We start from the raw sequence: 57,527 nt of genomic DNA, 5'->3' as shown, positions 1-57,527 counted from the left end.
CTTGCCATTCTCAAAGGCTTTTGTAGGTAATTAATAACTAATCCATTTGAAGAAAATAAAAGTAAATAACGATTATTGGTTCTCAAGTATTATGGGGTTTTTATTGATACCTGTTGCTCCAGTATCATTTTTAATTAATATACTTTTCAAAAATCTTAAAATCTCTGAATTACCAATTTTAGTTCTAGTTATTCTTACGTTATATTCTTTTCTAACATTATTATTTCTATATAAACTTCTTACGGAAAGAAATTTTAAAACGCTTAAAAATCAATTTTCTAAAAGAAAAAATATTGAAATTGTGAAAAATAGTTTGGACAAACTTGAATGGTCCTACACTGGTGGAGAAAACGGATATTTAATACGAGATTGGAAGAAAGACAAAAAATTGATCTCTCTTTTACGTTTTGAAGTAGTACCTAGAAGTAATGGAATTTCTTATAATATCATTTATTCAGGCGGATCTAAAGCACGTTTTCCTTTCTTCTTCGGTATCAGAACATATTTAGAATGGAAGTTTAAGAATGAAATTAAAACAACCTATAAATCTATATAATCCGTATTGCCAAATGTACTACTAACTGCCAATCAACTTGGAATTGCTAACGTCAGTGCTACTCGAAAATTATTATCTTTAATCCTTAACGGAATATTAAAAGTCACTTACGAAAATGGGGAAGTCAAGGAAATTCAAGATTATGGTTTGCAAGGAACAATAAATCTGAATGCTATTTATAAAAAATGTTTGAAATAAATAAAAACGTAAAATAAATACTTTTAAAAACAAGGGCAATTAGTGATTGCTTGTTCTATCCTATTTCTGAAGATACTCACGATTTTTCAACCTGTTATTATATATTATTTTTATAGTTTAAACACTAAACCAACCGATTAACTAGACTAAATAAAATAGTTCTAGGTAATTCATCTTCAAATGAATAAGCGATTTAACGATAATGGAAAATTGTTAACTGAATTTGGAAAATTCCGTACGATAGAATGTCCAAATTGTAAGAAACCCATAGACTACATTCCTCCTAGAATTGTTTGTATTCATTGTGGATTTAATAAGGAACTTAAGAATCAAACGATGCTATATCAATCGTTCCCAATTTCGTCAATTGAATTAAAAGACTATCTACAAGCCTCGTGTTGTAAAAATGTATTGTGGGCTCAGAACCTTAATCACTTAAAATTTTTAGAAGATTATGTTCGTGCAGAATTAAGAGAACGAAAGCCAAATATTAATAGAAGTGTCATAAGCCAACTACCTAAGTGGATAAAGGATGCAAAAAATAGAACCGAAATTTTGAAAACTATTAAAGTATTAAAAATGAAACTCAAGAGTAACGGCTACACAAAAAACAGTACCTAAAATGATAGGTACAAACTTACTCTATAAGGATTACGCTTTCGCGAAAGCGTAAAAACCAATAACCATTAGCATTATGTAGTCCTTGCAGGCAGAAAAACGGTTTGATAGGATTGCTGTATCTTAGTCTTACTAAAAGTATGACCACCACAAATCCTATGAAATTACCGTATACTGCAATTGCTGTGCTAGCCAGCCTACTTTTAGGTTGTCATTCAGCCGAAAAGAAAAAAACCACTGAGGAAGAAAAAACCTATGCCGACGTTGAAGTGGTGAGTGCCATGAGAAATGTCATGTGGAAAGGTGAACTGGACAGTAACATACAGTTAGATAGTATTTCCAATAAAAAAGGACTTTATGGGATTGGTCCCGTGAGTTACCTACAAGGTGAATTACTCATCAACGATGGTAGTAGCTATGTGTCTACCGTGGTGACAGATTCCGCTATGAAAGTGACCAAAACTTATAAAGTCGGTGCGCCCTTTTTTGTTTATACCCATGTAAAAGAATGGCAACAAGTGGACGTTCCTGCTAGTCTAAAGAACATTAAACAATTAGAAACGTTCATCAGTAACCAGGTCAAGGACATGAAAAAACCACTTGCTTTTAAGCTCGCTGGTCATGTTGTAAGCGCTCACATTCATATTCAAAATCTACCTGATGGTGCTGTAGTTTCATCACCGCAGGAAGCACACCATGGTCAAGTAAATTATAAATTATATGATGAGGCTGTGGAGATTGTAGGCTTCTACTCTACCGAGCATAAGGGAATTTTTACACATCACGATAGCTTTGTACACATGCATTTAATAACGCAGGATGAGCTTCAAATGGGACATCTTGACGAGGTAGAAATTAAGGACATGAAATTATTTTTACCTAATAAATAGCCTATTAAAATGTCTTCCGTTTTTGTTTTAAGAGATCATCCGGAATTAAAATTTATTCTTGATGCAAACCAGGTAAAAATCTTAGATGTTTCAGATCCGACAAGTTCTGGCTCTTACTTATACTCTGAAATTAGAAGTATAACACTTAATGAAAAAGAAACAAACTGGATGTTTTCTATTTTTAGTATGCTTATAGAAATTTGGACAGGATTAGGTAATGGCAAAATATATGAAACCAATGCAAATCTGACTCTAATAACGGACGATCAAAAAATAAAAATAGGATTGCAAGGCGCTGACCTAAAACAAGTGAATAAAACAATTGAATTTATAAATGAAAAAACTCATCTAGACAGTAAACTAATAACAAAATAACCTAGATTTAGGTGGTAAACGTAATGTTGTTTCATATCGGTGATATTCAAAAAAATTATTAAATGAGAATCTTAATATTAGTTATTGCATTTGCGGCCACAATTAGCTGCAAGCAAAAGGAAGAAATCACCTATACTGTTAAATGCTACACTGAAACTAAAAGCGATTCAAATTTGTCCAGTGATATTCTTATAAAAACCTGTGAGTTTAAGAACCATCTTTTTCGTGCTACCGGAATAGCAGATTATAAAGGAAGATATTCATACGATTACGAGATTCTAAGAATAAGACAAGCAGATACCACAGTTGTAAAAAACACTGAGTTTTTCAATCAAAATACCAAAAAGTTAGAACAATTGATAAATGAAAAACTTAAAACCAAGCATGAATTAGACTCCAAAATTCCTGAAATCGAGGAATGTATGAATTGGATTGATTTTAGATATTATAAATTGGACGAATTTGGAATTATGTTTCCTAATGAAAATCAAATAGAATTTAATATAGATTACAATATAGGTAGCGCCTGTTTTAATGTAAAAAAATCATCTGTAATCTTTGATATTTCGGATATAGGCATTTATTTACAGTAACCAAAGGTCTATTGTTCATACCATTGACTATGAATCTGCACTTTTATATCAGATTAGCCGATTGTTTTTTAAACTTCCTTACTATTTAAACCTGCACATTAACCTATTCAAATATTAGTAAAATGGCATTAGGACTTGGACACTTAATAGATTTAAATAGAAAATTAAAAAACAACAAACAGTTACTTTCTTCAAAAAAGTCCAAAGCCAGATTAAAAAATCGAATTGGTGGTCGTGGTAAGGATACAGGTAAGTACAAACAACAATCACCCAATATCTCTGATGCCGAATTAAATTTAATCAAATCTGATATTAAGAATAAAATAATAAAGGAAAATAGAAGAATCACGCTCCTTACTATTCTTTGTTTTATACTTTGTATCAGTGTAATATTACTTATCATATCCATTCTGTAAAATTGTTTGCTGCAATTTCATACTTCTATGTAAATGACATAAAAATGTATTCTTGGATACTTATTGAAATTAGAGATTTAGGTTGATATTCCGCTTTCGCGAAAGCGTACTGCATACATACAATTAAGAAGAACTGAGGTAAAATACAATTCTTTTTCACACCGTTTGGGTATATTTGAGAAAACAAAACACTAACCAAACCAACGACTACCGCACTATATAGAAGGCGAAGTATTCTGAGTAAACTCGCTATAACCTGTGCGTGTTGTAAAAACAATTGAGAAAAATGCGAGCTAAAATTATAATAATTACATTTTTAATAGGAATTTTTAGCGTTATGAACGCTCAAGAAAATGTGGATAGAAATGAAATGGTTGGATTTGCTTGTTACTTTGCTGGTCAACCTTCAAAAACGGTAGAAAAGTATACTCAAAAACTATATAACCAAAATTACAAGTGGATTTCTAAACGACTGAAATCTAAAAATAACGCGGAAAAATATATGTCGGTTATAATACTTGAAAGACTAACCGAGGTCAAAAAATACAAACTAAATGAAACTGAATTGAATTTGATTTCTGAAATAAAAAATTCTGATGAATTAGTTTCTGTTTGTTCTGGTTGTACATATTTTGAAAAAGTATCCCTAAAAGAACTTTTGGCTGATGATAAAAAGCTTTTTGCAAAGAATTGGCTCGACAGGAATATTAAGATGTAAGAAAAAAACGTTTTACCACAATATATAATCACTATTACAGCAGATTCTGACTGCGTCCGAATCCACTCGGAATTGCTAACAACTGTGCTAAACCGGAAATCATTAACTTTAAACCCGTAACTGACGGTTACACTAGACCGTTGTGCATCATATGACCATAAGAACGATTTATTACTTAGTATTTATAGGGATTGTACTTTCTAGCTGCGCTACAAAGATGTATTATTCTAGAAGTAATGCCTTAGCATCGAAAATAATACTCACAGACTCGAAATTTAGAATTATTGAAACTAATGGCAATGAGGTCGTGAAGCACAAAGGTATTTACCAATTAAATGACAGCACACTTACATTAATTTTTGATAAGGAATCATCGCTTCCAATAATCACATCTACGAAAAATATCACGATTAAATCCCAATCAGAAATCCCAGATCGTCAAAAAATGACTATTATCTCAGCAATTGATGATAACCCAGCTTGGCTTGCTGAAATTGTTTTGAAAGATGCTTCGAAAAAAATTATCAAAAAAATGAAACCAAATTTTGATGGTGAGGTAATTCTCGAAAATTTAGATAAAATTAGCGAAGTGGAGATATCTAGTCAAATAGATGCGCGAACAATGATATTTGATTTTCAAAAATATAAAAACCAGAACATTGAAATTAAGTTAGAACCCATAATATGGGGTGGCGAAACAGTAAGAGCTCCCTATTGTGGAATAGTTTACGCTACGCAACCAGTCATTGTCGCGAACATAGAACGAGACAAGGATACTCTGATCAAGATTTTAATCGACGAAAAAGTTTATTTAGCTGAAAGATAATATGATCTAGAACACGACCTATATGCAATAGCTTAGGCATTGCTCATCCGAAAATGCCTGCTATGTATATTCTAATTAAGTATCTTTGAGAAAACAAAACACTAACCAAACCAACGACTACCGCACTATATAGAAGGCGAAGTATTCTGAGTAAACTCGCTATAACCTGTGCGTGTGTGTTGTGCCTAGTTTGAGAAATGAAAATATTCCCTACCAAAGAACTGAATTTTAAGCTGATAGATGACCAAGCTGAAACGCTGAATCGACTGAATCGGAGAACGGATAAGTCTGAAAATCTGACTTCTCAACTTACCGACAAATCGTTTCGCGGAATAATAAACGGAAACGAATTTAAACTAATATCATCTGCAATCGGAAAAGGAGCTTTTTGCGTAATGATTGGAGCAATTGAAGTTGACAAAGGAAACGTGAAAGTTGAAATACATAAAGCCTTTCGGATTTTATTAAGTATTATTCTTTGCTTTCCAATTATTGCAATTTTAATAGCAATATTGATCGGAAAAGAAGAGCCAAATCCAATTTTTATTTTAGTAGTAATCGGACACATTTTAATAATTAGATATGCATTTATTGGTCTAGCTTTTAAATATTTATCGAGAGAAAGTCTGAATAGATTACGTGACGTACTTGACTTTGAATGGATAAAAAACTAGGCATAACAATATATAATCGCTATTACAGCAGATTCGACTGCGTCCGAATCCACTCGGAATTGCTAACAACTGTGCTAAAACGAAAAGTCTGCGTATTTTAACACGTAACTAACACTTATACTAGACTGTTGCTCATAATTATGAAAAATATCCTGCTAAAATTTTTAATTGGAATTTTAATTGCTAGTTGTATTGATAGATACGACAAAATAGAAAATAGTCAGTCCAATTATTTATATATAACCGATAGTAACAAAAATGATGAATTACGATATATCGACAAATGGAATAGCATCGAATTAGCTCACACTAACAATGAATACGGCGAATGGGGTGGCGATACAGAAATAATTAATATTTACTCTGATGGAAAGGTATATTATGCGAATTATGCTAAGTACCTGGGAGAACCTGGACCACCAGATCCTCCTAAAGAAGATGAAGAGGTAAAAGTCTGGTATGAATACAAGAAATTGAATAGAAAGATAGATAGTGTTGAATTAACAGCCAACCAATTACGATTGATTAAAGATGCCATTTATCATCTCACTCAAGAGAAAATTACAACTAGTTCGTTTGCTGCTCACGGTGGAATAGTAAATAGCGTAGTTTCAAAAGACTCAACTTTAATAATAGATAGTTATCCTTCTGATGAATGGAAACCTTTCCAGAAGTTGAAAAAGACAATAATCGAATAATACCTATGGCAACACTGGCTATACAAAATCACTCGGTTCCTGCTCATCCGAAAATTCCTGCGAAATTTTCTGTGGTTTGGGTATCGTTCAGAAAACAAAATACTAACCAAACCAACAGCTACCGTTCACTTTAGAAGTCCAAAAATGCTGTGTGAACTCACCATGACCTGTGTATGTTAGCTACTATTTGGGAATGGTTCGTATTTGGTGTATTTTTACATCAAAATATGTAATTATGTCAAGACAAAGTATTTCTTTTACAAAACCAAACGATGAATGGCTAAAAGCCCAAGTGGACAGTAAAGAATATTCTAGCAAAAGCGAATTAGTTAACGATTTAATTAGACAAGCCCGAAAACAGCAAATTCAAATTGATTGGATTCGAGCTAAAATTGAAAATGCTGAAAATAGCGGATTTACGAATGATAGTAAAGAAAGTATTTTAGCTCAATCGAAGTCTTTGTTAAATGGCTAAATACAAACTGACGAATGAAGCGAAAAATGACTTGATTCGGATTCACCATTACGGAGTTAAAAAATTCGGAATGATCCAAGCAGATAAATATTTTGAGTCTTTTTTTGAATATTTTGATATTATCGCTGAACGTCCTTTTTCCTTTGAATCTGTAGACTATATTAAAAAAGGATATAGACGTTGCGTATGTGGAGTTGATAGTATTTTCTATAAAGTCAATAACAATATTGTGGAAATAGTGACTATAGTTGGAAGACAAGATTTGAATGAAAAATTTTAATGGGAATTTAAAAACTATTGTCCTCAAAGAAATGAGGTGAAAAACAACTCTTTTTTCACGGTTTGGGTATATTTGAGAAAACCAAACACTAACCAAACCAACGACTACCCTGCACTATAGAACTGAGTGAACTGGCCATGAGTTGAGCGTGTTACCTGCAAGCTTTAAAAACTAATGAAAATAACATTAACCTTTTTATTTATAATTATATTTAATACTGCAAATGCTCAGCTCAAATTTGAGGAGTTAAAGCAAAAAATATCTGCCTTCGAAACAGTTCAAGAATTTGACAGTTTAATAACCTCGAAATATATTAAAGAGAGGAATGCGTTTTTAGTTTACTATGAGTTCAAAAGACCAGTAGATAGCGGATACCAACAAAATCGAATAACTATAGATGATTATATTAAAATAAACTTCCTTAGCAAAAACGGAAAGCTAATGTTTGGTTGGATTTCGAAATTTGACTCTTATAACGAAAAGATAAAACACACAGAAGAAATTAAACCTGCGGAAAACAAAATTAAATCATACATCAAAATACATAATTCACTTTATAATTCTCAACTAACTGAAAAGGAATTAAAAACTCAAATATTAGCGGAATATGTAGTAGGCTTTGGTTGCGGTTATAGTGGAAGTTCAATTTCAGATGAATCTTCAAAAATGATGAAATATGTTAAGCGAAAAGACATTGAGAGTTTGAATAAATGGTTAACCGCATTTTCACCAGAACTTCAAGCTTTAGGTACAATTGGTCTTATACAACTTGGGGAAATAAATGAAACGCAAAGTCAAATAATTGAGCGATTGAAAACAAGAAATACAACTATTTCAAATTGTATGGGATGCACGTATTCATATGATACTGAATTTAATAAGTTGATTGAAATATATAGCGAGTAAGCCAGCAGGTAACACCGGCTATACACAATTGCTCGGTTTTTGCTCATCCGAAAATTTTTACTATGATTTTTTCTAATTAAGTATATTTGAGAAAACTAAATACTAACCAAACCAACAGCTACCCTACACTATGGAACTGAGTGAACTGGCCATAACCTGAGCGTGTTACCTGCAAGCTGAGACAAACATTACGAATGAACAGATTGATTATCATATTCACAATTTTATTACTTGTTTCTTGTAATGGAAAACAAGAAAAAGATAAATTGAATGACCAATCGAAAACAACGGTTGTTTCTGAACAAATTACAGAACAAAAAACCGAAAGTTCAGAGGATGACATAAAGTCTCAATCAAAATCGAATGCTGATTATTCACTACAAGCCGAATTATTTGCGAGCTCAGTTCTGAAAGAAAATCTGCGAACTCATAAAATTGATATAACCAACCCAAATAGTCCAACTCATACGGACATATTTGAGAATACTGGCTTAATTAAAATTGACGCCTACTCGAATAAAAACTATCCGCAAAAAACAGAACCTTATAGATACGAACACTTCACTCTTTTTGTTGCAACTTATGGTCACGAAATTAATGCCCTGAAAAGTTTTGCATTAATAAAAATGGCTTCAGAAAGAGAGCCTGCCGAATATCTTTTATCAAACAAAAAATTTGCAAAAAAAGTTGAGGCAGTTAAGGTTGGAACCAAACCTGGCGGAATGATTATTCAAAAAGGCAAACAGATTTTTAGTTTGGTTGAAACATGTCGGAGTACGCCTATTAATGGAACTTGGGTTGATTACGAAAATAAACTCATTAATTATTTAGCTGATGAAGAAAACGAAGAGTTCCAAATTCTGAACAGCGATTGCGGAGATAGTTTCTATAAAATTGAGACAAGAAAAGCCAGTAGGTAACACTGGCTATACGCAATTGCTCAGTCTTCACTCCTACTTTATTAGTAAGGAATTCAATATCTTTGAGAAAACAAAATACTAACCAAACAAACAGCTACCGTACACTTTAGAATACAACGCTTTCTGCGTGAACTCGCCATAACCTGAGCGTGTTAACTATAATATTGAACAAACATTTCGAATGAAAAGAATAATTACTATTTATGTAATAATGATAACCTTATTAAGTCTATTCGGTTGTAAAGTTAAAAATGAAAACGACCCTTATTGGCAATTCAATAAAGCTGAACATTTTCGACCTAAACTGAATAAAGGAGAATTTTACAAATTAAGCGGTTATGATTTTGGATGGTTTGCTCTTGAACCAATGTCAAAATTTGTAAAGGATAAAGAACACGAAATCGAAAGAGGTAAATCATTGTCTTATGGACAAAAAGCACTCTATTATTGGTGGTATTTAGATGCCCAAGTAACAAATGGTGGATTTGTTCAATTCTACTATAATGGTTATGGACCATATGTTCCAACAATAATAAAAGGATTAGAACACATTGGTGATACAGAAATGTCTAATCTGGTTAAAAAGGCAGATAAAATCTATCAAAAGAATAAAAAGTTAATGGACAATGCTCAAGAAAGTGATTTGTTCGAAAGCGGCCTCTACGACAGACTCGATGAGATGTCTTTACTTGATGACGACTACTATGAAATGAATGAAAAGACGATGTCTTTAATTGAAGCTTACATTCGTAACAACCCCAACGAATTTTGCCTAGATGAAGATGGGAAAGAATTTGATATCAACTTTACTGGACTTTGCACGACCTTGTATGATAACAAAAAAATCAAAGAAGAGTTTCAGCTTGAAAAAGGTGTAATAAATGGAAAATTCAAATCCTTTTATGAAAACGGTAGACCTAAAGAAATAATACATTATCTAAATGGTGAACATACGGGAGAGCTGAAAGAATTTTATGAAAATGGAAAATTAAAATATAAAGTAACTAAAGAACCATTAAAAAATATTTTCATACACGAATGGTTCTATGAAAATGGAAATCCAAAAAAACTCGAATCAAAACTAATAGATAAAAATGAAAGAATTGGCGAATACAAAGAATGGTTTGAAAATGGGCAACTCGCAGAAACAGGAACATACAAATCAGGTTATGAACGTGAAGGAAAATGGTTAGAATATTATGAAAATGGAAACCAAAAAGTTGATGCCGAATTTATAAATGGAGATTATAGACTTAAAAACCATTGGAATGAAAAAGGAGAACATACTTTAATAAATGGAACTGGCTATAGTGAGTTTTATGCTAAACCATTTTTTGAAGATGATGTACCTGAATTCTATTATCGTGAATACAAAAATTATGTAGCTCACGGTGTTTGGAAAGAACTCAAAAACGATACTCTTCAGAGACTTGTTAATTATCAAAACGGAAATCGTCACGGCATTATGGAGACTTTTTACGATAATGGAAAAATTGAAAAACGCACTATCTATGAAAATGGAGAATTAATTTCAGAAGAAAAGTTCTCTAAATTTAAGAACCCAAGAGTCAAAACGAATATTGTTTCCTATTTATGTAAAGGATGCTATGAGGAAAATGAAGATTATCAACTACCAGATAATGAGCCAAAACCAATAAATCATCTTGAATTGGCAAAGTACTTTAAAGTAGAAGTGTCAATATTTGATGAATATGGAGACGACAAAATTATATCATACGGTTATTATGTATTTGTAAATGAAAAAGGTAGTGTAGATAAAATAACTTTTGCAATTGCAGATAATATGTGGTTAGATGAAGAAGTAAAAGGAAGTATGTCAAAATTGAAGTTTGAACCAGCCTTGAAAGATGGAAAACCAATTAAAAGTATACATTACGTTCGATATAGATTAAAACTAACTGAATAAATCACAAAAGGTTTAAGTATAAATTTCATGTTTTAATCGTTTCTCAAAAACACGTAAATTTATATGAACCATTGCTGGACGATACCTACGGACATTAAGCAACCGTCTGAACAAAATAAGAATATGGGAATATTTGACATATTTAAAAGAGACAGAGAAAAAATTGATTGTAATTCGATGAAGGATTCTTCTGACTTGTATCCGCAAAATTCAATATCGATAGTTATGGTTCAAACCGACTCTGGAAAACCTGCAACTGGATGGGTTGACTTGGCTTATGTAGATTACAAATACAAAAAATGCTGTCCGTTTAATTTGCAATTCAATATCGAGATTTCTGATAATCAAGCTGAATCAGAAGAATTGGACTTTGGAACTATTGAAGACTACTTTATAAACGAATTGAAAAAAGGATGTATTACTCATCCTGTTGCGAGAGTTGCAACGGACTTTGGATTCATAATGGATATCTATATTGATAATGCCGAATTTGCATCACAAAAAATAGCTGAAATGTATGAAAACCCGAATAAACTAGTTGAATTTGGATGTGGGTTTAATAAAGACTCAAAATGGAAAGAGTACAATCGAATAACTAAATTGACAAAATAAAAGCTGTTGCTAACACTGGCTATACAAAATCACTCAGTTCCTGCTCATCCGAAAATTCCTGAGGAATTTTCTGTGGTTTTGGTATCTTTGAAAAAACCAAACACTAACCAAACCAACGACTACCGTACATTATAGAGAGCGAAGGATTCTGCGTGCGCTCGACGTATAAATGTTCCATAACCAACATAAAAAATGAAAATGAAAAAAAAACTGTTATTGATTTTATTATTAGTTTACTCAAGTTCAATTATACATGCTCAAAATGAAGAGAAGCGCTTGCAAATTAAGAAAACTATTCAAGCCTCGTATAGCACAAAAAGAACTGCTGAGATGCCTCGAGATTCTGCCTTTACAAATGATTTTCTTGAAAGATATGACATCTATGGTGACGACGAAAAAATAATCGAGTATGGTCAATATGACGGAAAAGGAACTATTTATGAAATATCAAAAATTCAAAAAAATGAAAATGGTAAACCTGTAAAAGGTCTAACCTTTGATTCAAAAGGTAACTTAAAAAAATATTATACAACGGTGATAGATTCAACGGGAAATGTCATAGAATTTAACAGCTATAATTCTAAGGACGAATTAGTATATATTCAATTAAACGAATATGACGCCGACGGAAATGTAACTAAAAGAATAAGCAAAAATCCTAATTCTGACAAAGTATATAAAACTGAATTAATTTATAATTCAGTTAATGAAGTAATAAAGCAAGTTAATTATAATTCCGATGGAACTGTAAAAGACACTAGAACTTATAAATACGACCATAATGGAAATGAAATAGAATCCGAATTAGAAAGAGCAAATGGCGACTATACTAAATTTGTGTCTGAGTATGACAACATGAATAATTTATTGGTTCAAAACTGGTACGATAAAGAAGGAATTAAAAAACATCAAACTTCTTTTATTTATGTTTATGACAATCAAGACAACTGGATTACTAAAAAGCGATTTTCCAATGGAGAATTAAGTTATGTTTGGGAAAGAAAAATTGAATATAAAATGTAACCTTTTATAATAGCGCATCTTAGGTTTTTTTATTCATTGAATTTTTGAAATTCGAATCATTAGGTATTCCTAATTTCACTAAATAGAGCTTGTTTTCTCAGTCCTCTCTCCTACCGTATTATTTATGATTTGGGTATCTTTGAGAAAACAAAACACTAACCAAACCAACGACTACCGGACACTTTAAAAGGCCAAAAATGCTGTGTGAACTCGCCATAACCTGTGCGTGTTGTGGTGAATTTAAGAGAAACATTGTGAATTTAAACAAAGTCCTTTTTCTACCGATTTTATTTTTGCTGTTTAACTGTAATCAGAAACAAGAAAAAACTGAAAACAGAATCCACTCTGAATCTGAATTGAAAACTCAATCGGAATCGGAAACTCGAAATTATGAGAAATATGTTTCTGAATTTGCTCTGAATTTCACACCAAAAGGCACATCTGCTTTGGACTCAATTCCCGAAAACATCATTAAAGGATTTAGAGAATTGAGAACTATCGACAAAAGTGCTCATGAAAAATATTTGACTCTAATTTTCACCAAACTTTATGCAGAACATTTACAATGTTGTCATCAGTCATATATCATTGAACATTTCCCAGCAGATAAAACGGAATATGATTTTGATAAACTGACTATGGTAAATGAATTTGCTTTTATGTCAAATTATCTAGATAATGAAAAGTTGCCTGAAATTTGGACTTCAGGAATTATCGAAAAATGGTTGGCTGAAAATCCAGAGTTGTTGGAATTTGAACCAATTGGAAAATATAATCAATTCATCAAAACAGCTTCTGAAAAAATTAAAAATGGTGATTATTGGAACAATTAAGGATAAAAAACTACTACCAACAATGAACTAAGCTAAAAAACCAAACGTTTTTTCGATTAATTTCTAGCCTAATTTGGATCATAACATAATCCTGGTTTCACTATAAAAAAACTCATTTTCTCAATCCTCACTCTTACTAAATTTTTATTCGTTTAAGTATCTTTGAGAAAACAAAACACTAACCAAACCAACTACTACCGTACACTTTAGAACTGAGTGATCTCGCCATAAGCTGGTCGTGTTGCCGTAAATTTAGAAATGAAATTCTGGAATACTGAAAATAGAATTGAACCTAAAAAGGAATTTTACTCAAAAATTAAAGAGTACTTCATTGGCATTTCAAACAGTCAAGTTCCGACTGATTTGCTTAATGAAATAATATTGATAGTAACGGATCAAATTTATAGTGATTACGAACGATTTTGGAAACAGTATCCTAAATCAAGGAAAAGGTACTCAACGTTGAAAATAGACGATATTAAACATCCATTCATACATTTTATGGTTTCTAATTTCCTTAACGAAAAGGCAATTTCAAAATCAAGAGAATATTCAAAAATTTTGTTCAGTATGAATGATGAAGAATATGACAAACACTTAGATTATAAAGAATGGTATGAAACCAAATAAATATTAAATACCGACATCATCAAACATATCCGAAACCGTATACTAGAAATTTGTACAGAGGCTAAAAGAGTAAAGAGCTTATACCTATCTGATTCAACTTTTGATAAAATGACTGTGATAAGAATTCTATAATTTATTCACAAAATCTGAATTCAACTCATCAGAATATGAAGAGATTATCAATCAACTTTTAAAAAAGCGGAAAAAACTAAGTGCCACAAAGAAGAAGGTAAAAAAAGCAACTCATTCTAGCGCTTTTTTAATGGATGGAAATTTTGAAAATCCATTCACAATATCATCCTGATTTCACTATTGAATATGCTTGTTATGGCAGTTCATTACACATCAACATAAAAGCTAATTTTCGGCACCTTTTTTTGAGACTGACGGTTGTGGCATGATGACTAGGTTTTCAGATCTTTTTGGCTTGTTAAAATGGTCTCTTGATGCACTGTATAATAATTGGGTGTTTTTCTGTTTACGCTTTCGCGAAAGCGTGATCAACACGTACCAATCGCATAACGACTGTAAATCTAATTTAAGAGCTCTTATTCATTTAGGGCAAATTGGATCGTCTAGCATTTCTTCTATTAATTCGTTTCTGTTTTTTTAGTAAAAAATATTTACGACGTTTTTCACTAATAGATAAGTCATCATGGTCCCGACTTAATAAATCTTTAAGCTCCTGATCCTCGGTTATAATTTGGCGGCTTTTTTGAGCATTGGATAAATTGTCAACATGATACCTCACTCCTAGCGATAAAGTGAAAAAGCTAGCAGTTTCAAAATTTTCAATGAGATTAGGTGAAGCTTTTATATCATAAAAACCTTGTTCAAAACTAGGTGAAAGTACCATGGAAAACGAGTCTGCAAAATGATACTCTAGCGCCGAACGAAATTTGAGTAAGGAGCCTGAGTCTCTAAAAACTCCATTACCTTGTTCGGGAGATTGTCGATTTCTAAATTGGGTGTAACCATAACCTACATCTACTCCAACTCTAAACTTGTTGTGAAGAACAAACTCATAACCGGCAAAAAAATAGGCATTAAAACGATGCGACCTGTCATAAGTTCCTGTGCCTAAAGGATTATCATTTTTGAAGTAATCAAAGTTCAAGGCTCCGCCTAGATACACGTTTTTATACGGATAAAACTGTAATCCTGTTCCAAATCCCAGCCTACCTGTAAAATTGGACCCAACAAAGGAATCACCTGTAGGAATGGGCTGTTGTAAGTACCAGTCAAAAGCAAATATTCTGCGACCTGATTCCTCGCTGGTGGAATCATTTAATACAGGATCATTATCTTGTTCCTGAGCTGTGGATTGATTAAAAACTCCTAGAACTAACAAACAAGTGATAAAAAAACTTCTAGTAATTGATAACATAGGTTTGTGTATTTGCATCAATTTGAATAGTGCTTGTTGTGGTACTGGTACCATTAAAAATGCTTACTTCCATTTGTGATGGAGCTAGTGTGGTTACAGGAGCTTGTTGCGGATTCTCAGAAGCTGGAACTCCAATAAATTGAGGATTACACTCAAAGTTCTCTATAGAATTGGGTAATTGAAACGTTCCATTTTCATAAAGTAACGGACAGTCCATCGATTCTGCTACAATTTGTATGTCAAGATCGTTATTCACTCCTGTAGAACTTTGAAAAACTAAAATCACATCGAGTTCTTCCTTAATAGGAACTTCTGGAATAAGTAATTCTAAATTTGTAAATGATTTTTTATTAATGCGATAATCTTGTAAAGGTTGGTCATCTCTATATACGGTTAGATAAAAAAGAGAATTAGTTGCTGACAAGGCTGTCATTTGAATTTTTCCCTCATCATCTGTAAAAGCTCTTCCTAAAATGAAATCACGATCTGGCTCAGAAAACTTTGCGTTGTCCCTAGAAAACAACCTGTTTATGATACGATAATTGGACAGTACCACTTCTACATCGGTTGCTCTGGAACCATCAGGTTCCATAATAGTAGCTTCTAAATATAATCGCGTATCGTTTTCTAAACGAGGTGTACACGCTACTATCACCATTAAAAAACTACAAAGGAAAAGATTTTTCATACAGTCGGTTTTACTTGAGATGTAAAATAATCAAAAAGGTTGCGTGATAGGCGAGTAAAACAAAAAACCCGATGTTACAACATCGGGTTTTTTATATATAAAATGTAAGAATTAAGCCATTGCTTTTGCAACGCTTGCGCTTAATCTTTTATAAACACCACCTTCTAAACGGTCACGAATAGCAGAGAATGCGTCTAATGTCTCATTGATATCATCCATAGTATGTGAAGCTGTAGGAATCAATCTTAATAGGATTAATCCTTTAGGAATAACTGGATAAACTACAATTGAACAGAAAATACCAAAGTTTTCTCTAAGATCTTTAACGAGAGCCATTGCTTCTGGTATACTTCCTTTAAGGTATACAGGTGTTACACAAGATTGTGTAGTTCCTATATCAAAACCTCTTTCTTTAAGACCACCTTGAAGAGCATTTACATTTTCCCAAAGCTTGTTTTTAAGTTCAGGCATAGAACGCAGCATATCTAATCGCTTCAATGCTCCTTTAACTAATTGCATTTGCAGAGATTTGGCAAACATTTGCGATCTTAAATTGTATTTTAAGTAATCAATAATTTCTTGATCTGCCGCTATAAAAGCACCAGTACTAGCCATTGATTTTGCAAAGGTCGCAAAGTAAACATCGATCTGATCTTGTACTCCTTGTTCTTCACCAGCTCCAGCACCTGTGGCACCAAGAGTTCCAAATCCATGAGCATCATCTACAAAGAGTCTGAAGTTGTATTTTTCTTTAAGTGCAACAATTTCTTTCAATTTACCTTGCTCACCACGCATTCCAAAAACACCTTCTGAAATTACGAGTATACCACCGCCAGTTTGTTCAGCGATTTTGGTAGCTCGTTGTAAATTCTTTTCAATAGATTCAATGTCATTGTGCTTATAAGTAAAACGTTTACCGTGGTGCAATCTCACACCATCGATAATACATGCATGAGCATCTACATCATAAACGATTACGTCATCTTTAGAAACAAGCGCATCAACTGTAGAAACCATACCTTGATACCCAAAGTTCAATAAATATGCAGCTTCTTTATTAACAAATTCTGCTAGCTCGTTTTGAAGTTGTTCATGTAAATCAGTATGACCACTCATCATACGAGCACCCATAGGATAGGCACTACCGTATTCTGCGGCAGCTTCTGCATCTACTTTTCTTACATCAGGATGATTGGCAAGACCTAGGTAGTCGTTTACACTCCATGTAATAACTTCTCTACCATTAAACTGCATGCGATTTGCAATAGGTCCTTCTAATTTAGGAAACACAAAGTAACCTTCGGCTACACTTGCCCATTTTCCTAGTGGTCCTTTATCCTTGTAAATTTTCTCAAATAAATCCTTCATAAAACCGATTTCTAATCGGCAAATATACGATATACTGCAAAACTTAACGGATATTGCGCTCTTACAGCGACGTTAAATTATCAATAATTGTTGATAACAGTCGGATATCCAGTAACTTTTAAGAATAGAAATGTAGGTATCAAAAAATCATATTTGATACTCTAAGAAAATACAAGTAATTTAAGGTAAGGTAACTACTTATTTAACGTACTCAATGTGTTGCTGAGTAGCTGTTGATACCGAATCAAAGAACCCTTGCTCTTCCATCCACTTATCGTTGTATATTTTACTCATATAACGAGATCCATGATCTGGAAAAATAACTACTACAACTGCATCTTTATCAAAAACTCCTTGAGCAGCTAATTGCTTTGTAGCTTGCATGGCTGCACCACTAGTATAACCTACAAATAATCCTTCATGCTGCGATATAAAACGAGCCATGTGAGCAGCGTCTTCATCTTTTACTTTGGTAAAGCTGTCTATAGCATCAAAATCTGTTGCTGTAGGGATTAAGTTTTTACCGAGTCCTTCTATTCGGTATGGGTAAATCTCGTTTTTATCAAACTCTTGAGTCTCGTGGTACTTTTTAAGAACACTACCATAGGCATCAACTCCCAAAATTTGAACATCTGGATTTTGTTCTTTTAAAAATCGAGCTGTTCCTGATATAGTTCCTCCTGTACCACTACAAGCTACAAGGTGTGTGATTTTACCTGCTGTTTGTTTCCAAATTTCAGGACCTGTGCTGTTGTAGTGAGCGTCTATATTAAGTTCATTGAAGTATTGATTAATGTAGATGCTGTCTTTAATTTCCTCGTGTAAACGCTTTGCTACTTGATAATAACTGCGTTCATCATCGGCACTTACATGTGCTGGACATACATAAACTTTGGCACCCATAGATTTAAGCATGTCAATCTTATCGGCACTTGATTTTGAACTTACAGCCAGAATACAGTCATACCCTTTTATACGACTTACCATAGCAATACTGAAACCCGTGTTACCACTTGTAGTTTCTATAATTGTATCGCCTGGTTTTAAGATTCCTTTTCGCTCTGCTTCTTCTATGATATGTAAAGCAATTCTATCTTTTGAAGAGTGTCCTGGATTGAAAGCCTCTACTTTTGCATAAAAATTACCTGAATATGGGGCTACTTTTTCTGAAAGCTTAATAAGTGGTGTTTCTCCTATGAGTTGCAACACATTATCGTAGGCTTGTATATCTTGGTTCATATATAGGGTTTACTGTGTGTCCATTTTTTGGCACAAACGTGGCAAAGTTACACAAAAATTATCAGTCTGTAATTCCTTCTAAATCAAGAAGAAAAGCATACTCAAGCGCTACTTCTTTGAGTGCATCATACCTACCAGATGCACCGCTGTGACCGCTTTTCATGTCGGTTTTGAACAAGAGAAGTTTGTCGTTTGTTTTGCTTTCGCGTAAGCGGGCTACCCATTTTGCTGGTTCCCAGTATTGAACTTGTGAGTCGTGATAACCCGTTGTAACGAGAATATTAGGATAATCCTGCTCCTTTATTTGATCGTAAGGACTGTAACTGAGCATGTATTCATAACTGTCTTTATGGTTGGGATTACCCCATTCGTCATATTCACCTGTTGTTAATGGAATAGTGTCATCAAGCATGGTACTAACGACATCGACAAATGGTACAGCACTTAATATACCGTTGTATAGTTGTGGTGCCATGTTTATAACCGCTCCCATAAGTAGTCCACCAGCACTACCACCGCTAGCATACAATTGTTCATTGGAAGTATAGCCTTCTTTAATGAGATGTTCACTACATGCAATAAAATCTGTAAACGTGTTGCGCTTTTTAAACATTTTACCGTCTTCATACCAAGTTCTTCCCAAATACTCACCACCGCGTATGTGGGCGATAGCGTATATAAAGCCTCTATTAAGTAAGCTGAGTCTAGCTATTGAAAAGTAAGGATCTATAGTTGCTCCATAACTACCATAACCATATAGAAGTAGCGGATTACCGGTTTCCTTTTTCATACTAGTCTTGTAAACCAAGCTTATTGGTACTTTGGTGCCGTCAGGTGCAGTAGCCCAAACTCGCTGTGACGTGTAATTACTAGGATCAAAATCTGCGTCCTCTACAGGTTGTGTTTTAAGTACCTTTTTCTCTCTGGTTTCCATATCAAACTCTATAACGCTTGCTGGAGTTGTTAATGAGTTGTAGACATAGCGTAATTTTGTTGTATCAAACTGTAGATTGGCACCAGTATATGCCGTATACGTTTCATTATCGAAAGGCAGAAAGTAATCGGACGTGCCATCCCATGCCTTAATCCTAATCCTATTAAGTCCATTAAAGCGATCTGAAACTACAAGGAACTTTTCAAATAGATTAAAATCCTCTAGAAGAACATCGTTATCATGTGCTATTAAGTCTTCCCAATTTTCCTTTTCGGTAAGGTGCAAGGGCGTTTGCATTATTTTAAAATTGGTAGCTCCATCTTTATTAGTCATGATGAAAAAATGATCCTTGTAATGTGCTACACTGTATTCTAATTCCTTTTCTCTTTCTTGAAATAATTGAAAATCAGCGTCTGGTTGATTAGATTTTATAAAACGTACCTCATCAGACAAGGTAGAAGAGGATTTAATCATTATAAACTCCTGCGACAGTGTTTTATACACAAAGCAGTTGTAAATCTCATCTTCTTCTTCAAAAACCAATTCACCATCATTATCAGGGTTGGTCAATTTATATTTAAAAATGCGATTTGCTCTTAGAGTTTCTGGATCTTTTCTTGTAAAAAAGAGAGTATTGTTGTCTGCTGCCCAAGTGGAACCACCGGTGGTTAGAGGAACAGCTACATCCAGTAACTCACCTGTTTCAAGGTTTTTTACCATAAGAGTATATTCTCTTCTACCCTTTGTATCAATTCCAAAAGCGGCTAATTTATTATCAGGCGAGATATTCATCCCGGTAAACTTGTAAAAGTCGTAACCTTGAGCCATTTCATTTACATTAAATAGAAGCTCTTCTTTTTGAGTGGCGTCATTACGCCTGTAATAATATGGGTAGCTCTCACCTACTTCCATTTTGGTATAATACCAATATCCGTTAAATAGATAAGGAACCGATTCATCATCTTCTTTAAGTCTACCTTTTATTTCTTGAAAAAGAGATTCTTTAAGATCATCGGTATGAGCTGTCATGGCATCGTAATAATCATTCTCTTGTTCCAGATACGAAAGAACCTCTGGTGCGTCTCTTTCTCTCATCCAGTTGTAGTGGTCGATTCTTTGATGTCCGTGTTTTTCGTGAACGTGCGGTATTTTTTTTGCCACAGGTAACTTCATGTATGCTCTTTTTTTAACCGGCGCAAGATACGCAGATATTACCAAGCAATTGTCATCGTTAACTCACTATTCAATAAGCATTTCAAATCATGACTGTAAGGTTATAAATGTCTATTTTTGCAAATAAAATTTAGATCTATGTTTGGAGATATGATGGGAATGATGGGAAAAATCAAAGAAGCCCAAGAAAAAGTAGAAGCTACTAAACAACGTATGGACAGTGTATTAATAGATGAGAAGTCCAGCGACAATCTATTAAATGTTACGGTTACAGCTAGTAGAAAAATTAAAAACATCTCTATCAATCCAGAATTGCTAGAGGACCAAGAACAGTTAGAAGACTATTTAATTTTAACTCTTAATAAGGCATTAAGCAAAGCTGAAGGTATTTATGACCAAGAAGTAGCTGCAGCTGCAAAAGATGGAATGCCTAACATTCCAGGTATGGATATGTTTAAGTAACGATCAAACCTTTTTTCCTTGCGCATCCATTTCAGGTAGAGCATCTGGGTCATCCATACTTTTTTCATCGTAATCGTCAAGGTCAAAAGCATCCATTTGAGCACTGAGGCGTTTGGAGATTTTAACCAAGTATTTTGTATCCTCAGTTAATACTTCAACCGCTTCAATGGTTTCATTTTTATGGTTTTTGAAGGTTATGATGTCTTCATCGCCGTAACCAGCAGGATACTTTTCTACGAGTAACGCTACCATTTCTGGAGTGAGCTTTTTGTAGTCTACAATAACATTTTTCATAAGACTAGAATTTTGAGGTGTTCTAAAATTAGAAAAAACTAATTACACCTCAACTTCTTCTAGACATTTTTAACTTAAAAAAGAGCTTTTCAGAAAGTGAATAACGTTTAAACTGTAGCCAATTCATTGAAAGCTACAACAATATCCTCATTTTCCACCTTTTGATCTGTGACAAAATCGCCTATACTAGACAAAAGAACAAATCGTATTTCTCCATTGACATTCTTTTTATCATGAGCCATCAATTGAATCATATCTTGTATATCACGGTCAGTAAATGAAAAAGTAAAGCCAAGTCCTTTGTACCAGTTTTTAATAGAATCGTATTCTAATTGAGATAAACCAGTATATCTAGTACTTAAAAAGGACTCTACAAGTATTCCTGCAGCCACAGCCTCGCCATGCAAAACATCAGGTTGATCTGGTTGAGTTAGGCAAAAAGATTCGATAGCATGACCTGCTGTATGCCCATAGTTAAGAGCTTTACGAGCCCCTTTTTCAGTAGGGTCGTTAACTACAACGTCGTTTTTAATTACGGCGCTTTGAAAAATTAAAAGATCAAATACGTCATTATAATAGTTTTTACCGGCATTAATCATGTCGTTCCAATATGCCTTATCAGCAATTAGACCGTGTTTAAACATTTCGATGCTTCCATTGACTAATTGCTGCTCATCTAGAGTACGTAAAAACCTTGTGTCAATTAAAGTCATTATAGGTGGAACAATAACTCCTATTTGATTTTTAAGTGGTCCTAAGTCTACACCGTTTTTTCCGCCTATTGCTGCATCGACCATACCTAACAAACTGGTAGGAACGTGTATAAAATCAACACCTCTTTTAATTGTGCTAGCTACAAATCCACCTAGGTCTGTAATTACGCCACCACCTAGATTGATTACAAGACTGTTTCGGTCTATTCCTAATTCGACCATCGCGCTCCATACTCCACTACAAGTTTCAATTGACTTATGTTCTTCACCAGGATCAATTGCGATTACTTCAATTCTACTTTCAGTTTTCAATTCTGGCATAAAAACTGGATAACAATGATCCATCGTGTTTTCATCGACCATAATGAAAATAGAGCTAGGTTGCTTAGTTTGTAGGTACTCATTAAGCTTAGTATAGCTTTCTTCTTGAAAATAGATGTTGAATAGGTGATTTTCAATTGATTCCATATGTAGAGTCAAATATTTTTACTTTGATTAAAACTGTGCTTCCCTCGCCTATTTATAGGCTTCGGTCGCGAAAGCTTACCGCTAAAAAATCGTTCAAAACCGGTAATTTTCTTAACATTGCCAAAAGTAAGTCCGACTGTGTGAAAAAGTCGATTTTTACGACAAAATTATCAGTTTCCTAAATCGTTTTCGCAATTATATTTGCATTATGGCAGACAATCCTTTTAATAATACAGAACGTGCATTTGCATTAAAGAGTAATACAGATTTAAAAAAATCTCATTTCATCTTTAAAATGATGGATAAACCATGGTTAGTAAACTTTGGTTCCAAAGCTACTGTACTAGCACTTAATTTGAATCTACCTATAAAAGGGCTTATTAAGAGCACCATTTTTGAACAATTCTGCGGTGGTACTTCCGAGGATGAATGTATGCCACTTGTAGAAAAAATGTACAGTAAAGGAGTGAGCTCTATACTCGATTATAGCGTTGAAGGTAAAGAAGAGGAAGCAGAATTTGATAAGGTAGTGGACAAAAAAATCCAACTTATTAAAAAAGCTTCTACCAGTGAAGCGCTTTCCTTTGAAGTAGTAAAACCTACCGGTATTGGCCGCTTTTATATCTGGCAGAAGGTTACGGAAAAACAACCTCTTACTAGTCAAGAACAAGCAGAATGGGAACGCATACAGCAGCGTGTTGACTTAATTTCAAAAACCGCTGCTCAGTACGATGTGGCGTTGCTCTACGATGGTGAGGAAAGTTGGATGCAAGACGCGGCCGATGATTTGATACGTGATATGATGTTGCGTTATAATAAAGACAAAGCCATAATATATAATACCGTACAATGCTATCGTCATGATAGGTTAGAATATATTAAAAACCTACATGAAGATGCGACCCAAAATAATTTTATTGTAGGAGCCAAAATAGTTCGCGGTGCTTATATGGAGAAAGAAAGAGAACGTGCTGCCGAAATGGGTTATCAATCTCCTATTTGTATCAATAAAAAAGCAACCGATGCGATGTTCAATGACGTTATGCAGTTTATTCTTGATCGACTAGACCGCATCAAATTATGTATAGGAACTCATAATGAACACAGTACACTACTAGCCATGGATATTCTTAAAGAAAAAGGAATACCTGCTAACCATAATGACGTTTGGTTCGGTCAACTTTATGGAATGAGCGATAATCTAACCTATAATCTTGCACATAAAGGTCATAACACTTTTAAAATATTACCCTTTGGCCCAATTAAAGACGTGATGCCTTATTTGATTCGAAGAGCTCAAGAAAACACTTCTGTTGCAGGACAAATGGGTCGTGAATTGCTATTAATTAAAGAAGAAATGAAACGAAGAGGAATATAAAATTCCTCTTCATATAAATACACAAGGAATAGTAGGAAATTAACCAACTACTACCCTATTTTCAGCTTTATCGATCACAGCTTGTGCTGCAGCGGCACCGTTAAGCATGGCCGCATTTAAAGAGGAATTACTCAAATGATCACCAGCAAGAAATACATGCTGCGTAAGTTGCGTTTCAGTACTTGGTAACGCATAATTAAGGTTATTAAGCACTGGTAACGCCTTCTTAATCTTGAAATATTTGATCATGTCACCTAGCTCTATTCCTGTTTCCTGCTTCAATTCTTGAGCAAGCAAACTTGATAGCTCTTCTTCGGTTTGTGTGTAATCCTTAACCACCGTAATACTTATTACTTTTTGATGATTTGGGAATACATCATGTAAAAAATGGAAATTATTAGCATATCCATTACCAGTGAGCAATCCAATAATAGGCTGTTTGAATCCTTCATGGTTGGTCTTAAAATAAAATACTGTAGTTTGTTTCCAGTCTTGTTGTTGGTTACGTAAATTTGGTACAACATCACTTGCTGGTGTAGCAACTATAGTATAATCGCTTTGAACTTGACTACCATCCTTAAACGTTAATTGATTCCCGACTACCTCAAGTAATTCTTTATTGTAATTAATATCAATGTCATTTGCGAGTTGTTCAGGAATAGCCTTAATTCCCCTTGCAGGAATAGTTGCGTTTCCTGTTGCAAACATTTTGAAAACAAACTCAAACATGCGGCTGCTCGTTTCCAATTTATCCTCAAGAAATATTCCCGCATAAAAAGGCCTGAAAAAATTTTCAATAATTTTATCTGAAAAACCGTAATCTTTCAAGTATTGTTCGGTCGTTATCTCAGGTGTAGAAAATATGTCAGATAGTGATTTTTGTTTAAGCTTTCGCGAAAGCGTAAAAACCTTCCATTTATCTCCTAGGGTACCTATGCCAGCAAATATCGTAGGTAATAAAAATTTAAGGTCTCTAGAGGCATCACCTAATTTGTAGGTACGGCCGTCTTTAAAGATTACAGCTCCAGGAGCAAATTTGATTAAGTCTAAAGATGATGTGTCTAAATAATCTTTTACTGCTGGATATTCATCTAACATTACCTGAAAACCCAAATCCATTATTACGTTGTTCTCAACAATAGTGTGTACACGTCCACCTGGATGAGTGTTTTTTTCAAATATGATAGGTTCGTATCCTTGATTTTTAAGAGTTTGAGCAGCTACAAGTCCACTTACTCCAGCACCAATAATGACTATCTTTTTATTCTCCATGCCACAAAAATAAGGTCGATCATTTAATAAAAGCTTATTTAGATAAAGCTTAACAAATTAATAAGCAGCTCTATGTAATTTTAAGTATGTTGAATTTCCAAGAACTAAATGAAGTACCCGTAGACGAAAAAATCTGGGATACTACCGTACAGATGTACGACAATTTCATCGCCTTTTTACCTAGATTGGGTTTAGGTCTCGCTATTATCATACTGGGTACTTTAATCGCCACGTTAATCGGGCGATTAACAACCAGTAGTGTAAAATTGCGCACTAAAGATCCCTTGATGAGCAGGTTCTTGGGACGTGCGATACGTTTTACTATTATCATCGTTTTTATTATGGTTGCTCTACGCGCTGCTGGATTGGGAGATATAAGCGCTGGTATACTGGCCACTGCTGGTGCAAGTGCCGTGGTACTAGGATTTGCTTTTAAGGATATAGGACAAAACTTTATTGCAGGAGTAATTTTAAGTTTTAATCGTCCTTTCAATGTTAATGATACCGTGGAGATAGGTGATAATTTTGGAAGAGTAAAAGCATTGATGTTTAGATACACAAAATTAAAATCATTTGATGGTAAGGATGTTTATATCCCAAATTCAGATGTGATAACTCAACCGGTTACCAACTATACTGAAGACGGATTCTATCGATGGGATTTTGTAGTAGGAATTGATTATGACGAGGATATAGAACTGGCTAAATCGACCATTATGCGAGCTCTAGAAAAGGATGAAAAAGTAATAAGTGATGAGAACCATGTGAATTATGTTATAGAAGATGAGCTTGCAACGAGTACCGTTAATTTAAAAGTTTTCTTTTGGGTAGATACATTAGATTTTGGTTGGAAAGCAAATAGCACGCGCGGTCGAGTGATAGGACGAGTAAAACGCGCACTTATGGAAGAAGGCTATTATTTACCTGCAGATATTCAAGAAATTAAACTGTATGGAAAGGATTCTGAATTACCTTTGTCACTCACTGATAAAAGACTGAAAAAAGATGCTTAAATTCTTTAAATATCTTGCTATTGTTGAAGGCTATTCCTTCCTTCTTATTTTATTTGTTACTATGCCATTGAAATACCTGGCTGACTTTGGTTTCCCAAACAAAATTGCTGGTATGGCACATGGTTTTTTATTCTTGGCTTATGTAGTAGTTGCCATTTTAGTTGGAGCACAACTTAAATGGAAATTTAAAACTACTTTAATAGCCTTGGTTATGTCAGTTGTTCCTTTTGGAACATTTTGGTTTGAGGAAAAATACCTGGCTTAAACAGAGTTTTAATATCGATAATTTTATAAAAATTGAAATAATCGATAATGTTGTTGAACTAGTCACCAAAAAACAGCAACAATGAGCAACAGCCTAACAGATTTAATGTGCCTTGACATTTACTTATCCAGTCTAAATGACAAAGAATACCAATCCATTCAAAAAGAATTAGAAAACAGCCGAACCTAAAATGATGCCATTCCTGTCTTGGGATATCTTCATGGATGGTAATCACCGTTACACTTCTGCTCTTAAAAGAAAACAGGATCTCTCCTCCATGAAAAATTTAGCTATGGAGTATCAATGGAATAACAACATTGAAAATCTATTTGAGTCAATGGATTATGAAGCGATTATCGTCACTGATAAAGATCAAAAGATAATTTGGGTAAATGATGGATTTTCCGAAATGACAGGATATTCTACTCAATTTGCAATAAACAAAACACCACGATTCCTACAAGGAAACCAAACTAAAGAAGCTACTAAAAACCGTATACGTTTTAAAATTAAACAACATAAACCTTTTAGTGAGGTGATTGTAAATCATAGAAAAGATGGTACCACTTACAAATGTAAAGTGAACATCATTCCTTTATACCATAACCAGACAACACACTATATTGCTTTTGAAAAACAAATTGCTTAAATAAACAGGCGATGTAGTTCCTTGATTAAGTAGTTAACCTATATTTTCTTATTATTTATTATTCCTTTTAATCCACCTGCGATAGGCAGCTGCATTAATATTGTGTTGTGTGAGTGTTTTGGCAAATTTGTGGTAACCAAAATTTTGAACGTCGGCAACGAAGTAAAAGTAATCGTGATTTTCTGGTTGTAGAACAGCATTAATAGCGTCAATATCGGGCGTTACGATAGGACCAGGTGGCAATCCAGCATTTTTATAGGTGTTGTATTCACTATCTATTTCTAAATGCCTGTATAGAACCTGTTTAATGACTTGATTGAAATCACCGTCCTTTTTCTTTTTGGCGTAGATTACAGTAGGATCTGCATCTAGTTTTATGTTCTTTTTTAGACGATTCAAATACACACCAGCTACTCTTGCACGCTCATCCTTCATTGCTGTTTCCTTATGAACAATACTTGCTAAAATATAGGCTTGTGAAGGAGAAAGGCGCTGCTTGCTAGCAAGACTTCTTCTATTCTCGTTCCAGTATTGCTGGTGATAGCTGTATAATTTATCTCTTAAAGAGGTTGCGGTGGTATTCCAATAACTATCATACGTGTTAGGTAAAAATAAGGTTAAGGCCTCTTCCCTACTTACTCCTGCTTCATTAAGAAAAGTAGAATCGGTAAATGCTTTTAATAAACTTAAACTATCTGGTTCTACTTGAGCAGCAAGCCTTCCTGCTAGATCCTCAATTCGTTCCTGATTATTAAATCTAACTTTTACTGGAGTATTACCACTGCGCAGCGTATTAATGATATCGTTGTTAGAACTTCCTTTTTTAATTAAAAATCGACCTGCCTTTACATTTTCATGATATTTTTTGCGAACAGCCGTTTGATGCAACGCGTCTCGATCTTCTACAGCATCGGCAAAAATTAGGAATGCCTTGTTATAATCTGCATCACTTGGTATGAATACCTCATAGGTTTCAGATTCAAAATTGGTATTGGGTGATAAGAAAGTGGTATAAACTTTATAGGCAAATCCTGCCATAAACAACAGTCCTACAAGGACTACTCCTAAAATAATTTTGCGGTATTTATTCATTAATCAATTGATAAATCAGTTCGTCTTTATAACCATCTGGAGTAGCGATCCAGTCTTTTTTTATTCCGCTTTCGCGAAAGCGTAATCTCTCAAACAACATTCTACTAGCTACATTATCCGTAGATATACTGGCATGTAGCTGGTGTAATCTAAGGTGTTTAAAAGCATATTCAATCATGAGTTGTAAACCAGCACGCGCGAGACCTTTTTTACGATGAGGTGTATCGATAACAATTCCAATTCCGGCACGATTATGAAATGGATCAAAATCATAGAGGTCTACCAGACCAGCAATTTGATCGCTATGGGTACAAATGGCTAGTCGCAGCTGCTTAACTTCATAAATATCTCGGTGAGCATTTTCTAAATACTCTCGTATCGTAAATCTAGAGTAAGGAGCTAGTAAATTCCCTACTTCCCATAATTCAGGATCATTCTCTAGCTGATAGATGTATTCCATATCAGCCAGATCAACAGCGCGCAGGTAACAAGTTTCATTCCTCAACATCATATATTAATGTTTCCTTTAAACACTTGCTGGGCTGGACCCGAAAGCCAAATATCAGTATAGCCATTATCCTTGTTTACAAAACGCACAGATAACTCGCCACCTGGAGTTACTAGTGAAACGTTTGTATTTGTCGTATGACTCGTAGCATGCATGGCTAGAGCAACCGCAGTTACTCCTGTACCACAGCTATAGGTTTCATCCTCTACACCGCGTTCATAAGTACGCACTTTATAAGTACCGTGAGAGATAGGTTGAACAAAATTAATATTGGCACCATCATCACCATAAACTTTATGTCGCAGCTTTCTTCCTTCCTCAACAACGGGATAATTATCAAGGTCTGCCACTAATTGCACATGGTGTGGCGATCCTGTATTTGTAAAGCAATAATCTCTATTATCGTCTACCTTATTGACATCAATCATTTGAAGGCTTATGGTTCCGTCGTCATTAACGACCGCATCGTGCTTACCGTCAATAGCATTAAAGGTGGTTTGCTTTTCAAAGATTCCTAAAAAGTGAGCAAAACTTACTATACAACGACCACCATTACCACACATGGTACTTTCATTACCATCTGAATTGAAGTAAACCATGTTAAAATCTAAATGAGCATTATTCTCTAATAAGATAAAACCGTCACCACCTATTCCAAATCTTCTGTCACAGATACGTGCAATTGTTTTGGCATCTTTTTTGGTAAAAGATAAATCGCGATTATCTACTATGACAAAGTCGTTTCCAGTGCCTTGATACTTATAAAAGGTGAGTGAATCCATGATGCAAAAATACTATCAATTATACTAAAATTAAGGATGTAAATGCATTGTTTAATATGATATCAATCCATTGTTAATTAAGGTTAATTTGACGGTATAAAAACAATGAATTATATAATTTTAAGTTCAATAAGAAGCTAAAAAAAGAAAGAAATGAAAAGTTTAATCAAAAATTTCGGTATGGCTGTTTTAGGTGGCGCTGTTGTTTTAGGTACTTATAAAATAGCCTTTGAACCAGAGTCACAAATTGCCGCACAACAATCACAACAAGTTGCTAATGAGGTACAATCACCAGTACTTCCTGTAAAGAATGTTAATTACACTAATTCTATAGAAGGTATCGATTTTACCGAAGCCGCAGAAAAAACAGTGCATGCTGTGGTCCACGTAAAAAATACTACTATAGCTCGTGGTGGTATGTCTATTGCCGATCTTATGTATGGTAGAACACCTTATCGCCAGGCAGTAGGAACTGGTAGCGGTGTTATTATAACCGGTGATGGGTATATCGTAACTAATAATCACGTTATTGAAAATGCACAAAGTCTAGAAGTGACATTAAATAATAACAAAACCTACAAGGCAGAACTCGTGGGAACTGAACCTAATAGTGATATTGCCCTATTAAAAATAGAAGCTGATGAAGAATTACCTTATGTAGTTTTTGGTGATAGTAATCAAGCTAAAATTGGTGAATGGGTACTAGCTGTAGGAAACCCTTTTAATCTAACAAGTACTGTTACCGCTGGGATTATAAGTGCAAAAGGACGTGATCTAGATGAACGCGATAGAAAAATGCAGTCTTTTATTCAAACTGATGCTGCTGTTAACCCAGGAAACTCAGGTGGCGCATTAGTCAACCAAAATGGGGAATTAATTGGTATCAATACCGCAATTGCTAGTAGAACTGGTTCCTATGTAGGATACTCTTTTGCAGTTCCATCAAATAACGCTCGTAAGATTATCGAGGATCTTATGGAATTTGGATTTGTACAGAAAGGGATGCTAGGAATATCAGGAACAGACCTCAATGGTAACATTGCTGATGAAATGGGAATTGATGAGAGTGAAGGAATATATGTTGCCAAAGTGGTTGAAAATTCTGGTGCTGCAAAAGCGAATCTAAAAAATGGTGACATTATTAAAAGTATTGATGGTTTAAAAATGAAAACCTTTGCCGATTTAACCGGATACATTTCGAGTAAAAATCCAGGTGATATTGTTTATGTGAGTTACCTAAGAAATGGAGTTCAAAAACAAGCTCAAATTGAAATAACAAAAAACAATACGGTTCTCATTCCTCAAATTGAAATGGAAGTACGTAATCTTTTTAAAGAGGATCAAGAGATATTTGATACTAAAAAAGGCGTGCGTATCACAAGAACAACAGGTGAATTATCTAGATATGACATGAGAGATTATATCATCACCAAGGTGAATGATTATGAAATTACGAATATTGACGATCTACAAGAAATTTTAAGAGAAGTAAATCCTAGAGAGACACTTTTGATTCAAATGAAAAACAGTCGTGGCGAAGTAGAACGATTTAGATATACAATAGATTAATTAGAAATGTTGGTTAATAAAGTACCGCTATCTTTATTTCAAGGTAGCGGTATTTTTTATTGATCAACCAATTGAGCGTCATAATTCATGAAAGTTCTACTAGTAGAAGTAACATAAATTTTTGAAAATCCATGTTTTAAAAATTCAATAACAAACTCATGGTTCTCATCCTTACCAGAAGCATTAAATTTTCTAGTTATCATTTTTTTTTCTTCATTAATAATGATTTCATTATCACTTATGGGAGCTTCCACTACAATTCCAGGATTAGACATATAACGTGTAGAAAGCCTTTTTTCTCCATAAAAAGGAAGTTGAGTAAACAAGGAATCATTTCTTAACTCAAAAGTTACAGACTCACCTGATAGGTTTATACGATTGGGAGAATCTCCTCTTTGCATAGTGACTTGGGTTAATACTTGATTAGTAGCATTTGTATTAAAAGGGTACGCTACAGTTACATCAAGTTTAAAGTCATTAGTCGCAATACCTTTTACACGATTAAAATCTTCGACCGTATAAGTTTTAGAAGAACTACATCCTATTATAAATAGTAAACATATAAATAGAGAGAAACGCATTTTTATTTTAAAGTTACCTATTTAAATTCTTAAAACACTTAATATTCTAATAATTAACGTATTAGTGAAAAATGACCCGTGATGGTTTTATTATCATAGTCCAATTTGAACCAATAATCACTACTTGGTAAAGGTTGCCCGTTGTATGTACCATCCCATCCTACTCTAACTGCAATATCATTTATCTCCTTGATCAACTTACCGTGTCTATCAAATATTTGGAGTCTGGCATCTGGAAAGTTTCTTAACCCTTCAAAATTAAAATAGTCATTAAAACCATCTTGATTAGGAGTAAAAAACTGAGGTATAATTATTCTGTTGTATTCTTGTTGAACTACCGTACAATTTAGTCTATCACGAACAAAAACAGTGACTTGAGTAAAAGTAGTAATATCAAAGTTTGGCAAATCAGACCACCTTAAACCGTCAATACTGTATTGAAAATTTGACAAGTCAGTATTAGACAGTGTTACTTGTAAATCATTTCCAATAACGATTATTTCATCAATTATAGGAGCTTCGGTAATTGTTACAGTAAATGTCGCTGTAGAAGAACAACCGTCGTTGTTAATTACTTCTACGGTATAAATTCCTTCAGTATCAACTTCAATAGCTGGTGTACCTTCTCCAGTGCTCCATACGTAGCTTGCTGGTGAGAATTGAGGATCAAGCACTACCGTTTCATCAGGACAAATTTCGTAATCTTGACTCGTAACATTTGGACTATTGAAGGCTAGGAAATCAATAGCAACTCTAGAATTTGATACACAACCGCTTTGAATATCAACGGTTTCAACGTAATAAGTTCCTGAGATGGTTGTGGTATAATCATTGGAATCATCATGAATCGAGGTTCCACCTGTAGGCACGGTGTACCAAAAAGCGGTGGTCCCATTAGGCAAGGTGACTTCCATTTCTTCAGAAATACCATCACAAGCAATCACTGGATTTTGAACTGGAACTGCTAGCGGAACTGTAACATCACGAAATTCGAAAACATCAGAAAAGTTCACGCATTGTGAATTGGATAAATTAACAGCATCTTCAGCTACTTTGACTCTATAAAAAATAGTGTCGTTTAAATTAGGTGTAGTAAAAGTAGGTCCATTCTGTCCTAAAATATCAGTAAAAATCACACCATCATCGCTTTGCTGCCATTGATACTCTGGGGTTGTGAATATGGAACTTACCGTACTTGCCGATAAAGTAATGGATTGTGCAGGGTCATCCTCACATTTTGTAACAACCGTATTATTAGCCGTATCAATTATTTGTGTGGTATCGCCACAAGTTCTAAAAACGATGTCATCGATGGCTAGATCATTACCGCAACCACCAGCACCTTCATTTATTAGTTTTAAAATACATCCATTTTGTCCGGTTGCAGTGGTAAAAGTAAGACCGTATTGCTTCCATGTAGGTGCAGGTTGTGAAAACTCAGGTGGCATTGCACCGCTTGCTAGTAAGGTGGAATCGGTAATGTCCCAAATTTCAAATCTTACTTGTATAGGAATTTCTCCAGCGCCACAAGGATTGTTGTTATCCAAAATATTGATCACCCAGGCACTAAATTCATAAGGTGTATTTTCACACAAGCCTGTTATCGGAGTTTGATAAAATAAACCTGCGGTAAAATCGGCATTTACTAAAAGCATTTTTCCATTAGGATCTCCTGTATGATCTGGAGCATCCCAAAAACTACTCAATTGTTGCATATTACTTGAGATGGTATATTCTCCATCTTGAATACCACTATTAACGTATGTGTAGGTAGTTACATTTGCTGGTAAAGCAGGTCCATTGGTAGTTCCTGATCCAAAGGTTTCGGTAAAAATGGTTGGTCCAATTTCACCATCGCAAAATGATAATTGCGCTTTCGCGAAAGCGAAATAAAATAATACTAAAAGAGTTACAGCTATCCTTTTCATTGAGTGCAAGATAACTAAGGTTGCTGATACTTTAACTTATAAATATATAAAGGTATTGACAGTAAATTAACAAAATTTATAAAGAGTGCTAAAGTGATATTAAGGTAAACTAAAAACAAAGAAATTCTATAACAACTGTTGTATCTTTAAAATAAAAATTATGACTATACAGTTTAATTACGACGGAGTTTCTGGAAGTGAAAGACTAGAAAACTATACCAAAGAAAAGCTACAAACGATTTTTGAACGTTATGACTGGGTAACACGTGCAGACGTGTTTTTCAAAACAGAAAATACATCGAGTGATCAAACGGGTATGATATCCCAAATAAGATTAAGTGCTCCTGGACCGAGACTTTTTGCTGAGGAGTCGCACGATAATTTTGAAGAAGGAATTTCAAAAGTTATTACTCAACTGAAAACTCAATGTGAGAAGAGAAAAGCGACAATAGTAAAACATTAAAAATGGGAGTTCTTGCAAAATCCAGTCGTGAAGTAAGTATTTTTTACGATTCTAATAAAAAATTACACAAGGAAGTGTATGCTTACCTAGTGAGTAGTGGCAAATCAATTAATCAACGTGATATAAATAAATTTGATATTACTGGAACTATATATGCAGAACTTATTGAATTGCTAGAATGTGATATTATCGATTTAATTGACACCAGTCATGAGAAATATCAAGGTGGTGATAGTATTGAATTTAATGACGGTGTTGATGTTTTAGGCAATCAACCAGAATTATTGCGCTTTCCTATTCTAGTAAATGATAAAAAAGCTTTACAAGCTAAATCAATGAGCGACGCAATAAAGTTTTTTGATCCAGACACTGCACAAGTGAGAATACCTTAAGTATTTTTACATCATGATTTGGACAGGATTTATAATAATGGTCAGCATCTTTTTGATGCTTGACCTTTTTGTTTTTAATAGAAAGGCTCATGTTATAGGAACCAAAGAAGCTAGTAAATACACTGCTCTTTGGGTAAGTATCGCTGTAGCTTTTACAGGTGCCATTTACCTGATATACGACAATGGACTTGTAGACAATCCTGAAAACATGACAGCGATTGATGCATCTATTAAATATATTACTGGATATCTTATTGAGTTGTCGTTAAGCATAGACAACATTTTTGTGATTGCGGTTATTTTTGGCTCCTTTAATATTGCTCCCAAATACCAGCACCGAGTTTTGTTTTGGGGAATTGTTGGTGCTTTAGTTTTTAGAGCCTTAATGATTTTGTTTGGCGTTGCCTTAATTAACAAGGTAAGCTGGATGACTTATGTTTTTGGGTTATTTCTACTGTATACGGCTTTTAAAATGCTCAAGAACAATGACGAAGAATTTGATCCTGCTCAAAGTCCCATCTATAAACTAGTACGCAAATTTTTACCGGTTACCGATCAAATTAATGGGCAGCAGCTCTTTATCAGAAAAATGGGTAAAAGAATTGCAACCCCATTATTTTTGGCCTTGGTGGTCATCGAATTGACCGATGTTCTTTTTGCTCTGGATTCTATACCGGCTATTCTAGCTATCACGGCTGATCCCTTTTTGGTTTTCACAAGTAACATTCTTGCCATAATGGGATTGAGAAGTATGTACTTTTTCCTAACCAATCTCTTAAACAAGTTCCAATACATTCATTATAGTCTAGTAGCCATACTGGGTTTTGTGGGAATCAAAATGTTATTAGTTCATCATATACATTTTCCAGAATGGTTGTCACTCGGATTTATATTTATAGCTTTACTTGCTGGTGCTTTGGCATCTAGAATGAAAAAAAATTAATCTCATCAATCTCTCCTTACTATGTTCAAATGGTTGCAAGCGATGATAGGTAAATCATCAAAAACGAGCGAGTCTTTAATGAAGGAGATGGCGCAAAAAGCTAAAATTCCAGAAAAGAATTTAGCTTTATTAAAAGAAGAACTGAATAAAATTGTCATTACGGCTACAGGTTATAATAAGGTTAAAGACATAGACCAAAATGCATTTTTAAAAATTCAAAAAAAAGATTCTAAAGGCTTGATCATACCATTAAAAGGAGTATTCCCTATTAATGGCGAGTCTAAAGCTTTTTATTTTGATGAACATAAAGCGAATTCAATCGGTCCCTATTGTGAATTAAGCACGATTGATTATGACGAATTCCCTATACAAGAATACTACCAGACAGTAACCGTAAAAAGCTTACCGATTTGGGAAGAGGTAATTCATAGATATCCAGAATTACATAAATTAATAGTAAAGCTTGCTCCTGAATTTCCTTGGACATTATACAAAACAGCAAAAAGCCAAATCATCACTCCTACACCTTTAATTCAATTGGGTGGATATCCTCAATGGATCATCAATGATATCGATTTTAGAAAAATAAAAGGTAACGAATTAAAGTTTCAATATCTTAATTCTAGGAGTAGAAAAGGTTACTTTGAGTTTGAATCAGAAGGAAATTTAGGAGATTTATGCTTTTTTCAACGAGATTAACGACAGTTAAACGTTTTTAGAGAAATAGCCAAGTAAATACATATTCATTCCCCTTTTTCTGTATTAAAATTGTTTCCCCTTAAACTTTTAATACATGAAAACCCTAGAACCATTAATCCCTACCGAAATAAAGTTTGGAAGGAATATGGAATATAGATTTAAATGGACTCCACTTACCGATTCACTTACAGGTGGCAAAAGCACTGGAAAAATAATTCAACACGATCATTATGTAGAATTTTGTGGTACCATTAAATCCGTTAATAATTCCTCGTGGAGCATGTTGAGATCTCACAAACTTGAACAAGATTTAAGTGAGGTGAAATTCATAGAAATTAAATTGAGAACCGATGGTAGACCCGTTGCTTTTGAAATAGAGTTCAATCCAGGTGTTCAACAAGAAAAATACGGATACATGATTCGTATGCATAAGAATACTTGGAAGACCATAAAGCTACCCATCAATCATTTCAAGCGTGTCCTTTTTCACAACATTATTCCTGGAGAAATTGATAAAGAAAACTTAAAAAAAGTTTTAAGATATAATTTCTCTATATCCGATGGTATTGTAGGTAATTATAGTATCGATGTAGAATACATTAAGTTCTTATAATAAAAAAGGTGCTTTTACAAGCACCTTTTTTATTTGTTATTTTAATTAGTATTGTTCATTCTCATTAGGAAAGTCTTTTGCTTTAACATCCTTAACGTAGGAACTTACTGCATCACCCATTTCCTCATAAAGATTTAAATACCTACGTAAAAAACGTGGATTAAATTCATGTGTCATTCCAAACATATCATGAGAAACTAATACCTGACCATCAACTCCAGCACCAGCACCTATACCAATTACAGGTATACTTAATTGACTTGCTACTTTTTCTGCAAGAGCAGCGGGAACTTTTTCTAGCACTAGGGCAAAACAACCCCATTTTTCGAGTAATAATGCATCCTCAATAAGCTTTTCCGCTTCGGCTTCTTCTTTAGCACGTACTGTATAAGTACCAAATTTATATATACTTTGAGGTGTAAGTCCTAGATGGCCCATTACCGGTATTCCTGCGTGTAAAATACGTTTTATGGATTCCTTTACTTCTCTTCCTCCTTCAAGTTTAACGCTGTGTCCGCCACTTTCCTTCATTATTCTAATCGCACTGCGCAAGGCCTCTTTAGGATCACTTTGATAACTACCAAAAGGTAAATCTACAACAACCAGCGAACGCTCTGCGGCTCTTACAACACTACTCGCATGATAAATCATTTGATCTAGTGTTATAGGTAGCGTAGTCTCGTGACCTGCCATTACGTTACTAGCGCTATCTCCTACTAGAATCACATCAACGCCACCACTATCTACTATTTTGGCCATGGTATAATCATAAGCAGTTAGCATAGAGATTTTTTCTCCATTGGCCTTCATTTCGGATAATGATTTAACGGTTATTCTTTTATATTGCTTCTTTGCTACAGACATAATCTTGTTTTATGAAGTAAAAATACTAATATTACCATTCAATTAGATATTATGAACAGGAAAGCTTTATTAATGATGGTTTGTGTTTGTTTCGCTTTCGCGAAAGCGTACTCTCAACAACCGGTAGAACAAGATTCCATTGCACAAGACTCTATTAATGAAATGGTGAAACCGATGAAAAAGTCTCCTGTGGAGGCTGTACGTGATTTTTTCGAAGCGTTTCATGCGCAGGATAGCGTTGCTCTAGACCAGTCCATGGCCGATAATCTGATGCTATTCTCTTATATTAAGTCTCGTTCTAAAGGAAATTCAATGGAAAAGGCGAGTAAGTCTGACTTTATGAATAGCATTTTAAATATTCCAGAAAACATGACCTTTAAGGAAACGCTTATAGAAATTAGTCATACTACTTTTGAGGATATTGCAACGGTCCATACAACCTACGAATTTCATGTTAATGGTCAATTTTCACATAGTGGTGTCAACGTATTTACCATGGTTTATTACAATGATAAATGGTTGATAACTGGAATTACGGACACTCGGAATATGCTTTACTAACTTCAATAAAAAAAGACCTGTGTCAAAACAGGTCTTTTTTTAATCCGCAATTATTTAAAACTACTGATTTCCTAGGATTATAGGTAAACCACCGTTGTCAGAACTACCTACAACGATCACTTTAGAATTAGGTGATTCAGCAAGTTTTAAAGTAGCCTCAATACCTTTTTCCATTAAAATTTTATCAGTAAGTGATTTACTTAAAATATCATTTGCTGCGGCCTTACCTTGTGCGTCAATTCTTTGACGTTCTGCTTCTTTTTGAGCCTTTACCAGTCTGAACTCGTACTCTTGAGCTTCTTGTTCCTGTCTTAACTTACGTTCGATAGCATCATTAATTTTAGGTGGTAACTTTACCTCTTTTACAAACACCTTGTTCACTGTAAGGTATTGGCCTTCTAATTCCTTAGTAAGTTCAGACATGATTTCACTTACAATAATTTCCTTCTTAGAAGAATAAAGTTGCTCAGGAGTGTAACGACCAACTACTGATCTGGTAGCAGCGTTAATGGCAGGATCAAGGATAGTTTCAACGTAATTTGCTCCTTTTTCCTTATACAACCTAGGTAGGTTATCATATTCTGGTTGAAACCACACCGTACCTTCAACAGTTACTTTAAGACCGTTTACCGAAAGTACTTCCATACTATCAGAAAATGATTGTTGTTTCACTCTAAATTCCGTCATATCATTCCACGGTGCAATGATATGAAATCCTTCTCCATAGGTTTTACTGGTATCAACACCAGAAAAGAAGTTGAATAGAACACCTGCTTCACCAGCACCTATATTAACTGAACTTTTAAATAAAATAATAATAGCTAGTACAATTCCTATCGCAAATAGAATTGCTGCCTTTGGTAATTTTTCCATAATCTAATTTTAAATTAATCCGTTGTACTTCCTGATAAACCATTCTAGTCCTAAGGACAAAAGCAAAACTCCTAATAAATAGTGCCAATCAATTAAAGAGGAATATTTAAGAGTTGCTTTTTCGATAGTTTTATACTTAGATTCATCAAGTAGTTCATCTAGTACTTTATTGGTCTCGCCAGCATAAAAAATATTACTAGAATCAATTAAAGAATTGAAAGAGCTAGAACTCGCACTAGTAAATTGTTTTTCAATGTCAAACTCGAGTATGCTTATTTTTCCAGATTGAGTTAAAACATCATTTTCAACTTTTACTGTAAAGTTATAATCTGCTGGTTCTATATCTGAAAGATTTACCTTATAGGTATTGTTAGAGAGAACAAATGGCCTGATAATTTTCTCACTAGTTTCAAGATTAGTTAAATAAAGATTTAGAATACCACTGTCTTCAAACTCGTAGTTTTTGTTTAAAAACATAGCATTGATTACTATTTCATTGTTTTGATAATAAAAGGAATTATAATCTACATCTAGTCGCTTACGTTTTTTATTACTTGCTAGTAGTTGCACCTGACTACTCACTAAATCGTCAAAATTTGTAAAAGAGGTTGACTCTATAAAACTTTGTGATCGCCATCTCCATAATCCTGCACCCATTGTAACAGAATGTCGGTTGGTATTTTCCTCATAATTAAACCATAAAGGATCGGCTGTTTCTACAGATCCTATTTGTTTGTAGAAAAGTATATCAATAGGTGTATTAAAACTTACCATTCCAAAAGGTGCTCTTACTGGTGGATAATCATTAAATGAAAATGAATCAACATTATAGGCCGTAAAATTCTCATTAAGAATGGGTTGCACCTCATCAACATCCTTTGAGTTTTCGATTGAAAAAGCGTTTTGTAAAGAGTTGATCATTTGAATATCTGGAGATTCTCCCAGTAACCACCAAGTGTTTTTACCCAATAACTTCACCTGATTTATAATTGGCTTTAAGCCCTGGTTGACACCATAAAAAATAATTAAGTTATACTCATTTAGATTAGAAACTTTATCGGGATTCACAATCTCAACTGTTCTTTGTTGATTGCTTTCAATGGCTTTACGCAACGCACCTACGTCAGGATGCATGCTAGCTGTAATAATAGCTACCTTAGTTTGTTGATCGATTACTTCAACAGCAAAATTTCTATAATTGTTTGAGGTATTTTTCTCTTCTGTGAAAGGTTCTATAGCGATTTGGTACCGTTGTGTACCTATGGAAGTACTTTTTAGTAAGGCCGAAACTACAGTACTAGAATTATTTTTGGAGAATGTTAGATTTTCTCGATAAACAATTTGGTTACCATTCTTGATTGTGAGTCTCGATTCTCTTGATACGTCTCCTGAATATTGAACAAATATCTCAACAGGAAATTCATTTTTTAAATAAGAATATTTATTAACATTTACCTGTCCTATTCTAAAATCGTAATAAACAGTCGTATCCCCATAAATTATAGGAAAAAGTGATTCTGGATTATTTAATTTGGTGAACGCTAGATCCCTACCTCTACTTTGATTACCATCTGTAAGCAGTAAAGTAACATTATTTCTTGATTTAAAAAGCTCTTGATTCTTGGATAACCCGTTTGAGATATTAGTAGCGTCACCTTTAAAATTTAAACTATCAAAGGGTTCAAAATTATCGTCTAGTGCAAATGTTCTTATTTCAAACTTTTCAACTAAATCTTCATTTTGAATCAAGCTTTGATAATCCGAGTTGAGTTGTTCGCTAGCATTAAGATATTCTATGGATTTAGATTGGTCCAATAGAATGGAAAGAACCGGCTTTTCATCCTGAAAAGATTTTGTAACAAACTTTGGATTAATCAATAAAAAAGCTGCACTTAGAACAGAAATGAACCTAAGTACAGCTAAGTAATATAAACTATTTGATAAACGCTTTTCTTTAAAAAAATAGGAATACCAAGCAAATAATGCACTAGCGACTACCGCTACTCCTATCCATAAATAATAAGCAGTTTGCAAGATAATTAATGGTTTAAGTTAACATTCCACCATCAACATTAAGTACTTGACCAGTAATGTAAGCAGATAAATCACTAGCTAGAAATACGCATGCATTTGCCACATCTTCTGGAGTACCACCTCTTTTAAGAGGAATTCCGTCTCTCCATCCTTGTACCGTTTTCTCATCTAGAGCACCGGTCATTTCAGTTTCGATAAAACCTGGAGCAATGGCATTACAACGTATATTACGAGATCCCAATTCCAGAGCAACAGATTTTGTAAAACCTAAGATACCAGCTTTTGATGCGGCATAATTGGTTTGTCCTGCATTACCTTTAACACCAACCACGCTGCTCATATTGATAATGCTTCCCTTACGTTGTTTTAACATGGTACGTTGTACAGCTTTAGTCATATTAAAAACAGACTTTAAGTTTACTTCAATCACCTTGTCAAAATCCTCTTCACTTATACGCATAAGTAAATTATCCTTGGTTATCCCAGCATTATTTATCAATACATCTATAGTATCAAAATCATTTGAGACCGCTTCTATGAGTTCCTGAGCTTGATTGAAGTCTGCAGCGTTACTCTTATAAGCTTTTGCTTTAACTCCTAGGTCAGTTAACTCTTTTTCTAATTCTAGAGCAGGTGCTTCAGAACTTGCGTAGGTAAAAGCAACATTGGCACCATTTTCTGCAAAAACACGTGCAATCCCTTTACCTATTCCACGGCTTGCGCCAGTGATGATTACATTTTTTCCTTCCAGTAATTTCATAAGGTTTGGTATTTATAAAAATAAAACTCAATGGAACACGGTGTGTTTCATTGAGTTTTAAGAAAATCTATAATTATTTTCCTAGAACTTCGGCAACTTTTTTACCTATCTCAGCTGGAGAATCAACAACGTGAATACCACATTCTCTCATAATTGCTTTCTTAGCTTGAGCAGTGTCTTCAGATCCACCTACAATAGCACCTGCGTGACCCATTGTACGTCCAGCAGGAGCAGTTTCACCTGCGATAAAACCAACTACTGGTTTTTTATTACCTGTTTCTTTAATCCATCTTGCAGCATCAGCTTCTAACTGACCACCTATTTCACCTATCATTACGATAGCCTCAGTTTCTGGGTCATTCATAAATAATTCAACGGCTTCCTTTGTAGTCGTTCCAATAATTGGATCACCACCAATTCCTATTGCTGTAGAAATACCATAACCTTGTTTTACAACCTGGTCAGAAGCTTCATAAGTAAGTGTTCCAGATTTTGATACAATTCCTACTTTACCTTCTTTAAATACAAAACCTGGCATAATACCAACTTTTGCCTCACCTGGAGTAATTACACCAGGACAGTTAGGACCAACTAATCTACAGTCCTTATCCTTGATATAATCAGCAGCTTTTACCATATCTGCCACAGGAATACCTTCAGTAATAGTAATGATTACTTTGATGCCTGCGTCAGCAGCTTCCTTAATAGCATCAGCAGCAAATGCTGGTGGAACAAAAATAATTGTTGTATCGGCGTTTACCTTTTCAACAGCCTCTTTAACCGTATTAAAAACTGGCTTACCTAGGTGTTCTTGACCACCTTTACCTGGAGTAACTCCACCTACAACGTTTGTACCGTATTCAATCATTTGACCAGCATGAAAAGTACCTTCACTACCAGTAAATCCTTGAACTATAATATTTGAATCCTTATTTACTAAAACACTCATTTATATGTATTTATACTTATTAAATTAACTTTCTTTTTCACTAGGATGACTAGAATGATGCGCTTCAATAATTCTGTCATCTTGAACTTTAAAAATACTAATAAAATAGCCTATTGGCATTTCTTCATTAGGATTTTCAAAGGTACGCACGTAAAGTGTGAATCGCGCAGCAACTTCGCTTTTATTATTTGCAAGAATATGAGTAACATCAGTTCTCATAACCTCGTAATTATCCGTATTTGACTTGTACAAGTCTAGGTAAGATTGATAATCGAACACATTGAATCCTGAACTGGAATGCCAGTATACTTTTAAATCTTTATGAAAAAATTCTGGGAATTGTGAACTATCTACAAATACCTGAGAATCTAAAAACGATTGAACTATTTTTTTTGCTGACACTTCTTATAATTTTTTGACTAAATTAGGCAACATTCTTAGGGCAGCCAACTCTTTAAACTTTTCTTTTGCATTAATTGCTGGTGAACCAAATACGGCTTCGCCTGGTTGAATGTCTTTAGACACTCCACTTTGTGCCATAACCTCACAACCTTCTCCTAGTTTAACATCGCTGCGCACACCTACCTGACCCCATAATTTTACGTTGTCCTCAATGATTACACAGCCCGCAATTCCTACTTGACTGGCTATAAGTACATGTCTACCCAAAACGGTATCATGTCCTATGTGAACCTGATTGTCCAACTTTGACCCATAACCAATAGTAGTATCGCCAGAGACACCTCTATCAATGGTACACAAAGCACCTATTTCAACTTGATCTTCAATGACTACTCTACCGTTACTCAATAGTTTGTCATATCCAGCTTCTCTCCTTTTATAATAAAAAGCATCTCCGCCTAAAACTGTACCAGCGTGTATAATAACATTATCACCTATGATACAACGATCGCCTATCGATACGTTGGCATGTATAACCGTGTTTTCACCTACGACTACCTCATTTCCTAGACTAGCTGTGGGATGAACTAATGCCGTGGTGGCTATTGTTGTGTTCGCTTTCGCGAAAGCGTTAAAAGGAACAAAATGTTGAGTCAACTTATTGAAATCCCTAAAAGGATCGTCTGATATTAGTAAGGCTTTACCATCTGGACAATCCACTTTTTTGTTTATCAAAACAATGGTGGCTGCACTGTTTAATGCCTTGTCGTAATATTTAGGATGATCAACAAATACAATATCTCCTGGAGTAACAACATGAATCTCGTTCATTCCTGTTACAGGAAAGTCTGCTGGCCCAACAAATTCACATTTGATCAGGTCAGCAATAAAATCTAGTCTATGAGTTTGATTGAATTTCACCTATTCCTTGATACGCTCGTGATAAGCTCCTTTTTCTGTATCGATTCTTATCTTATCACCTTCATTAATAAATAAAGGAACCATTACTCGTTCACCTGTTTCTACAGTAGCTGGTTTTGAAGCGTTCGTAGCCGTGTTACCCTTAACACCAGGCTCTGTCGCTGTAACTTCTAATATTACATATTGAGGCATATCAACTGAAAGTGGTGAGTCGTCCTCTGTATTAATTTGAATTTTCACATTTTCACCTTCTTTAAGAAGACCAGGAGCATCTAGACTACTTTCAGGTAGCTGGATTTGCTCATAGGTATCAGTATTCATAAAGTGGTAGGCCTCACCATCATTATACAAATACTGGAATGTATGAGTTTCAACACGGATTTCATCAATTTTATGACCTGCAGAAAAGGTATTATCGATAACCTTACCAGTAGTTACACTTTTAAGTTTTGTTCTTACAAATGCTGGTCCTTTACCAGGTTTTACGTGTAAAAATTCAATGATTTTGTATATATCGTGATTATAACGTATACATAATCCTTTTCTAATGTCGCTTGTATTTGCCATATATTCTTAATTGTTGCGCACGTATCCTCTCATGATACCTCGCTTAGAGTTTTTAATAAATTCTATAATTTCATCACGCTCGTTTGAAGCGCTCATTTCTGCCTCGATAATTTGAACCGCTTGTGAAACGTTATAATTCTTTTGATATAAAATGCGATAGATATCTTGAATCTCTCGTATTTTTTCTAGTTCAAAACCTCGTCTTCTTAAACCTACTGAATTAATACCTACATAACTAAGAGGTTCTCTACCTGCTTTAACGTATGGTGGTACATCTTTACGCACCAACGATCCACCGGTAACAAATGCATGATTCCCTATTTGACAGAATTGTTGAACGGCCGCCATTCCCGCAAGCACCACGTGATCTCCTACGGTTATATGACCTGCGAGTGTACTGTTATTTGAGAAAATACAATTATCTCCTACAACACAATCATGTGCAATATGGCAATAAGCCATAATCCAACAATTTTTACCAATGATAGTTTTCATTTTATCACTAGTACCACGGTTAATCGTTACGCATTCTCTAATGGTAGTACCATCTCCTATGACAGTGGTAGTTTCTTCATCTTCAAACTTTTTATCCTGCGGTATTGCAGATATAACTGCTCCTGGAAAAATGCTTACATTTTTACCTATGCGGGCACCTTCCATGATAGTAACGTTTGATCCTATCCAGGAACCTTCACCTATTACTACATTGTTATGAATAGTAGCAAATGGTTCAATGACTACATTTTTTGCAATTTTTGCTCCTGGATGTACGTATGCTAAAGGTTGATTCATTTATTTTTCTTTTGAAATTTGAGCCATAAGCTCTGCTTCGGCACATAAAACGCCGTTTGCATAAGCATATGCTTGCATGTGAGCAATTCCTCTTCTTATAGGAGTAATTAGATCACATTTAAATATTAGGGTATCTCCAGGTACTACTTTACGTTTAAATTTAACGTTATCGATTTTCATAAAGAAAGTGAGGTAGTTTTCAGGATCCGGAACGGTGCTTAGAACTAATATACCACCATTTTGAGCCATTGCCTCTACTATAAGAACACCTGGCATTACCGGTTGTCCAGGAAAGTGACCTACAAAAAATGGTTCATTCATGGTCACATTCTTGAGTCCGATTACCTGACTATCAGTCAAGGTAAAAATTTTATCTACCAACAAGAATGGTGGACGGTGAGGTAACATAGCCATAATTTGATTGACGTCCATAAGTGGTGTTTGATTGACATCAATATCAGGCACATTTTCTCGAATATCCTTTTTTATAATCTTGGCCATTTTCTTTGCAAATTGAGTGTTTACAAAGTGACCTGGTTTTGTTGCAATAACTTTACCGCGTATTCTATAACCTATTAAAGCAAGATCACCGATTACATCTAATAATTTATGGCGTGCTGCCTCATTAGGATGATGTAACTCTAGGTTATCTAAAATACCATTAGGTTTTACACTTATATTTTCCTTGTTGAACGCTTTTTTTAAGCTGTTCATAGTTTTCTCAGAAATCTCTTTATCTACATAAACTATCGCATTATTAAGATCACCACCTTGAATAAGTCCGTGATCCAGTAACATCTCTAATTCATGTAAAAAACTAAAGGTTCTTGCTTCTGATATTTCAGATTTAAAATCTGATAATTTTTCAAGAGTAGCATTTTGAGTACCTAATACTTTAGTACCAAAATCAACCATTGTGGTTACTTGGTATTTATCAGAAGGCATCAAAATAATCTCGCTACCTGTTTCCTCATCTTTGTAAGAAATGATTTCCTTGACTACAAATTCTTGACGTTTTGCATCTAATTCCTTGATACCAGCCTTTTCAAGAGCTTCAATAAAAAACTTAGAGGATCCATCCATAATTGGTGGTTCACTACTATTGATTTCTATAAGACAATTGTCAATTTCCAGTCCTACAAGGGCAGCAAGTACATGCTCACAAGTATTGATTTGCACTCCTCGTTTATCAAGGGTTGTTCCTCTTTTAGTATCAGTTACATAAGCAGCTAGCGCTTCAATAACTGGTTCTCCCTCAAGATCAACTCTTTGAAAGGCATAACCATGATCTGCCGGAGCTGGTTTAAATACTAGAGTTACTTCTTTACCTGTATGTAATCCTACACCAGATAAGGTGACCTCACGGTCGATTGTTGTTTGATTAATGTCTGTGACAGTCATAATGACTAACGTTTTTCTAGGTCAGTAATGCGTTTTTCGATTTTTGGCAAATTTTTGAAATACACATAGGAACGATTCCAATCACCGTAATCAAAGGCTGGCGATCCTTGTATATTTGAATTTGATTTTATATTTCTTCCTACTCCACTTTGAGCTTGGATACCGACATTATCACCTATTGTGATATGCCCTACAATTCCTACTTGACCACCTATCCTGCAATTTTTACCTACCTTGGTAGAACCTGCAACGCCCGTTTGGGCTGCAATAACCGTATTTTCACCTATCTCTACATTGTGAGCTATTTGAATTTGGTTATCCAACTTGGCTCCTTTCCTTATTATAGTACTACCTAGAGTAGCCCTATCAATAGTTGAAAGAGCACCTACATCAACATGATCTTCAATAATTACATTACCTGTTTGTGGTACCTTACTATAAGTACCATCAGGATTAGGTGAAAAACCAAAACCATCGGCTCCTATCACACAACCAGAATTGATAACTACTCGATTACCGATTACACAATCTGACAATACTTGAGCCGACGAGAAAATTACAGAATGATCACCTATTGTAACGTTGTCACCTATATGTGATTGCGGAAAAATCTTTACTCCATCACCTATTTTTACATTCTCACCTATGTAAGCAAAAGCACCTACATAGACATCATCACCTAGTTGTGCCGTTTCATGAATAAAACTAGGTTGTTCTATACCTGTTTTACTCATTTTGGCCATTTGGTAATATTCAAGCAATTTTGAAAAAGCCTTATAACTATCTTCAACCTTAATGAGTGTGGTGTCTACCGGCTGTTCTGGCAGGAAGTCTTTATTCACGATAACAGCACTGGCTTGTGTGTTATATATATAAGGAGTGTATTTAGGATTTGATAAAAAGGACAAGCTTCCTTTTTCTCCTTCCTCTATCTTGGATAATTTACTTAATTCTAGTTGTTCATCTCCATCTACGATTCCTTCTAGAATGTCAGCTATTTGTTGGACTGTAAACTTCATTGTGGCAAAAATAAGTAAACTAATGTAATATTAATCCCGTAGCAACAACATACTCATATTGTGTTATCCACAATAAACAAAAAATACTATGAATTATCCTTTAATTTAGGATGACAGTAGTAATGTTTTTGTGCAACTTTGGTAAGGGCTTTGAAACTATCTTCTTTAGTTACTTTAAGTAATTCCTTAACCTTTCCTGTTTTGGTGAGAATTTTAATAGGGTTCGCTTTCGCGAAAGCGGTATGCTTAACCACTCCTTGAAAAACGAAATAACTAGCCTGATCCTCAGACAATTTATATTGCTTTTGCAGTTGAATAATTTTACTATTCAATTTCTTTTCTGAAACAGGAGCATCTCGAAATTTGACTTTTAGTAATTGTCTATTAAGAAGCATATTACTTAATTCCCTGAGCACAAAGTCTTCATGATCGACATTCATTTTAAGCGCAGTAAAAACATCAGTATCATCTAACCTTGCAAACATCTTTAAATCATGAGCACTAGCCTGATCAAAATTTTCTCTAGTAATAAAGTACTCGATACGGTCTGGTAATGCAACGGATATTTTAGACTCATACAATTCAACTAATCGCTTGAAAAAAGATTGTAATAAATGCTCGGCAGCGATCCCTGTTTTATGTAAATACACTTGCCAGTACATAAGCCTGCGCGAAGTCAAAAAATGCTCTATACTATAAATACCCTTTTCTTCTACTACAAGCTCATCATTAACAACATTAAGCATCGCGATAAGCCTAGTACTGTTTATATTTCCTTCTGCAACTCCTGTATAAAAACTGTCTCGTTTAAGGTAATCCAGTCGATCCATATCTAATTGACTAGAAATTAATTGTAACATAAACGGTCGATGATACTCTCCTTTAAAAATTTTAATAGCAAGCGTTAAACTACCGTTAAACTCCTCGTTAAGAGCTTGCATAAAATTTAAAGATAGCTGCTCGTGAGTAACACCTTTAACGATCTTATATTCAAGAGCGTGAGAGAATGGTCCATGACCAATATCATGTAATAAAATAGTTTTATAAAGAGCATCCTCTTCCTTATCATCAATCACAACACCTTTAGATCGTAATACTTGGACTGCTTTTTGCATGAGATGCATGCATCCCAAGGCATGATGGAAACGAGTGTGATGAGCACCTGGGTAAACCAGATAACTTAATCCCATTTGTGTAATTCTACGCAACCTTTGAAAGTAAGGATGCTCAATTAACTGAAAGATCTCTCTACTAGGAATAGAAATAAATCCATAGATAGGATCGTTTAATATTTTAAGTTTGTTTTGTTGTTTCAAACGACAGGCATTTTAAAGCAAAGATACTAGTATGAATAATATCAAAATATTATGGGTAGATGACGAGGTAGATTTATTAAAACCTCACATACTCTTTTTAGAAAGTAAAGGTTACAAAGTTGATACTCGCGTGAGCGGCACAGAGGCCATTGAAGCTATTGATGAGGACAACTATGATATTGTTTTTCTTGATGAAAATATGCCTGGACTTACAGGGCTAGAAACTCTTACAGAGATAAAAGAAAAACAATCACAGCTTCCTGTCATCATGATCACTAAAAGTGAAGAGGAATACATCATGGAAGAAGCAATAGGAGCAAAAATTGCTGACTATCTTATCAAACCTGTGAACCCTAATCAAATATTACTGTCGGTAAAAAAGAATTTGGATCACTCAAGGTTGATTAATGAGAAAACAACTAGTGATTACCAAAAAGAGTTTCAAAAAATATCAATGGAATTATCCATGATCAATTCCTATGAAGAATGGGTAAAGCTTTATCAAAAACTACTTTATTGGGAAATAGAATTAGAGGATATTGAGGATAGTGGTATGAGAGAAATATTAAATGCTCAAAAGACCGAAGCAAATCATCAGTTTTGCAAATTTATCGATCGTAATTATCCAGAATGGTTTGAAGATGAAGAAGAAGCTCCTTTATTAAGTCATCAATTATTTAGGAAAAAGGTTGTCCCTTCTTTAAAAAACAAGGAACAGGTTTTATTTGTGGTTATTGACAATTTAAGGTATGATCAATATAAAGCATTTGAAGGGCTAGTTAACAATCATTATAAAAAACAACAAGAAGAAACATACTGCTCCATTTTACCTACAGCCACTCAATACGCTAGAAATGCCATATTTAGTGGTTTAATGCCTGAAGATATGAAGAAACGTCATCCAGAATATTGGAAAGATGATACTGATGAAGGCGGTAAAAATATGCACGAGGCAGACTTTCTAGAAGCTCAGTTAAAAAGATTAAGATTAGATGTAAGTTGGCAATATCACAAAATCACCAACGAAAATAACGGGAGAAAACTTGCAGATAATTTTAAATCTCAAAAAGATAACGACCTTACCGTTGTGGTCTACAACTTCGTCGATATGCTCTCTCATTCTAAAACTGAAATGGAGGTTATAAAAGAACTAGCTAGTAATGACAAAGCATACCGTTCCTTAACCTTAAGTTGGTTCAAAAATTCACCTTTACTAGAAATCATACAACGTGCGCAGCAATTGGGTATGAAACTAATCCTTACCACTGACCACGGTACGATAAATGTAACAACACCTAGTAAAGTAATTGGTGATAAGAATACGAGTTTGAATTTGAGATACAAAACAGGTCGTAGTTTAACATATGAAGACAAAGATGTTCTGGCAGCTCAAGACCCAGCTACTATAAAACTTCCTAAGATCAACATGAGTAGTAGTTTCATTTTTGCCAAAGGAGATTTATTTTTTGCTTACCCTAATAATTACAATCACTACGTGAGTTATTACCGTAATACATATCAACACGGTGGTGTGTCTATGGAAGAAATGTTAATACCAGTAGCAACTTTTGAACCTAGATAATGGAATACGCATATACTTTAGACACCGTTAACCAGGCTGCCAAAAAACTATTAAGAGACCTTAATATAGAACAATCCGTTTTTAATCGTTCTATTATAATTTGTTTTGAAGCAGAAATGGGTTCAGGCAAAACAACTTTGATAAAAGAGTTGTGCAAAGTACTTAAATCGAAAGATGAGATATCTTCACCGACATTTTCACTGGTAAACGAATATAAGTGCCCATTCGGCGATATTTTTCATTATGACCTGTACCGAATTAACCAAACAGAAGAGTTGCTCGATCTAGGAATGGAAGATTATATCGACAAAATAGGTGTTCATTTTATAGAATGGCCACAGGTAGCAAAGCCTTTATTAACTGATTTTAAAACAGTTACAATTAATTTTGTAGATTTTAACTCTAGAACGTTTAACATATATTAAAAAATTTTAATTGAACTTTAGATAAATTGTACTTTATCGATATGCAACACATAAACTATATAACGATTTTTTACTTTAGTTAAACTTTTTTATCATGTAGGAGTTTGGTTACACGATAAAGTGATTCTACATTTGAATCATCTTAATTGAAAACCTAACTATTTAAAACCCTACATTATGAAATCAAGAAAGATTCAAGCCTTCGCATTTTTAGCATTATTCACAGTATCATTAGCTGGTGCAGCTGTACAGTTCACTCCAGATACTGCTAAAGAAGAAACTTCTAAAACTTCTAAAGAAATCAAGAAGAAGCGTCTAGGTGAAGTATTAAACAGAGAAAACTTAAGATGGTTATAGTACTATCTACTCTTTTATAAAAAAATCGGTTACTGAATAAGTAACCGATTTTTTTTTGAATTACTTTTTTTTGACTAATTTGCAGCAACTAGTCATTAAACCTATAAATGTCCAACAACTCTACCAATAAGAAAAGAAAGGTATTAGGTGGTAATATCATTATCGTCTTTCTTGCAAGTCTACCTTATCTTTTTCATTTCTATCAATTTGTTGATGCAGAAGATTATGTTGATTCAGATTTTGTAAACTCTCTTACTGAACCATTTGGAGGAGATCTCTATGTTGCACTTTGGGTGTTTTTTCAAAAACTATTTCCTTTTTTAATAACCTTAATTTGGTTTTTAACCTGTAAACATTGGTGGTATCATGCCATATTAATACCTATGGGAATGTATGCCATACAAGTATATACTGTATTAGACCCATCTATTGAGTTTGTAGATCAAAGAGACTTATATTTTATGGTACCCGTAGTTATAGGTGCCATCTTTTTAAGTTATACAGCAAGAGACATCGTGAGAGCAAGACTTGATGAACAAGGTTCAAAATTAGACGAGGAAATGCACAAGCCATCCGATAAGTGGATCTAATAGTTTTTATCATATGTCTAATATCTCTACACCTTTCACAAAAGACCAACTTATACCTCAAGAGGAGCGATTAGAAATTACTAGAACTAGTAGAGATTTAATCATTGGTATACCTAAAGAAAATCAAGAAATTGAAAGAAGGATTTGTCTCACTCCCGATGCTGTTGCTGCAATTACAGCACACGGACATAAAATAATTATAGAAAAAGGTGCAGGATTAGGAAGTAATTTTACCGATCAAGATTACATAAATGCTGGTGGAGAAATCACATCAGACAAAAATAAAGTCTTTTCTTGTCCCATGGTACTCAAAGTTGCTCCACCATCTTTAGATGAGATAGACTTATTAAAGCCTAATGCAACTTTGTTTTCTGGTCTTCAATTAAAAACTAGAAGTAAAGCATATTTCAAAAAACTTGCCTCAAAAAAAATCACAGCTCTTGCTTACGAATTCATAACCGATGAATCGGGAAGATTTACAGCCGTAAATGCGCTTAGGGAGATATCAGGAATTGCATCAGTATTGATAGCTTCGGAGCTACTAGCAACTGGATCAAATAGAACCGGTCAGTTATTTGGTAATATTACAGGTGTTCCTCCTGTTGACGTTGTAATTCTAGGAGCTGGTGTAATAGGTGAATTTGCCGCAAGAACAGCTCAAGGTCTAGGTGCCACGATAAAGGTTTTTGATAATTCCATTACCAATTTGAGGAGAATTCAGGATCGTGTAGGTAATCATATCTATACGTCCACTATTCAACCTAAATATTTAGCCAAAGCCTTGCGTCGATGTGACGTTGCTATTGGAGCATTAAGTGGTGAAGATCGTACACCTGTGGTAGTATCACAGCCTATGGTGGAAAATATGAAATCGGGTGCTGTAATCATTGATACAAGTATCGATATGGGTGGATGTTTTGAAACCAGTGAATTAACAACTCACTCCTCGCCTACCTATGATAAATTTAATATTACACATTATTGTGTACCTAATTTACCTAGTAGATATAGTCGTACAGCAACGATCTCCCTAAGTAATATCTTTACACCTTATCTTCTTAATATCGGTGGTGATGGTGGTATTGAACACACATTACGAACCGATAAAGGTTTAAAATGTAGCGTTTATTTATACCACGGTATTCTTACAAATAAATCCGTTGGACAATGGTATGACTTACCACATAGCGATGTAAATTTGCTCATCTTTTAAATAAGTTATGAGAAAAATAAGACGATGGGGACTGTACATGAGTGGATTTGCAATTGGAATGGTCTTTCTGTTATTTTTTTGGACAGGAAAACGCACTCAATGCACTTGGATGCCCGAATCTAGAGTGATAAATGATATAGGTAAAAAATCTATAAGATTGTCCCCAGAAGTTAGAGAATTACTTAAAAGTGAACAATTAGACACGTTAAGTATCCAGCTTATTCTTAAATATGGTAATGTTGATTTTTCAAAATCAAATACAGATACAATTCCTTGTAATTTTTATCATATTTCTGGTAGAGAAGATTTAAAAAACACCGCACTTTGGGTGCGCAACTGTGATCGTTTTGCAAGAGTAGAAAAAGTTATAACTACAACGGAGTAGAAACTTATCTTTTAAAATTGGGATGTATTTATTACGCTTTCGCGAAAGCGTAGATCAAATAACAAAGTACTTTGATAAAACCTTAATAAAATAGGCCTAAATTATACTGTCAATTCTAAGGCTCATTTCTTATTTTTGCTACAAATTATTAATTGACATTAAATTCTATATATGAATCTTCACGAATATCAAGGAAAAGAAATACTCGCTGGATACGGTGTAACTGTTCAAAGAGGTAAAGTAGCAACTACTGCTGCAGAAGCTGTAGAAGCAGCAAAAGCACTTACCGAAGAAACCGGAACTGGATGGCATGTAATTAAAGCACAAGTTCACGCTGGTGGTCGCGGTAAAGGTGGTGGAGTTAAACTTGCAAAAAACTTAGATGAAGTTAATGAAATTGCAGGTCAAATTATAGGAATGGACTTAGTTACTCCTCAAACTCCGCCAGAAGGAAAAAGAGTTCACCAGGTCCTTGTAGCTGAAGATGTTTACTATCCTGGAGACAGTGAACCAGAAGAGTTTTACATGTCTGTTTTATTAGATCGTGCAGCTGGTAAAAATATGATCATGTATTCTACAGAAGGTGGAATGGACATTGAAACTGTTGCTGAAGAAACTCCACACTTAATTTTTACTGAAACTATTGATCCTGCTCACGGTTTACAAGGTTTCCAAGCTAGAAGAATAGCTTTTAACCTAGGTCTAAGTGGTAAAGCGTTCAAAGAAATGACAAAATTTGTAAATGCTCTTTACAACGCCTATGTAGGTTCTGATTCTTCTTTATTTGAAATCAACCCTGTATTAAAAGCAAGTGATGACCGCATAATCGCTGTAGACTGTAAAATTTCTCTTGATGAAAACGCGCTTTATCGTCACAAAGACATCGCAGAGATGCGAGACACTCGTGAAGAAAATGCAACCGAAGTAGAAGCTAAAGCAGTTGGTCTTAACTATGTAGATCTTGATGGTAACGTAGGTTGTATGGTAAATGGTGCTGGACTAGCAATGGCTACCATGGACTTAATTAAAATGGCTGGTGGAGAACCAGCAAACTTTCTTGACGTAGGTGGTACTGCAGATGCTAAACGTGTAGAGGAAGCTTTTAGAATTATTCTTAAAGATCCAGCAGTAGAAGCTATCCTAGTTAATATCTTTGGTGGTATTGTAAGATGTGATAGAGTAGCACAAGGAATTGTTGACGCTTACAAGAATATGGGTGATGAAATCAATGTGCCTATCATCGTAAGATTGCAAGGTACTAACGCAGAAATCGCTAAGGAATTGATAGATAACTCTGGACTAGACGTACAGAGTGCAGTTGAATTCCAAGAAGCTGCAGATAAAGTACAGCAAGTACTAGCTTAAATTTTCATAAATGCACATAAAAAAACCGCCTTTTAAAGGCGGTTTTTTTATGTGCTGTTTTTTAAGAATTAAACGAAAACGATATAGTCTTTACGCAATTCCAGCAACGATGGTTTTAATTTTATCATATTCTTGATAATTTATTCCTTCTTTTGAGATATTTCTATTTAATTACTATAATCCAATTCTACAACACTGAATTATGTATTTGATTTATAGTGACTTAATAATTTTACCAATAGAATTGAATTGAAATTTTCTTTATTATCTATTAATCTAATTTGAAGTACTCCTAATTTTAAAACCTTAATTCAATACGTTTTAAGAATGGGAAAAAAATGGAACTTTATCGTTTTACTTGTACTTATTATTATCTCACTTATTTTGGGAGAACCTTATGAGATAGGAGAATTAAATACTCAAATTGATACGGGTGATACTGCATGGATGTTAGTTGCTAGTGCGTTTGTATTACTTATGACCCCTGGACTAGCTTTTTTCTACGGTGGAATGGTTAACAAGAAAAATGTGATTTCCACGATGTTGCAAAGTTTTATTGCCTTAGGTATTGTAGGTGTTCTTTGGGTGATGGTTGGATTCAGCCTAGCCTTTGGTGATAGTATAGGAGGAATAATAGGTAACCCAATGACTTATTTCAATTTTAAAAATGTAACTCTATCACCTAATCCAAATTTTGGTACTACTATTCCCTTTTTGTTATTTGCCTTTTTTCAATTAAAATTTGCCATTATCACTCCTGCTCTTATTACTGGTAGTTTTGCTGGTAGAATAAGATTTAGATCTTACATCCTTTATATTGTTCTGTTCATCTTATTTATCTATACCCCATTAGCTCACATGACTTGGCATCCGGATGGATTGTTAAGAAATCTAGGTGTACTAGATTTTGCAGGCGGGACAGTCGTTCATATGAGCGCTGGATTTGCTGCACTTGCTGGTGCAGTTTTCTTAGGTAAACGTAAAAAGATTACACACGAGACTACTAACACGGCTTACATCATTTTAGGAACAGCTTTATTATGGTTTGGCTGGTTTGGTTTTAACGCAGGATCTGCTCTAGGTGTAAATATGGATACGGTAATATCATTTGCAAATACAAATCTTGCAAGTGCCACCGCTATGATTACTTGGGTTTTTTATGACAGATTTTCTGGCCGCAAGATGAGTGCTTTAAATGCGTGTATTGGAGCTATAGTAGGATTAGTAGCCATAACTCCAGCAGCTGGATTTGTATCACTTAGTCAGTCTATTTTTATAGGATTTATCGCAGCACTAATAAGTAATTGGGCTATTAGATTTAAAAACAAAACCGATCTTGATGATACACTAGACGTTTTTCCTTCTCACGGTGTAGGTGGTGTTGTAGGAATGATCCTTACAGCTGTTTTTGCCAAAGAAGTTGGGCTGATTTATGGAGAGACAACTACTTTTACATGGCATATGATATCTCTTGTAGGCGTTTCTATATTTACGTTTGCTGGCAGCTGGATATTATATTGGATAGTAAATAAAATAATCCCATTAAGAGTGAGAGAAGATCAAGAAAAGAGAGGACTAGACGCTTCACAACATGGTGAAACCTATTCTTAGAATTGTAAATTTTACAAATAGTTAACTAATTATTCTCATTAAATTTAATGGGTTACGCTAGAACTATTTTACTTTTATTCTAGTAAAATGTTGCGTTATGGAAAAGGAAAAACAAGAACTATTAAGTCGCTACAATACTTGTAATCTTGGACTTTCAAGACAATTAAACTATCTAAGAAAAAAATCTATAGAAGCTAGAAGTTATTTTCCTATTTTTCGAAATAGGAAACTATCAAATTCCTAAATTTTACTTAGATCAGATATCTTTGTGCATCTACATTATTATGGATGCTCAACATTTTTTAGTTTATAAACCGTTCCGCATGGTGAGTCAATTTCTCACTAATGATGGAAAACAAAAAAGAAAAAGGTTTTTAAAAGAGTTGGGCTCGTTTCCCAATAACATAATGGCAATAGGTAGACTAGATGAAAAGACTGAAGGTTTACTTTTACTAACCACTTGTGGCAAAACAAGTGATATTATCAACAGATCAAAACT

General features: G+C 34.4%; 66 protein-coding genes (1 of these 66 only partly in view). 40 read left to right on the top strand and 26 right to left on the bottom strand.

Annotated elements, in window-relative coordinates; all coding sequences use genetic code 11:
• The first annotated feature begins 46 nt into the window (after positions 1-46).
• From I5168_RS09535 to I5168_RS09510, 6 genes are all read left to right on the top strand, one after another.
• Positions 47-556 carry a hypothetical protein gene (locus tag I5168_RS09535; RefSeq protein ID WP_431471607.1) on the top strand — a complete coding sequence of 170 codons (510 nt, stop codon included), beginning with the start codon at positions 47-49 and terminating at the stop codon, positions 554-556.
• Positions 557-934: 378 nt separating this feature from the next.
• Positions 935-1,375, top strand: coding sequence for a hypothetical protein (locus I5168_RS09530; RefSeq protein ID WP_431471606.1), 441 nt, complete (start codon positions 935-937; stop codon positions 1,373-1,375).
• A gap of 137 nt (positions 1,376-1,512) precedes the next feature.
• The gene (locus I5168_RS09525) at positions 1,513-2,262 is read left to right on the top strand and encodes an acetolactate decarboxylase (RefSeq protein WP_431471605.1); all 750 of its coding nucleotides are present in this window, start codon (positions 1,513-1,515) and stop codon (positions 2,260-2,262) included.
• 9 nt (positions 2,263-2,271) lie between these two features.
• The gene (locus tag I5168_RS09520; RefSeq protein WP_431471604.1) at positions 2,272-2,637 is read left to right on the top strand and encodes a hypothetical protein; all 366 of its coding nucleotides are present in this window, start codon (positions 2,272-2,274) and stop codon (positions 2,635-2,637) included.
• 62 nt (positions 2,638-2,699) lie between these two features.
• Complete coding sequence (locus tag I5168_RS09515; RefSeq protein WP_431471603.1) at positions 2,700-3,230, top strand: hypothetical protein; 531 nt, start codon at positions 2,700-2,702, stop codon at positions 3,228-3,230.
• A 122-nt stretch (positions 3,231-3,352) separates the two neighbouring features.
• Positions 3,353-3,646, top strand: a complete 294-nt coding sequence (locus tag I5168_RS09510; protein ID WP_431471602.1) for a hypothetical protein — start codon at positions 3,353-3,355, stop codon at positions 3,644-3,646.
• A gap of 25 nt (positions 3,647-3,671) precedes the next feature.
• On the opposite strand, the gene I5168_RS09505 is transcribed toward I5168_RS09510, so the two are convergent.
• Positions 3,672-3,806, bottom strand: coding sequence for a hypothetical protein (locus tag I5168_RS09505; protein WP_258150524.1), 135 nt, complete (start codon positions 3,804-3,806; stop codon positions 3,672-3,674).
• A gap of 126 nt (positions 3,807-3,932) precedes the next feature.
• Between I5168_RS09505 and I5168_RS09500 the strand changes: the two genes are divergently transcribed.
• The 13 genes from I5168_RS09500 (at position 3,933) to I5168_RS09440 (ending at position 14,168) form a co-directional block, all read left to right on the top strand.
• Positions 3,933-4,364, top strand: coding sequence for a hypothetical protein (locus tag I5168_RS09500; RefSeq protein ID WP_105019111.1), 432 nt, complete (start codon positions 3,933-3,935; stop codon positions 4,362-4,364).
• Between the two features lie 217 nt (positions 4,365-4,581).
• On the top strand, positions 4,582-5,190 hold the full coding sequence (locus tag I5168_RS09495; protein ID WP_431471601.1) for a hypothetical protein: 609 nt from the start codon (positions 4,582-4,584) through the stop codon (positions 5,188-5,190).
• A 197-nt stretch (positions 5,191-5,387) separates the two neighbouring features.
• Positions 5,388-5,864, top strand: a complete 477-nt coding sequence (locus tag I5168_RS09490) for a hypothetical protein (RefSeq protein ID WP_431471600.1) — start codon at positions 5,388-5,390, stop codon at positions 5,862-5,864.
• Positions 5,865-6,004: 140 nt separating this feature from the next.
• The gene (locus tag I5168_RS09485; RefSeq protein WP_431471599.1) at positions 6,005-6,562 is read left to right on the top strand and encodes a hypothetical protein; all 558 of its coding nucleotides are present in this window, start codon (positions 6,005-6,007) and stop codon (positions 6,560-6,562) included.
• 235 nt (positions 6,563-6,797) lie between these two features.
• Positions 6,798-7,037: a ribbon-helix-helix domain-containing protein gene (locus tag I5168_RS09480; protein WP_431471598.1), complete on the top strand. Its 240-nt coding sequence runs from the start codon at positions 6,798-6,800 to the stop codon at positions 7,035-7,037.
• Entirely contained in the window at positions 7,030-7,317 is a 288-nt protein-coding gene (locus tag I5168_RS09475) for a type II toxin-antitoxin system RelE/ParE family toxin (protein WP_431471597.1), read from the top strand. The genes I5168_RS09480 and I5168_RS09475 overlap by 8 nt, the downstream gene beginning before the upstream one ends.
• Positions 7,318-7,491: 174 nt before the next feature.
• Entirely contained in the window at positions 7,492-8,223 is a 732-nt protein-coding gene (locus I5168_RS09470; protein WP_431471596.1) for a hypothetical protein, read from the top strand.
• A gap of 194 nt (positions 8,224-8,417) precedes the next feature.
• On the top strand, positions 8,418-9,143 hold the full coding sequence (locus I5168_RS09465) for a hypothetical protein (protein ID WP_431471595.1): 726 nt from the start codon (positions 8,418-8,420) through the stop codon (positions 9,141-9,143).
• A 211-nt stretch (positions 9,144-9,354) separates the two neighbouring features.
• Positions 9,355-11,070, top strand: a complete 1,716-nt coding sequence (locus tag I5168_RS09460) for a DMP19 family protein (protein ID WP_431471594.1) — start codon at positions 9,355-9,357, stop codon at positions 11,068-11,070.
• 123 nt (positions 11,071-11,193) lie between these two features.
• Positions 11,194-11,682 carry a hypothetical protein gene (locus I5168_RS09455; protein WP_431471593.1) on the top strand — a complete coding sequence of 163 codons (489 nt, stop codon included), beginning with the start codon at positions 11,194-11,196 and terminating at the stop codon, positions 11,680-11,682.
• Positions 11,683-11,880: 198 nt separating this feature from the next.
• Positions 11,881-12,705 (top strand): hypothetical protein, encoded by an 825-nt coding sequence (locus I5168_RS09450; RefSeq protein WP_431471592.1) that lies wholly within the window; start codon positions 11,881-11,883, stop codon positions 12,703-12,705.
• A gap of 254 nt (positions 12,706-12,959) precedes the next feature.
• Positions 12,960-13,538 (top strand): hypothetical protein, encoded by a 579-nt coding sequence (locus tag I5168_RS09445; protein WP_431471591.1) that lies wholly within the window; start codon positions 12,960-12,962, stop codon positions 13,536-13,538.
• A 258-nt stretch (positions 13,539-13,796) separates the two neighbouring features.
• A complete protein-coding gene (locus tag I5168_RS09440; protein ID WP_431471590.1) occupies positions 13,797-14,168 on the top strand; it encodes a hypothetical protein in 372 nt (123 codons plus the stop codon).
• Positions 14,169-14,724: 556 nt separating this feature from the next.
• On the opposite strand, the gene I5168_RS09435 is transcribed toward I5168_RS09440, so the two are convergent.
• The 5 genes from I5168_RS09435 to I5168_RS09415 form a co-directional block, all read right to left on the bottom strand.
• Positions 14,725-15,555, bottom strand: a complete 831-nt coding sequence (locus I5168_RS09435; protein WP_431471589.1) for a hypothetical protein — start codon at positions 15,553-15,555, stop codon at positions 14,725-14,727.
• Positions 15,539-16,243 (bottom strand): hypothetical protein, encoded by a 705-nt coding sequence (locus I5168_RS09430; protein WP_431471588.1) that lies wholly within the window; start codon positions 16,241-16,243, stop codon positions 15,539-15,541. Before I5168_RS09430 ends, I5168_RS09435 begins: the two co-directional genes overlap by 17 nt.
• Positions 16,244-16,354: 111 nt before the next feature.
• Positions 16,355-17,611 carry an aminotransferase class I/II-fold pyridoxal phosphate-dependent enzyme gene (locus tag I5168_RS09425; protein WP_060522405.1) on the bottom strand — a complete coding sequence of 419 codons (1,257 nt, stop codon included), beginning with the start codon at positions 17,609-17,611 and terminating at the stop codon, positions 16,355-16,357.
• 198 nt (positions 17,612-17,809) lie between these two features.
• The gene (locus I5168_RS09420) at positions 17,810-18,850 is read right to left on the bottom strand and encodes a PLP-dependent cysteine synthase family protein (protein WP_167342084.1); all 1,041 of its coding nucleotides are present in this window, start codon (positions 18,848-18,850) and stop codon (positions 17,810-17,812) included.
• A 61-nt stretch (positions 18,851-18,911) separates the two neighbouring features.
• Positions 18,912-20,957 carry a S9 family peptidase gene (locus I5168_RS09415; protein ID WP_431471587.1) on the bottom strand — a complete coding sequence of 682 codons (2,046 nt, stop codon included), beginning with the start codon at positions 20,955-20,957 and terminating at the stop codon, positions 18,912-18,914.
• A gap of 138 nt (positions 20,958-21,095) precedes the next feature.
• Between I5168_RS09415 and I5168_RS09410 the strand changes: the two genes are divergently transcribed.
• Positions 21,096-21,419 carry a YbaB/EbfC family nucleoid-associated protein gene (locus I5168_RS09410; protein WP_431471586.1) on the top strand — a complete coding sequence of 108 codons (324 nt, stop codon included), beginning with the start codon at positions 21,096-21,098 and terminating at the stop codon, positions 21,417-21,419.
• A gap of 3 nt (positions 21,420-21,422) precedes the next feature.
• Here the strand turns inward: I5168_RS09410 and I5168_RS09405 are convergent, their stop codons facing one another.
• Together I5168_RS09405 and aroB are read right to left on the bottom strand one after the other, a co-directional pair.
• The gene (locus I5168_RS09405; protein ID WP_042279188.1) at positions 21,423-21,713 is read right to left on the bottom strand and encodes a hypothetical protein; all 291 of its coding nucleotides are present in this window, start codon (positions 21,711-21,713) and stop codon (positions 21,423-21,425) included.
• A gap of 107 nt (positions 21,714-21,820) precedes the next feature.
• Positions 21,821-22,894, bottom strand: a complete 1,074-nt coding sequence (aroB, locus tag I5168_RS09400; protein ID WP_431471585.1) for a 3-dehydroquinate synthase — start codon at positions 22,892-22,894, stop codon at positions 21,821-21,823.
• A 208-nt stretch (positions 22,895-23,102) separates the two neighbouring features.
• Here aroB and I5168_RS09395 point away from each other — a divergent pair, with 208 nt between their 5' ends.
• Positions 23,103-24,272, top strand: a complete 1,170-nt coding sequence (locus I5168_RS09395) for a proline dehydrogenase family protein (RefSeq protein ID WP_431471584.1) — start codon at positions 23,103-23,105, stop codon at positions 24,270-24,272.
• Positions 24,273-24,311: 39 nt separating this feature from the next.
• Here the strand turns inward: I5168_RS09395 and I5168_RS09390 are convergent, their stop codons facing one another.
• Complete coding sequence (locus tag I5168_RS09390; RefSeq protein WP_431471583.1) at positions 24,312-25,544, bottom strand: FAD-dependent oxidoreductase; 1,233 nt, start codon at positions 25,542-25,544, stop codon at positions 24,312-24,314.
• Positions 25,545-25,630: 86 nt separating this feature from the next.
• On the opposite strand from I5168_RS09390, the gene I5168_RS09385 reads away from it, so the two are divergent.
• From I5168_RS09385 to I5168_RS09375, 3 genes are all read left to right on the top strand, one after another.
• The gene (locus I5168_RS09385; RefSeq protein WP_060522399.1) at positions 25,631-26,557 is read left to right on the top strand and encodes a mechanosensitive ion channel family protein; all 927 of its coding nucleotides are present in this window, start codon (positions 25,631-25,633) and stop codon (positions 26,555-26,557) included.
• Positions 26,550-26,822, top strand: coding sequence for a DUF3817 domain-containing protein (locus I5168_RS09380; RefSeq protein ID WP_042279193.1), 273 nt, complete (start codon positions 26,550-26,552; stop codon positions 26,820-26,822). The genes I5168_RS09385 and I5168_RS09380 overlap by 8 nt, the downstream gene beginning before the upstream one ends.
• A 190-nt stretch (positions 26,823-27,012) precedes the next feature.
• Positions 27,013-27,471, top strand: coding sequence for a PAS domain-containing protein (locus I5168_RS09375; RefSeq protein ID WP_431471582.1), 459 nt, complete (start codon positions 27,013-27,015; stop codon positions 27,469-27,471).
• 51 nt (positions 27,472-27,522) lie between these two features.
• On the opposite strand, the gene mltG is transcribed toward I5168_RS09375, so the two are convergent.
• Genes mltG through dapF form a run of 3 tightly spaced genes read right to left on the bottom strand, consistent with a single transcriptional unit; the run spans position 27,523 to position 29,853 of the window.
• Positions 27,523-28,563: an endolytic transglycosylase MltG gene (gene mltG, locus I5168_RS09370; protein ID WP_431471581.1), complete on the bottom strand. Its 1,041-nt coding sequence runs from the start codon at positions 28,561-28,563 to the stop codon at positions 27,523-27,525.
• A complete protein-coding gene (locus I5168_RS09365; RefSeq protein ID WP_082586985.1) occupies positions 28,556-29,071 on the bottom strand; it encodes a GNAT family N-acetyltransferase in 516 nt (171 codons plus the stop codon). The genes mltG and I5168_RS09365 overlap by 8 nt, the downstream gene beginning before the upstream one ends.
• Entirely contained in the window at positions 29,071-29,853 is a 783-nt protein-coding gene (dapF, locus tag I5168_RS09360; RefSeq protein ID WP_431471580.1) for a diaminopimelate epimerase, read from the bottom strand. Before dapF ends, I5168_RS09365 begins: the two co-directional genes overlap by 1 nt.
• Positions 29,854-30,006: 153 nt before the next feature.
• Here dapF and I5168_RS09355 point away from each other — a divergent pair, with 153 nt between their 5' ends.
• A complete protein-coding gene (locus I5168_RS09355) occupies positions 30,007-31,422 on the top strand; it encodes a trypsin-like peptidase domain-containing protein (protein ID WP_431471579.1) in 1,416 nt (471 codons plus the stop codon).
• 56 nt (positions 31,423-31,478) lie between these two features.
• Here the strand turns inward: I5168_RS09355 and I5168_RS09350 are convergent, their stop codons facing one another.
• Both I5168_RS09350 and I5168_RS09345 read right to left on the bottom strand, forming a co-directional pair.
• Positions 31,479-32,003, bottom strand: coding sequence for a DUF4251 domain-containing protein (locus tag I5168_RS09350; protein ID WP_431471578.1), 525 nt, complete (start codon positions 32,001-32,003; stop codon positions 31,479-31,481).
• A 53-nt stretch (positions 32,004-32,056) separates the two neighbouring features.
• Positions 32,057-33,931 (bottom strand): T9SS type B sorting domain-containing protein, encoded by a 1,875-nt coding sequence (locus I5168_RS09345; RefSeq protein ID WP_431471577.1) that lies wholly within the window; start codon positions 33,929-33,931, stop codon positions 32,057-32,059.
• Positions 33,932-34,091: 160 nt separating this feature from the next.
• Between I5168_RS09345 and I5168_RS09340 the strand changes: the two genes are divergently transcribed.
• The 5 genes from I5168_RS09340 (at position 34,092) to I5168_RS09320 (ending at position 37,041) form a co-directional block, all read left to right on the top strand.
• A complete protein-coding gene (locus I5168_RS09340; RefSeq protein WP_042279210.1) occupies positions 34,092-34,394 on the top strand; it encodes an HPF/RaiA family ribosome-associated protein in 303 nt (100 codons plus the stop codon).
• Positions 34,395-34,396: 2 nt separating this feature from the next.
• Positions 34,397-34,786, top strand: a complete 390-nt coding sequence (locus I5168_RS09335) for an arsenate reductase family protein (RefSeq protein ID WP_105019130.1) — start codon at positions 34,397-34,399, stop codon at positions 34,784-34,786.
• A 10-nt stretch (positions 34,787-34,796) separates the two neighbouring features.
• The gene (locus I5168_RS09330) at positions 34,797-35,729 is read left to right on the top strand and encodes a TerC family protein (RefSeq protein ID WP_042279213.1); all 933 of its coding nucleotides are present in this window, start codon (positions 34,797-34,799) and stop codon (positions 35,727-35,729) included.
• A gap of 21 nt (positions 35,730-35,750) precedes the next feature.
• Positions 35,751-36,428: a hypothetical protein gene (locus I5168_RS09325; RefSeq protein ID WP_431471576.1), complete on the top strand. Its 678-nt coding sequence runs from the start codon at positions 35,751-35,753 to the stop codon at positions 36,426-36,428.
• A 94-nt stretch (positions 36,429-36,522) separates the two neighbouring features.
• On the top strand, positions 36,523-37,041 hold the full coding sequence (locus I5168_RS09320; RefSeq protein ID WP_105019132.1) for a CIA30 family protein: 519 nt from the start codon (positions 36,523-36,525) through the stop codon (positions 37,039-37,041).
• 45 nt (positions 37,042-37,086) lie between these two features.
• Here I5168_RS09320 and panB read toward each other — a convergent pair whose 3' ends face one another.
• The gene (gene panB, locus I5168_RS09315; protein WP_042279222.1) at positions 37,087-37,905 is read right to left on the bottom strand and encodes a 3-methyl-2-oxobutanoate hydroxymethyltransferase; all 819 of its coding nucleotides are present in this window, start codon (positions 37,903-37,905) and stop codon (positions 37,087-37,089) included.
• Positions 37,906-37,956: 51 nt separating this feature from the next.
• Here panB and I5168_RS09310 point away from each other — a divergent pair, with 51 nt between their 5' ends.
• Positions 37,957-38,466 (top strand): nuclear transport factor 2 family protein, encoded by a 510-nt coding sequence (locus tag I5168_RS09310; RefSeq protein WP_431471575.1) that lies wholly within the window; start codon positions 37,957-37,959, stop codon positions 38,464-38,466.
• Between the two features lie 60 nt (positions 38,467-38,526).
• Here the strand turns inward: I5168_RS09310 and I5168_RS09305 are convergent, their stop codons facing one another.
• The 11 genes from I5168_RS09305 to I5168_RS09255 all read right to left on the bottom strand — a co-directional run bounded on the left by I5168_RS09305 (position 38,527) and on the right by I5168_RS09255 (position 49,500).
• Positions 38,527-39,339 carry a prohibitin family protein gene (locus I5168_RS09305; RefSeq protein WP_105019134.1) on the bottom strand — a complete coding sequence of 271 codons (813 nt, stop codon included), beginning with the start codon at positions 39,337-39,339 and terminating at the stop codon, positions 38,527-38,529.
• A 9-nt stretch (positions 39,340-39,348) separates the two neighbouring features.
• Entirely contained in the window at positions 39,349-41,373 is a 2,025-nt protein-coding gene (locus I5168_RS09300) for a hypothetical protein (protein ID WP_431471574.1), read from the bottom strand.
• A 13-nt stretch (positions 41,374-41,386) separates the two neighbouring features.
• Positions 41,387-42,133 (bottom strand): 3-oxoacyl-[acyl-carrier-protein] reductase, encoded by a 747-nt coding sequence (fabG, locus tag I5168_RS09295; RefSeq protein WP_042279226.1) that lies wholly within the window; start codon positions 42,131-42,133, stop codon positions 41,387-41,389.
• 73 nt (positions 42,134-42,206) lie between these two features.
• Positions 42,207-43,082 (bottom strand): succinate--CoA ligase subunit alpha, encoded by an 876-nt coding sequence (gene sucD, locus I5168_RS09290; protein ID WP_060522386.1) that lies wholly within the window; start codon positions 43,080-43,082, stop codon positions 42,207-42,209.
• A gap of 24 nt (positions 43,083-43,106) precedes the next feature.
• The gene (locus I5168_RS09285; protein ID WP_060522385.1) at positions 43,107-43,484 is read right to left on the bottom strand and encodes a hypothetical protein; all 378 of its coding nucleotides are present in this window, start codon (positions 43,482-43,484) and stop codon (positions 43,107-43,109) included.
• A gap of 3 nt (positions 43,485-43,487) precedes the next feature.
• Positions 43,488-44,405: a UDP-3-O-(3-hydroxymyristoyl)glucosamine N-acyltransferase gene (locus I5168_RS09280; RefSeq protein ID WP_167342099.1), complete on the bottom strand. Its 918-nt coding sequence runs from the start codon at positions 44,403-44,405 to the stop codon at positions 43,488-43,490.
• Positions 44,406-44,972: an elongation factor P gene (efp, locus tag I5168_RS09275; protein WP_431471573.1), complete on the bottom strand. Its 567-nt coding sequence runs from the start codon at positions 44,970-44,972 to the stop codon at positions 44,406-44,408.
• A gap of 6 nt (positions 44,973-44,978) precedes the next feature.
• Complete coding sequence (lpxA, locus tag I5168_RS09270; RefSeq protein WP_042279232.1) at positions 44,979-45,764, bottom strand: acyl-ACP--UDP-N-acetylglucosamine O-acyltransferase; 786 nt, start codon at positions 45,762-45,764, stop codon at positions 44,979-44,981.
• Complete coding sequence (locus I5168_RS09265; protein ID WP_042279234.1) at positions 45,765-47,165, bottom strand: bifunctional UDP-3-O-[3-hydroxymyristoyl] N-acetylglucosamine deacetylase/3-hydroxyacyl-ACP dehydratase; 1,401 nt, start codon at positions 47,163-47,165, stop codon at positions 45,765-45,767.
• 5 nt (positions 47,166-47,170) lie between these two features.
• Positions 47,171-48,184: a UDP-3-O-(3-hydroxymyristoyl)glucosamine N-acyltransferase gene (lpxD, locus tag I5168_RS09260; RefSeq protein WP_167342100.1), complete on the bottom strand. Its 1,014-nt coding sequence runs from the start codon at positions 48,182-48,184 to the stop codon at positions 47,171-47,173.
• An 86-nt stretch (positions 48,185-48,270) separates the two neighbouring features.
• Entirely contained in the window at positions 48,271-49,500 is a 1,230-nt protein-coding gene (locus tag I5168_RS09255; RefSeq protein ID WP_431471572.1) for an HD domain-containing protein, read from the bottom strand.
• A gap of 31 nt (positions 49,501-49,531) precedes the next feature.
• On the opposite strand from I5168_RS09255, the gene I5168_RS09250 reads away from it, so the two are divergent.
• The 9 genes from I5168_RS09250 to I5168_RS09210 all read left to right on the top strand — a co-directional run.
• A complete protein-coding gene (locus I5168_RS09250) occupies positions 49,532-51,082 on the top strand; it encodes a response regulator (RefSeq protein ID WP_105019139.1) in 1,551 nt (516 codons plus the stop codon).
• Positions 51,082-51,507: a tRNA (adenosine(37)-N6)-threonylcarbamoyltransferase complex ATPase subunit type 1 TsaE gene (tsaE, locus tag I5168_RS09245; RefSeq protein ID WP_060522380.1), complete on the top strand. Its 426-nt coding sequence runs from the start codon at positions 51,082-51,084 to the stop codon at positions 51,505-51,507. Before I5168_RS09250 ends, tsaE begins: the two co-directional genes overlap by 1 nt.
• 177 nt (positions 51,508-51,684) lie before the next feature.
• Complete coding sequence (locus I5168_RS09240) at positions 51,685-51,864, top strand: hypothetical protein (RefSeq protein ID WP_042279245.1); 180 nt, start codon at positions 51,685-51,687, stop codon at positions 51,862-51,864.
• 107 nt (positions 51,865-51,971) lie between these two features.
• Positions 51,972-52,454, top strand: coding sequence for a hypothetical protein (locus I5168_RS09235; RefSeq protein ID WP_042279246.1), 483 nt, complete (start codon positions 51,972-51,974; stop codon positions 52,452-52,454).
• A 13-nt stretch (positions 52,455-52,467) separates the two neighbouring features.
• On the top strand, positions 52,468-53,667 hold the full coding sequence (locus I5168_RS09230) for an alanine dehydrogenase (RefSeq protein ID WP_105019141.1): 1,200 nt from the start codon (positions 52,468-52,470) through the stop codon (positions 53,665-53,667).
• Positions 53,668-53,674: 7 nt separating this feature from the next.
• Positions 53,675-54,052, top strand: coding sequence for a hypothetical protein (locus I5168_RS09225; protein WP_105019142.1), 378 nt, complete (start codon positions 53,675-53,677; stop codon positions 54,050-54,052).
• A 171-nt stretch (positions 54,053-54,223) separates the two neighbouring features.
• Complete coding sequence (sucC, locus tag I5168_RS09220; protein ID WP_060522378.1) at positions 54,224-55,417, top strand: ADP-forming succinate--CoA ligase subunit beta; 1,194 nt, start codon at positions 54,224-54,226, stop codon at positions 55,415-55,417.
• Positions 55,418-55,744: 327 nt separating this feature from the next.
• A complete protein-coding gene (locus tag I5168_RS09215; RefSeq protein ID WP_431471571.1) occupies positions 55,745-57,028 on the top strand; it encodes an ammonium transporter in 1,284 nt (427 codons plus the stop codon).
• A 284-nt stretch (positions 57,029-57,312) separates the two neighbouring features.
• Positions 57,313-57,527 carry the 5' portion of a pseudouridine synthase gene (locus I5168_RS09210; RefSeq protein ID WP_105019144.1) on the top strand. It continues 391 nt past the right edge of the window, so the window shows 215 of its 606 coding nt (coding positions 1-215); its start codon is at positions 57,313-57,315; the stop codon falls past the right edge of the window.

It is taken from the genome of Nonlabens sp. SCSIO 43208 (assembly GCF_050703575.1).
Lineage (GTDB): Bacteria > Bacteroidota > Bacteroidia > Flavobacteriales > Flavobacteriaceae > Nonlabens > Nonlabens tegetincola.
The sequence above is the reverse complement of the archived record's forward strand: the minus strand, read 5'-3'. Positions and strand labels throughout refer to the sequence as shown.

What these genes read in the sequence shown, in the direction of transcription:
- I5168_RS09455 (WP_431471593.1), top strand. Translation starts at nt 11,194, where the DNA reads ATGGGAATATTTGACATATTTAAAAGAGACAGAGAAAAAATTGATTGT.
- mltG (WP_431471581.1), bottom strand. Translation starts at nt 28,563, where the DNA reads ATGAATAAATACCGCAAAATTATTTTAGGAGTAGTCCTTGTAGGACTG.
- panB (WP_042279222.1), bottom strand. Translation starts at nt 37,905, where the DNA reads ATGTCTGTAGCAAAGAAGCAATATAAAAGAATAACCGTTAAATCATTA.
- efp (WP_431471573.1), bottom strand. Translation starts at nt 44,972, where the DNA reads ATGGCAAATACAAGCGACATTAGAAAAGGATTATGTATACGTTATAAT.
- I5168_RS09365 (WP_082586985.1), bottom strand. Translation starts at nt 29,071, where the DNA reads ATGTTGAGGAATGAAACTTGTTACCTGCGCGCTGTTGATCTGGCTGAT.
- sucC (WP_060522378.1), top strand. Translation starts at nt 54,224, where the DNA reads ATGAATCTTCACGAATATCAAGGAAAAGAAATACTCGCTGGATACGGT.
- I5168_RS09500 (WP_105019111.1), top strand. Translation starts at nt 3,933, where the DNA reads ATGCGAGCTAAAATTATAATAATTACATTTTTAATAGGAATTTTTAGC.
- I5168_RS09310 (WP_431471575.1), top strand. Translation starts at nt 37,957, where the DNA reads ATGAACAGGAAAGCTTTATTAATGATGGTTTGTGTTTGTTTCGCTTTC.
- I5168_RS09450 (WP_431471592.1), top strand. Translation starts at nt 11,881, where the DNA reads ATGAAAAAAAAACTGTTATTGATTTTATTATTAGTTTACTCAAGTTCA.
- I5168_RS09305 (WP_105019134.1), bottom strand. Translation starts at nt 39,339, where the DNA reads ATGGAAAAATTACCAAAGGCAGCAATTCTATTTGCGATAGGAATTGTA.
- I5168_RS09225 (WP_105019142.1), top strand. Translation starts at nt 53,675, where the DNA reads ATGAGAAAAATAAGACGATGGGGACTGTACATGAGTGGATTTGCAATT.
- I5168_RS09515 (WP_431471603.1), top strand. Translation starts at nt 2,700, where the DNA reads ATGAGAATCTTAATATTAGTTATTGCATTTGCGGCCACAATTAGCTGC.
- lpxD (WP_167342100.1), bottom strand. Translation starts at nt 48,184, where the DNA reads ATGAAGTTTACAGTCCAACAAATAGCTGACATTCTAGAAGGAATCGTA.
- I5168_RS09430 (WP_431471588.1), bottom strand. Translation starts at nt 16,243, where the DNA reads ATGAAAAATCTTTTCCTTTGTAGTTTTTTAATGGTGATAGTAGCGTGT.
- I5168_RS09320 (WP_105019132.1), top strand. Translation starts at nt 36,523, where the DNA reads ATGAAAACCCTAGAACCATTAATCCCTACCGAAATAAAGTTTGGAAGG.
- I5168_RS09325 (WP_431471576.1), top strand. Translation starts at nt 35,751, where the DNA reads ATGTTCAAATGGTTGCAAGCGATGATAGGTAAATCATCAAAAACGAGC.
- I5168_RS09355 (WP_431471579.1), top strand. Translation starts at nt 30,007, where the DNA reads ATGAAAAGTTTAATCAAAAATTTCGGTATGGCTGTTTTAGGTGGCGCT.
- I5168_RS09520 (WP_431471604.1), top strand. Translation starts at nt 2,272, where the DNA reads ATGTCTTCCGTTTTTGTTTTAAGAGATCATCCGGAATTAAAATTTATT.
- I5168_RS09375 (WP_431471582.1), top strand. Translation starts at nt 27,013, where the DNA reads ATGATGCCATTCCTGTCTTGGGATATCTTCATGGATGGTAATCACCGT.
- I5168_RS09425 (WP_060522405.1), bottom strand. Translation starts at nt 17,611, where the DNA reads ATGAAGGATTTATTTGAGAAAATTTACAAGGATAAAGGACCACTAGGA.
- I5168_RS09475 (WP_431471597.1), top strand. Translation starts at nt 7,030, where the DNA reads ATGGCTAAATACAAACTGACGAATGAAGCGAAAAATGACTTGATTCGG.
- lpxA (WP_042279232.1), bottom strand. Translation starts at nt 45,764, where the DNA reads ATGAATCAACCTTTAGCATACGTACATCCAGGAGCAAAAATTGCAAAA.
- I5168_RS09265 (WP_042279234.1), bottom strand. Translation starts at nt 47,165, where the DNA reads ATGACTGTCACAGACATTAATCAAACAACAATCGACCGTGAGGTCACC.
- I5168_RS09495 (WP_431471601.1), top strand. Translation starts at nt 4,582, where the DNA reads ATGTATTATTCTAGAAGTAATGCCTTAGCATCGAAAATAATACTCACA.
- I5168_RS09480 (WP_431471598.1), top strand. Translation starts at nt 6,798, where the DNA reads ATGTCAAGACAAAGTATTTCTTTTACAAAACCAAACGATGAATGGCTA.
- I5168_RS09395 (WP_431471584.1), top strand. Translation starts at nt 23,103, where the DNA reads ATGGCAGACAATCCTTTTAATAATACAGAACGTGCATTTGCATTAAAG.
- I5168_RS09345 (WP_431471577.1), bottom strand. Translation starts at nt 33,931, where the DNA reads ATGAAAAGGATAGCTGTAACTCTTTTAGTATTATTTTATTTCGCTTTC.
- I5168_RS09405 (WP_042279188.1), bottom strand. Translation starts at nt 21,713, where the DNA reads ATGAAAAATGTTATTGTAGACTACAAAAAGCTCACTCCAGAAATGGTA.
- I5168_RS09385 (WP_060522399.1), top strand. Translation starts at nt 25,631, where the DNA reads ATGTTGAATTTCCAAGAACTAAATGAAGTACCCGTAGACGAAAAAATC.
- I5168_RS09525 (WP_431471605.1), top strand. Translation starts at nt 1,513, where the DNA reads ATGACCACCACAAATCCTATGAAATTACCGTATACTGCAATTGCTGTG.
- sucD (WP_060522386.1), bottom strand. Translation starts at nt 43,082, where the DNA reads ATGAGTGTTTTAGTAAATAAGGATTCAAATATTATAGTTCAAGGATTT.
- I5168_RS09510 (WP_431471602.1), top strand. Translation starts at nt 3,353, where the DNA reads ATGGCATTAGGACTTGGACACTTAATAGATTTAAATAGAAAATTAAAA.
- I5168_RS09490 (WP_431471600.1), top strand. Translation starts at nt 5,388, where the DNA reads ATGAAAATATTCCCTACCAAAGAACTGAATTTTAAGCTGATAGATGAC.
- I5168_RS09235 (WP_042279246.1), top strand. Translation starts at nt 51,972, where the DNA reads ATGTCCAACAACTCTACCAATAAGAAAAGAAAGGTATTAGGTGGTAAT.
- I5168_RS09215 (WP_431471571.1), top strand. Translation starts at nt 55,745, where the DNA reads ATGGGAAAAAAATGGAACTTTATCGTTTTACTTGTACTTATTATTATC.
- I5168_RS09390 (WP_431471583.1), bottom strand. Translation starts at nt 25,544, where the DNA reads ATGGAGAATAAAAAGATAGTCATTATTGGTGCTGGAGTAAGTGGACTT.
- I5168_RS09465 (WP_431471595.1), top strand. Translation starts at nt 8,418, where the DNA reads ATGAACAGATTGATTATCATATTCACAATTTTATTACTTGTTTCTTGT.
- I5168_RS09230 (WP_105019141.1), top strand. Translation starts at nt 52,468, where the DNA reads ATGTCTAATATCTCTACACCTTTCACAAAAGACCAACTTATACCTCAA.
- dapF (WP_431471580.1), bottom strand. Translation starts at nt 29,853, where the DNA reads ATGGATTCACTCACCTTTTATAAGTATCAAGGCACTGGAAACGACTTT.
- tsaE (WP_060522380.1), top strand. Translation starts at nt 51,082, where the DNA reads ATGGAATACGCATATACTTTAGACACCGTTAACCAGGCTGCCAAAAAA.
- I5168_RS09435 (WP_431471589.1), bottom strand. Translation starts at nt 15,555, where the DNA reads ATGTTATCAATTACTAGAAGTTTTTTTATCACTTGTTTGTTAGTTCTA.
- fabG (WP_042279226.1), bottom strand. Translation starts at nt 42,133, where the DNA reads ATGAAATTACTGGAAGGAAAAAATGTAATCATCACTGGCGCAAGCCGT.
- I5168_RS09440 (WP_431471590.1), top strand. Translation starts at nt 13,797, where the DNA reads ATGAAATTCTGGAATACTGAAAATAGAATTGAACCTAAAAAGGAATTT.
- I5168_RS09485 (WP_431471599.1), top strand. Translation starts at nt 6,005, where the DNA reads ATGAAAAATATCCTGCTAAAATTTTTAATTGGAATTTTAATTGCTAGT.
- I5168_RS09380 (WP_042279193.1), top strand. Translation starts at nt 26,550, where the DNA reads ATGCTTAAATTCTTTAAATATCTTGCTATTGTTGAAGGCTATTCCTTC.
- I5168_RS09350 (WP_431471578.1), bottom strand. Translation starts at nt 32,003, where the DNA reads ATGCGTTTCTCTCTATTTATATGTTTACTATTTATAATAGGATGTAGT.
- I5168_RS09335 (WP_105019130.1), top strand. Translation starts at nt 34,397, where the DNA reads ATGGGAGTTCTTGCAAAATCCAGTCGTGAAGTAAGTATTTTTTACGAT.
- I5168_RS09415 (WP_431471587.1), bottom strand. Translation starts at nt 20,957, where the DNA reads ATGAAGTTACCTGTGGCAAAAAAAATACCGCACGTTCACGAAAAACAC.
- aroB (WP_431471585.1), bottom strand. Translation starts at nt 22,894, where the DNA reads ATGGAATCAATTGAAAATCACCTATTCAACATCTATTTTCAAGAAGAA.
- I5168_RS09240 (WP_042279245.1), top strand. Translation starts at nt 51,685, where the DNA reads ATGAAATCAAGAAAGATTCAAGCCTTCGCATTTTTAGCATTATTCACA.
- I5168_RS09340 (WP_042279210.1), top strand. Translation starts at nt 34,092, where the DNA reads ATGACTATACAGTTTAATTACGACGGAGTTTCTGGAAGTGAAAGACTA.
- I5168_RS09470 (WP_431471596.1), top strand. Translation starts at nt 7,492, where the DNA reads ATGAAAATAACATTAACCTTTTTATTTATAATTATATTTAATACTGCA.
- I5168_RS09530 (WP_431471606.1), top strand. Translation starts at nt 935, where the DNA reads ATGAATAAGCGATTTAACGATAATGGAAAATTGTTAACTGAATTTGGA.
- I5168_RS09420 (WP_167342084.1), bottom strand. Translation starts at nt 18,850, where the DNA reads ATGAACCAAGATATACAAGCCTACGATAATGTGTTGCAACTCATAGGA.
- I5168_RS09250 (WP_105019139.1), top strand. Translation starts at nt 49,532, where the DNA reads ATGAATAATATCAAAATATTATGGGTAGATGACGAGGTAGATTTATTA.
- I5168_RS09410 (WP_431471586.1), top strand. Translation starts at nt 21,096, where the DNA reads ATGTTTGGAGATATGATGGGAATGATGGGAAAAATCAAAGAAGCCCAA.
- I5168_RS09460 (WP_431471594.1), top strand. Translation starts at nt 9,355, where the DNA reads ATGATAACCTTATTAAGTCTATTCGGTTGTAAAGTTAAAAATGAAAAC.